Source organism: Pseudomonas sp. LJDD11 (assembly GCF_024584215.1).
Taxonomy (GTDB): domain Bacteria; phylum Pseudomonadota; class Gammaproteobacteria; order Pseudomonadales; family Pseudomonadaceae; genus Aquipseudomonas.
This window is the reverse complement of sequence record NZ_JANJFL010000026.1, coordinates 1-57,671: the sequence shown is the minus strand read 5'-3', so window position 1 is coordinate 57,671 and position 57,671 is coordinate 1. Positions and strand designations below refer to the sequence as shown.

The window sequence follows — 57,671 nt, the reverse complement described above, 5'->3', positions numbered from 1 at the left end:
GAGAAAATGGTCGCGGTCAGCAGCACCACCACGACGGTCACGCCCAGGTGATGGACCTGCAGGTCAGTGAAGAACATCGACAGCAGGGTCACGATCAGGCCGACCATCAGACCGCGCAGTACCCCGCCCAGTACGTAGCCAACGAGGATGGTGTGCGGGGAGACCGGCGAGACCATCAGTTCTTCGATCGAGTGCTGGAATTTGGCGCCGAAGAAGCTCGACACCACGTTGCCGTAGGAGTTGGTGATGATCGACATCATGATCAGCCCCGGCACGATGTACTGCATGTAGCTGAAGCCGCCCATGTCGCCGATCTGGCGGCCGATCAGGTTACCGAAGATCACGAAGTACAGAACCATGGTGATCGCTGGCGGCAGCAGGGTCTGCGGCCAGATACGCATGAAGCGCCGCACTTCGCGGTAGACGATGGTGTTCAGGGCAACCAGATTGGGGCGCAATTCGCTGTTCTGGGTACTCATTATTGGGCCACCTTGGCCAGGTTCTTCTCCACCAGGGACACAAATAACTCCTCAAGGCGATTGGCTTTGTTGCGCAGGCTCAGCACTTCAATGCCTTGCAGGGCCAGTTGGCTGAACAGCGCGGTGATGCCGATATTCTTGTCGACCTGCACTTCCAGGGTATGACTGTCGATCAGCTTGCTGGCAAACCCCGGTAGTTGCGGCGCAGCGCTGTACGACTGCTTGAGGTCGAGCACGAAGGTTTCAACGGTCAGGGTGTTGAGCAATTGCTTCATCCCCATGTTCTGCACGATCTCACCGTGGTCGATGATGCCGATGTTGCGGCACAGTTGCTCGGCCTCTTCCAGATAGTGCGTGGTAAGGATGATGGTGATGCCTTTCTGGTTCAATTCGGTCAGAAAGGTCCACATCGAGCGACGCAGCTCGATGTCCACGCCTGCGGTCGGCTCGTCGAGAATCAGCAGGCGCGGCTCGTGGATCAGCGCCCGGGCAATCATCAACCGACGCTTCATACCGCCAGACAACGAGCGCGAAGGCACGTCACGCTTATCCCACAGGCCCAACTGAGTCAGGTACTGCTCGGCGCGTTCCTTGGCGATACGGGCCGGGATGCCGTAGTAACCGGCCTGGGTGACGACGATGTCGAAGGTCTTTTCAAACTGGTTGAAGTTGAATTCCTGCGGCACGACACCAATCGAACGCTTGAGCGCAGCCGGTTCGCGGTCCAGGTCGTGGCCGAAGATATTCACGCTGCCGCTGGTCTTGTTGACCAGGGTCGACAGGATGCCGATGGTGGTGGATTTGCCGGCGCCGTTGGGGCCAAGCAAGGCGAAAAAGTCACCTTCGGCGACGTCCAGATCAATGCCCTTTAGGGCCTGGAAGCCGTTGCCGTAGGTCTTTGTGAGCTGTCGAATGGACAGAGCAGAACTCATGGCGGAAAACGTACCCATCAGGAAGAAAGTTTCTGGTTATGAACGAGCGCACGAGGCGCTCGAATAGATGCTGCAATGGTGCTAGGACAGACCGCTCAAGTACAGACACATTCATTAATAATAAATATCGAGCCGGGACACGATCGTCTGCCGGCAGTTTTAACGCCATTCAGGTCAATGGCGTCATGACCGCCTTGCGATAAGCCGCACGCGTCTTGAGCCGCTCGTACCAGGCCTGCAAATGGGGCAGCTCAGGGCGCTCAATGGGCATCTCGAACCAGCCGTAGGCAAAGCTGCCCAGCGGAATATCGCCCATTCCAAAAGCATCACCGGACAGGTAAGGCTGATCGGCCAGCACGGCATCAGGGATTGCCAGCAGGCCATGCAGCGTCTGGATACTTTGGTTGATGAAGTCCCAATCCTGCTTTTGCGGCGCAGTGCGCACAACGCCCCAAAACACCGGTTTAAAGGCTTCGGCCAGCGTCGAGGTGGTCCAGTCCATCCATTTGTCAGCCTGCGCGCGCACTTGCGGATCAGCCGGATACAGCCCTGACGCTGCGCCGTAACGCGCGGCCAGATAGCGCACGATGGCGTTGGATTCCCAGAGCACGAAGTCGCCGTCTTCAATCATCGGCACCCGGCCGTTGGGGTTCTTTGCCCGGTACTCTGGCTCGTCGACCAGGCCAAAGGCACCGCCAGCGTCCTGGCTCAGGTACGGCACTCCGACTTCTTCTGCAATCCACAGTGCCTTGCGGACGTTGCTGGAATTCTTGCGTCCCCAGATCTTGAGCATTTGCTTACCTCCTGTGATGACCGCCATTCGTCGCTGACCAGTCTACCCTGTAACGGTCGCAACTTACTGGCTCATGCAGGGTCACTAACCATGTTATGAACACGGCCCGACCGTCGCCGTCACGGAGGATTATTTATGCTGTTGTTGTGGATCGCAGGATTGCTGGTAGGCAGCGCCTGGCTGGCGCACCGCCGCGTTACCCCTATCGCAATATTGGGTGTAATCGCCCTTTATCTGCTGGCCATGGGCATCTGGAGCCACGCGCCGGGCTGGTTGCTGGGCATTTTCTGGCTGGCATGGCTGGCCGTGCTGCTGCCATTGGTGCTGCCAGAGCTGCGCCGCAAACACTTCAGTGCGCCGATGTTCAAATGGTTCAAGAAAGTGTTGCCGCCGATGTCCGACACCGAGCGCGATGCCATCGACGCCGGTACTGTGTGGTGGGATGGCGAGCTGTTCAGCGGTCGTCCGGACTGGAACACCCTGCTCGCCTACCCGCCAGCGACCCTGACCGAAGAAGAGCAGGCGTTCATCGATGGCCCGACCGAAGAACTCTGCGCGCTGGTCAGCGACTGGCAGATCGGCCAGGACATGGACTTGCCACCAGAGGCCTGGGCGCACATCAAAGCGCATGGCTTCTTTGCCCTGATCATTCCCAAGCAGTATGGCGGCAAGGGCTTCTCTGCCTACGCGCACTCGCAAGTCGCAATGAAGCTGGCGACCCGCAGTGGCGACCTGGCCTCCACCGTGATGGTGCCCAACTCGCTCGGCCCGGCAGAATTGCTGCTGCATTACGGCACCGAAGAACAGCGTAACCATTACCTGCCCCGCTTGGCCCGTGGCGACGACATTCCCTGCTTTGCCCTCACCGGCCCACTGGCAGGCTCCGACGCCGGGGCAATGCCCGACACCGGGATCATCTGTAAAGGCCAGTGGCAGGGTCAGGAAGTCATCGGCCTGCGCCTGAACTGGGAAAAACGCTACATCACCCTCGGCCCGGTGGCGACCTTGCTGGGCCTGGCGTTCAAAGCCTACGACCCTGATCATCTGCTCGGCGAGCAGACCGAGCTAGGCATCAGCCTGGCGCTGATCCCCACCGATACCCCCGGTGTCGAGATCGGCCGCCGTCACCTGCCGCTGGGCGCCGCCTTCATGAACGGGCCGAACAGCGGCAAGGATGTATTTGTGCCGCTGGATTACCTGATCGGTGGCCAGCAAATGCTTGGCAAGGGCTGGATGATGCTGATGAACTGCCTGTCGGTGGGCCGCTCCATCTCGTTGCCAGCGGTAGGCACCGGCGCGGCCAAGTACACCAGCCTGGTCACTGGCCAGTACGCGCAGGTACGCGAGCAGTTCAACGTTCCACTGTCAGCCTTCGAAGGTATCCAAGAAGCGTTGGCACGGATCGGCGGCAATGCCTGGCTGATGGACAGCGCACGGATCCTGACGGCCAATGCTGTGGATCTGGGCGAAAAACCTTCGGTACTGTCGGCGATCCTCAAATACCACCTGACCGAACGCGGCCGTGAATGCATCAGCCACGCCATGGATGTGCATGGCGGTAAAGGCATCGTCATGGGTCCGAACAACTACCTGGCGCGCAACTGGCAGACCGCACCGATCTTCATCACCGTCGAAGGCGCGAACATTCTCTCGCGCAACCTGATGATCTTCGGTCAGGGAGCGATCCGCTGCCACCCGTTCGTACTCAAGGAAATGGCCCTGGCCAGCCGTGAAGATCATGACCGGGCACTGTACGAGTTCGATGACCTGCTGATGCGCCATATCGGTTTTGCGGTGGGCAACGCCGCCAGCACCCTGATACTCAATCTGGGCTTGGGACGCTTTGACAAACGTCCCGGCGACAGTCTCAGCCAAGGCTATTTCCGCGCGCTGGACCGTCAGGCCGCCGCCTTTGCCCTGCTGGCTGACCTGAGCATGATGCTGCTCGGCGGCGAGCTGAAACGCCGCGAGCGCCTGTCGGCGCGCCTGGGCGATGTGCTCAGCCATCTTTACCTGGGGTCGGCAGCGCTCAAGCGCTACCACGATCTTGACTCGCCTGATTATCTGCGCCCGCTGTTGCAGTGGGCCATGGAAGAAAGCCTCGGCGAGTCCGAGCGGGCGCTCGATCAGTTGCTGCGCAATTTCCCCAACCGCTTGCTGGGCTGTGCGTTGCGGGCGGTGGTATTTCCGTTCGGTCGCCGTCACAAAGGCCCTGACGACGCTCTCGATGCCCGAGTCGCGCAACTGCTGGGCCGCAGCAAAGGTGATCCGGCCCTGGAGCAACTGCTGGCTGGTTGCTACCGCCCGCAAGCGCAGGAGGATGCCGTCGGTGCGCTCAACCATGCTCACCAGCAGGTTCAAGGCAGTCAGGCGATACGTCGCAAACTGCAACTGGCGGTCAAATCGGGGCAGGTCCAGGTGCACGGTGACGAGTCGCTGATTGACGCCGCGGTACGCGCCGCAGTGCTGCAGAGCGCAGAAGCGCACAGCCTGGACCAAGCCGAGCAGGCGCGGCGCAAAGTGATCGACGTCGACGACTTCAGCAAAGAGCAGTTGGCGCCTGCCCCTGACAAGGTCAGATAACCAATCCCACAGCGGGCGCGATGAGGCTTATACTCTCGCGCCTTTTTTACATCCGAGGAATTCATCATGGCCGACGCCATTCTCAACCATCATCTGGCTCTGCTGACCCACCTGCGCAGCATTCTGGTTGCCTTGGGCGAGGCCGAGCAGGTGGAAGAAGCCAACCACGCGCTGTTCATGGAGCGCTTCGACGAGTTGATCGAGCAACTGCCGCAAGACCCGCTGCAAAGCCAGTATCTGGGCCAGGACCTGATGTGCCAGGTGATTCAACGTTACCCGCAGATCGCCCACCTGGTGCCTCGCGACCTGCTGTGGTTCTTCGGCGGCGACTGCCTGCACTTCATGCCAGATGAAGAGATCGACCTCTATCAGGCCCTGGAGGAGCGTCGCTTTGAAGCCGAAGAAAATGACGAACCCTTCGACTGGGCTCAAGAAAAGCAGCTGCTGTCGCTGAACACCCAAGGGCCGTCGCACTGATTGCAGGAGTGGCCGGGCGGTGCTCCGCTTTAGCCGCGCAGGCAGCGCCATGGTTTTTGGGGCAAAGAAAAAGGGGTCGTGATCGACCCCTTTTGTTTGCCTGAAGAATCAGTCCAGGCTCGACAACAAGTCTCTGGCCATCTGCTGATGCGCCTCGTCGCCGTATTCAACCACCTGTTCCAGCAGCCGCCGCGCGCCGTCAACGTCACCTTCATCGATCATCAACTGAGCCTGATTGACTTGAGTCAGCGGCTCTTCGTCCAGTTCCATCAGGTCGAATTCCATGCCGTCGTCGTCGGCAAAGCTGTCGAGAAATGCATCGTCCAGCGCGTCATTGCCGACGGGCTCGACCAGTTCGATGGGTTGGATGTTCTGCTCATCCAGCCCGGAAAACCCCTCCAGCCCGTCCAGCAGATCAAAGCCCGACAGCGACTGATCGACACCGGAGGGCGCGATGATCTCGATAGAATCATCTGCACCATAATCCAGGTCCAGGGAATCACCCGCCTCAAGAGGTTGCGCGGACTCGACAGACGCCCCCCGAAACGGCTCGTCATCGAGTTCGAAAACTTCCGGCAATTCGGTAAGGTTGGATGCAAAGTGCGGATCCAGCGGTGCAGCCTCGGGCACCTCGGCCTTGCCATGGTGCGCTGGTTTGTCAAACGGATCGACCAGATCCCAGTCAGCGTCCATGGACAAATCATCCAGGTTCAGCTGGAACTCATCGTCGTGCTCCGGATTGAGCGCAGCGGCTGCAGTTTCGTCCAGTTGTGCCGGGGCCTCGGGCTTCGGCTGCGCGGGTTCAGCAACTGCCGGTCCGACCATCGCGGTAACCGCAGCAGCCGCCGCTGCGGCGCCCACGGCCACCCCTGTGGCGGCAACGGCGGGTGACGGTTTGAGCTGCGGGTAACGATCACGTATTCCCTGGATCTGTTCACGACTCAGGCCATGTTCCAATGCTGCCTGCTCTTGCTGCTCGAATCCCGCAATGTCGCCCTGCTCGCCAAGCAGCTCAAGAATACGTTCGCGAACATCTGCTCGCTCAGGTTGCTTGCTCAGGGCATCACGCAAGATAGCCAAGGCTTCATTAAAACGTCCGTAAGCGATGTAGATGCTCACACCATCCAATGCATCTGGCGCCGCCCCGGAAAGACGCTGGCTGCTCGTTACCTTGTTCAACGACGCGCCATTACTGGCGCTCTGCACAGGCGCGGCAGCCGGAGGCGCGACGACAGGAACTTCGTAGACGGGCAGCGCCACCGCTTGAGCCGGCTTGATCAGCCGCTCGTCACTGACGGCTGGCTCAACATGCTCAGGCGTCGACACGCTCTGGCGACGTTGGCGCAGCCGCAAACCGAGGATCAACAGCAGCAACGCTGCAACCACACCGAGTAACACCGGCAGGCTGAACAGAGGATTGTCGGTGCTGGCCTGTTCAGCTGCGGGCGCAGCGGCTGGCGCAACCACAGCAGCAGGTGCAGCCGGGTTACCGGCAATCGCTCGTGTGCTCACGTCCGGAGCCTGAGCGGCGTCACGCATTTCGGCCAGCCGGGCCTGCAAGACAGTGACGGCCTTGTCGCGCTCGAACACCTGTTCCTGCAACGCGCGATTGAGGCTCTTCAAGTCTTCGAGCTGTTGGTTTTCAATGGCATCGGCAGCCAGTTGCGCCGCTTTCTGGGCATCCGCCACAGCAGGCACTGCAACGGCGTCAGCGGCTGACGGTTCGACTGCAGGCGGTTTGGGAACTACCGCAGCGTCTGGTAACAGCAGGTTTTGCCCGGCCCGCAGGGCACTGCCCGCGCCAGTTGGAAATGCCTGCGGGTTGAGCGCCTGGATGCCGTCTGCCAGTTGCGCCGCCGAACCGTTGCTGCCGGGGCCCTGCAACCGGCGAGCGATGCTGTTGAGCGTGTCGCCGTCGGTAACGATGTAATGCTTGCCCTGCACCGCCATGGGCGGCGCCTTGGGCATGCGCGAATCCTGCACGCTTGTTTCCTGAAGCGGCTTGCGGTTACGCGTCGCCGCCAGGCCCTCAGGGGTGTTGGCCGGATCGAGCAACAAGGTGTATTCGTGCAGCAGGTCACCGTTGGGTCTGGACAACTGCACGACAAAGCTCAGGTAGGGTTCTACCACAGCCTTGTTCGACGAGACCTGTATATAGCCACTATTGCCGCGGATGACCGGCGTAAAGCGCAGGTCATTGAGGAAGAAGACCCGTTCTATACCCGCTTTGGTGAATGCGTCGGGTGAAGCAAGCTTGACAACGATGTCTTCAGGGTCGAGGCCAGCGGTCTCAATCAACTGAATCTCGGCGTTCAACGGCTGGTTGAGCGCCGAGTGCAAACGGATCTCGCCCATCCCCAATGCTGCGGCCATACCCGACCAGCCAAGCGAGCAAAGCGCTACCCACATCGCCAACCCGTGGCGACGTCCGCCCGCTTTCAGGGCAACTTTTACGCCGCGCTCCACTCTTTTCAGCATGCGACCCCTTATGGAAACCGTTCCTGGTTTCCCGCATTGAATTGTGCCCAAGTATGAGCGAGAACCCGCTGCCACGCTTCAGGTTCTTTCCAGGTTTTCCAGTATGCGCGCATGCACCCGCATGCAAAGTTGCAGTTCTGTTTCATCGACACCGGTGAGCAACTCGGCGCGCAGGGTATTGGCGATGGATTCGATCTGCGCGATCAGCGGCGCGGCGCTGTCGCAGAGCAGGATCTTCTTCGCCCGACGGTCTTCGACAACCGCCTGGCGGCGAACCAGGCCCTGGGTTTCAAGGCTGTCGAGCAGGCGGGCCAGGGTCGGCCCTTCGACGCCGACGCTTTGCGCCAGCTCACGCTGGGTCGGCGCCTCATCATTGAAGCGAGCCAGATGCAGCAGCACCAGCCAGCGGGCCTGGGACAAGCCCAGCCCCGCCAGACGCCGGTCCAGCTCGGCGCGCCAGCCACGGGTCATCTGGGCCAGTTGCATCCCGAAGCGGTGTTCATCAGTCAAAGGCATAACAAACTCATGGTTAATCTAATTATTAGCCAGCTAAGCATGGCCTCTGGCCGCGATCAAGCGCAGCGCCGAGACCTTTCGTCGCAACCTGTTACGCCTCGAACTCCGACTGCAGGGCGGCACGCACGCAATACAACACCCCTTCAGGGACCCGACCGCTGAATTGCGCGGCCACATCGCTGACCGCCGGCAGCTCGCCCTCGCCGTCGAGAAACGCGTCCTGGATTTCTTCTTGCAGTTCGGCTTGCAGATCAAGCGCCTGCTCAAGCGACAGTTGCTGGCCGGCAATGGCTTCAGCCAGCAGGCTGTAGACATTCTTTTCCGAGCATTGCAACTGCCCGGCGATCTGAATCGGGGTCATGCCGGCACGGGCCAGACTGATCAGTTCGTGGCGCAGGTCGGCCACCACCTTGGGCGCCTCGGCCTGACCACTGAGCACTTCAAGGAAGGCTTCGCCGTAACGCTCCAGCTTGCGCGCGCCCACGCCACTGACCCTGGCCATCTCGGCCATGGAGCGTGGCTGACCCCGGAGCATTTCCAGCAGGGTCGAGTCCGGAAAGATAACGTACGGCGGCACCCCATGCTCTTGCGCCAGGCGTCGGCGCAGGGCACGCAGCGCGTCCCACTGTTCGCGCTCTTCACCACGCACCAGTTGGCTGGCCGGGCTACCGCTGCCGCCGCTACTGCGGCTGGTACTGGTCTGGGCCTTGAGATCGCGGCGCAGTTCTAGGCTGACCTCACCGCGCAGCAAGGGCCGGCAACTGTCGGTCAGGCGCAGCCCGCCGTAACCTTCCAGGTCGATATCGGCCAGGCCACGGGCGACCAGTTGCCGGAACAAGGTGCGCCACTCACCTTCCGAGCGGCTTTTGCCAACCCCGAACACCGCCAGATGCTGATGACCGAAGTTCTGCACCTTGTCGGTAGACTTGCCGAGCAAGACGTCCACCAGATGGCCCACCCCGTAGCGCTGGCCGGTCCGGTAGATCGCCGACAGCGCCTGGCGGGCAGGCTCGGTGGCATCCCAGGTCTGCACCCCGTCGACGCAATTGTCACAGTGCCCACAGGGTTGTGGCAGCTCTTCGTCGAAGTAGGCCAGCAGTGCCTGGCGTCGGCAGCGAGTTTCTTCACACAATGCCAGCATGGCATCGAGCTTGTGCTGCTCCAGGCGCTTGTGCCGCTCGTCGCCCTCAGAGTTTTGCAGCATTTGCTTGAGCATCAGCACATCCTGCAGGCCGTAGGCCATCCAGGCGTCAGCGGGCAAACCGTCACGCCCTGCGCGGCCGGTCTCCTGATAATAAGCTTCCAGCGACTTGGGCAGGTCCAGGTGCGCGACAAAGCGCACGTTGGGCTTGTCGATGCCCATGCCAAACGCCACGGTGGCGACCATGATCAGGCCTTCCTCGTTAAGGAAGCGCCGCTGGTTGCTGGCCCGGGTCTCGGCGGGCAGGCCGGCGTGGTAAGGCAGCGCCGGGTAGCCGCTGTTGCTGAGAAACTCGGCCACTTCCTCAACCTTTTTGCGCGACAGGCAATAAACAATACCGGCATCACTGCGCCGCTCGGACAGGAACGCGAGCAACTGCTTGCGCGGCTGCTCTTTGGGCACGATGCGATAAAAGATGTTGGGCCGGTCGAAGCTCGACAAAAAGCGCTCGGCATTTTGCAAATGCAGACGGGTGACGATCTCTTCGCGGGTCCGCTTGTCGGCTGTAGCCGTCAGGGCGATGCGCGGCACATCGGGAAACAGCTCGGCCAGTTGACCCAGTTGCAGGTATTCGGGACGGAAATCATGCCCCCATTGCGATACACAGTGCGCTTCATCAATAGCGAACAGCGCAATATTGAGGTTCTGCAGGAACGACAACATACGCGGCTGAACCAGCCGCTCGGGCGCCAGGTAAAGCATTTTGAGCTGGCCCTGGCGCATGCGCGCGGCCAGTTCACGCTGCTGCTCGGCGCTCAGGGTCGAGTTCAGCGCGGCGGCCGACACCCCCAGTTCATCGAGGGTCGCAACCTGGTCGTCCATCAACGCGATCAGCGGCGACACCACCACGCAAAGGCCGTCGCGCAACAGGCCGGGCACCTGGAAGCACAGCGATTTGCCGCCGCCGGTGGGCATTAACACCAAAGCATCGCCGCCGCTGGCCACGCGCTCGATAATCGCACCCTGGCGCCCCCGGAAGCTGTCGTAGCCGAAGATGTCCTTGAGAATGCGTTGAGCCTGTTCGAGCATAAAAACCCCGGGTTGTGCTGCTACAGCAGGCCGCGTCGGTCGAGCCGCGCGGCTACAAACGCGGCAGTATACCCGAGCGCCCTACTCAGCGGAGGCTCTGTACATCAGCTGTCAATATTGCCCGGCAGTGCTCACGCTGCTGGCGCCCAGGCCGTTGAGAGCCTAGAATTTGGCATCGTTTATTTCCAAGGTAGTCCGTCAATGTCCTTCGCTGAGCAACTTACCCGCCTGCAAGTCTTCCTTGATGCAGATGATCTGCACGATGAAGCACTGGACTACGTGGCCGCCCATGGCTACCTGACCGCCCTGTCAATCTGCTCGGAGCAGGTGCCTGAGCGCGAGTGGATCGAAGCACTGTTCGCTGAGCCACCGCACTACGCCAGCGACGCGCAGCGCGAAGAAATCGAAACCACTCTGGTCTTGTTGCAAGCGCATATTGCCCGCCAATTGGCCTCGGACGAAGAGTTCGAACTGCCTTGCGACCTGGACCTGGGCGACGACCCGGACGACTCGGAACTGCGCGGCTGGTGCATCGGCTTCATGGAAGGCGTGTTCCTGCGCGAGAACGCCTGGTTCGAAAGCGCCGAGGAAGAAGTCAGTGAAATGCTGCTGCCGATCATGGTCGGTTCGGGCCTGTTCGACGAACAACCGGAATTCGCCGACATCGCCCAGGACGCCGGCCTGATGGACGACATGATTGTCCAGATCCCTGAAGCCCTGACAGCCCTGTTCCTGCTGTGCCAGGCACCGGAAGAAAAACCGGCAATCCTCAAGCCTCGCCACCACTGAGTTGGTCACCCCGTCATCGCGCACCCGCTCACACGGGCTGGTGCGCTATGCACTGCTGGCGATCGGCTGGCTGAGTGTCCTGCTCGGAATCATCGGCATCTTCCTGCCGGTGCTGCCCACCACTCCCTTCCTGTTGCTGGCCGCGGCGTGTTTCGCGCGCAGTTCGCCGCGATTTTACCGCTGGCTGGTCGAACACCCGCGCCTGGGCCCGTGGATCCGGGACTATCTGGAAGGTCATGGCATTCCGCTCAAAGCCAAGGTCTACGCCATCGGCGTGATGTGGTTCAGCATCGGGGTGTCGTGCTGGTTCGTGCCGCTGACCTGGGTGCGCGTGCTGTTGCTGCTCTGCGCGGTGCTGGTCAGCCTGTGGATTGCACGGCAAAAGACACTGCCGCCACGGCGCTAGCGCCAGGCTTGATGCTTGCAAAACCGCTATAAGCCTTATGCAAAAAACGTCTGACCTTCGCGCAAAGTTGTTCTTAGCTGTTGTTACGCCGCTGTAACGCCCAAGGCCGTTGCAGCGCGTGGACATCACCATTGATCAAGGACAACCCCATGCGTGACCTCCCTCCCCTGTACAGCGCCATCCTGCGCGCCCTGGCCGAAGCGTTGGCTGCCAACCTGCCGAACCGCAGCCCCGAGCGGCACGATGCTGCGCCAACGCTCAGAGACTGCACCCCCGCGCAGCACGCCAGCGATCAGCGGCCTGCGTAACTATTTTTTCTTGCTGTCGCGGGCAAATGCCGCTTCCAGCGCTTCGTTGAGGGTACGCAGCACCTTGACCCGCGCCCAGCGCTTGTCGTTGGCCTCCACCAACGTCCACGGCGCAATCGAGGTGCTGGTGCGGTCAACCATGTCACCGACTGCGCGGCGATATTGCGGCCATTTTTCGCGGTTGCGCCAATCGTCTTCGGTGATTTTGTGGCGTTTGAACGGGATCTCTTCCCTGGCCTGAAAACGCTCCAGCTGGGTCTGCTCGTCGATCGCCAGCCAGAACTTGACCACCACCACCCCGGCGTCGGTCAACTGCTCTTCGAAGTCGTTGATCTCGCCGTAGGCGCGTAACCAGTCGGTCTCGCTGCAGAAGCCCTCGACTCGCTCGACCAGCACCCGGCCATACCAAGAGCGATCAAACACGGTGAACTTGCCGCGTGCCGGGATCTGCCGCCAGAAACGCCACAAGTACGGCTGGGCGCGTTCGTCTTCGGTCGGCGCGGCAATCGGCACGATGTGGTACTGGCGCGGGTCCAGCGCCGCCGCCACGCGGCGGATCGCGCCGCCCTTGCCGGCCGCATCGTTGCCTTCGAACACGGCCACCAGCGCATGGCGTTTCATGCGTTTGTCACGCATGTTGCGAGACAGACGCGCCTGCTGGGTGATCAACAGATGCTCGTACTCATCCTTGTCCAGTTGCTGGTTCAAATCGAGGCTGTCGAGCAGGGTCAGTTCATCGTCATGGGTGCCGCGCGGTCCGACCGCCAGCGCCTGGGGTTCGACTGGCGGGGTGTTCAGCGCCGCCTGCATGCCTTCGAGCAGTAAACGACCAACGGTCAGGCTGCGATAGTTGGCATCGGCGCCTTCGATCACATGCCAAGGCGCATATTCACGGCTGCTGCGGCGCAGCACCCGCTCGCCGAAGCGCACAAATTTGTCGTAGGTCTTGGACTGCTGCCAGTCCAGCGGGCTGATGCGCCAGCTGTGCAGCGGATCGTCGCGCAGGCTTTTGAGGCGTTGTTTCATCTGTTTACGCGACAGATGGAACCAGAATTTGAAGATGATCGCGCCTTCATCGCTGAGCATCTTTTCCAGCCGCTCAGCGCCGCTGATCGCCTGGTCCAGTTGCGCGTCCTTGAGCAGGCCATGCACCCGGTCCTGAAGCATCTGGCTGTACCAGTTGCCAAAGAAAATGCCCATCCGGCCCTTGGCCGGCAATTGTCGCCAGTAGCGCCAGGCCGGGGGATGATCGAGTTCTTCGTCGGTCTTCTGGTCGAAGGTGCGCACCTCGATGAAGCGTGGGTCCATCCACTCGTTGAGCAATTTAACCGTCTCGCCCTTGCCGGCGCCCTCGATGCCATTGATCAGCACAATGATCTGCCGCCCGGCCTGCTCATGCAACTCGTACTGGGCTTCAAGCAATGCCTCGCGCAACGCGGGCACCTGCTCGTCGTACGCCTGCTTGTCGATGGCATGGCCGATTTCAGCGGATTCGAACATCCTGGAACTCCCTTTACGAATCTTCGTTGATAGCGCTTTGCCCATTAAGACCATCAATTCGCCCGATGGGTCAATCCGTTCAGCCTGCGACCGGGTAAAATGCCGCCTCGTCCACCGCAGAGCCCGCCATGACCGCCCCCTTCCAGAACGCCCAGCTCAGCTGGGACGAAAACGGCAACCCACGCTCCAACGCCTTCGATGACGTGTATTTCGCCACCGATGCGGGCCTGGAAGAGACCCGACATGTGTTTCTGATCCAGAACGACCTGCGCGCCCGCTTTACGGCCTTGCCGGCGGACGGGCGGCTGGTCATCGGCGAAACCGGATTCGGCACCGGGCTGAACTTCTTCTGCGCCTGGCAGTTGTTCAACGAGTGTGCACCGGTCGGCGCACGCCTGCATTTTGTCAGTGTCGAGAAGTACCCCCTCAGCCATGCCGACCTGCAACGCGCCCTGGCGCTGTGGCCGGAACTGGCTGCGCAAGCCGGGCAATTACTGCACCAGTACCGAGCCATTCATCCAGGCTTTCAGCGGCTGCTGTTCGACGACGGGCGTATTACCCTGACCCTGCTGATTGGCGATGCGCAGCAGATGCTGGAACAACTGGACGGGCGCATCGACGCCTGGTTTCTCGATGGTTTTGCCCCGGCTAAAAACCCTCAGATGTGGAACGAGCAGCTGTTTGCGCAACTGGCGCGGCTGTCGGCGCCCGGCACCACGCTGGGCACTTTCACCAGCACCGGCTGGGTACGCCGGGCGTTGGGGGCGGCCGGTTTCAAGATCAAGCGCGTGCCGGGCATCGGCCATAAATGGGAAGTCATTCGCGGCGCCTTTATCGGTTGGCCCGACGAAGCCGAGGCGCCCCCTGCGGTCAAACCCTGGTTCGCCCGCCCACCGCGGCCTGCCGGTGAACGCAAAGCCCTGGTGATCGGCGGCGGCCTGGCCGGTTGCAGCACGGCACGCAGCCTGGCCGTGCGTGGCTGGCAGGTCAGCCTGCTGGAGCGTCATGAACAGTTGGCCAGCGAAGCCTCGGGCAACCCGCAGGGCGTGCTGTACCTGAAGCTTTCAGCCCATGGCACGGCGCTGTCGCAACTGATCCTCAGCGGCTTCGGCCATACCCGGCGCCTGCTGGAGCGTTTGCAGCGTGGCAGCGACTGGGACGACTGCGGTGTGCTGCAACTGGCGTTCGATGACAAAGAGGCGCAGCGCCAGGCAAAACTGGCCGAAGCCTTCCCGGCCAGCCTGTTGCACGTGCTGGACCAGCACGCCGCCGAACAACAGGCCGGGGTGAGCCTGCCCGGCGGCGGGCTGTTCTACCCCGAGGGCGGCTGGGTGCATCCGCCGGCGCTGTGTCAGCAACAGGTCGAACACCCGAATATCACGGTTCTGACCCACCACCAGGCGCTGGATCTGCGCCACGAAGATGGCCTGTGGCAGGCTTGGGCCGATGACCGGTTACTGGCCAGCGCTGCGGTGGTGGTTCTTGCCAATGCCGCCGATGTGCAGCGCTTTAGCCAGAGTGCCGAGCTGCCGCTCAAACGGATTCGCGGGCAGATCACTCGCCTGCCGGCGACCGCCGCCAGCCAGGCGCTCGCGACTGTGGTCTGCGCCGAAGGGTACGTGGCGCCGGCGCGTGGCGGCGAACATACCCTGGGCGCAAGCTTTGACTTTCATAACCAGGACTTGAGCCCGACCCTGGCCGAACATCAGAGCAACCTGCAATTGCTGGAGGACATCTCGCCGGACCTCAGCCAGCGCCTGCATGGCGCCGGTCTGGACGGCGCGCAATTGCAAGGCCGGGCAGCCTTTCGCTGCACCAGCCCCGATTATCTGCCTATCGTCGGCCCGCTGGCTGACGGGCAGGCGTTCGCCCACACTTATGCGGCGCTGAGCAAAGACGCCCGCCAAGTCCCGCCACTGGCCTGTCCATGGCTCGACGGCCTGTACGTCAACAGCGGCCATGGTTCACGAGGGTTGATCACCACACCGTTGAGCGCCGAATTGCTCGCGGCCTGGCTGGAAGACGAACCGTTGCCGCTGCCGCGCAGTGTGGCCGAGGCCTGCCACCCCAATCGCTTCGCGCTGCGCAGCCTGATTCGTGGGGGCAAAAGCTAGATTCGGCGGGTTTTTGTAACAGGCATTTGCACAGGCGGCTTTGACCTGAGCGGCGATAAGCCCTACGGTGGTTACCTGCACACGCTGAAAAACGGAGACTCGCATGCTGTTTCGTCAACTGTTCGACAGCCAGACATCCACTTACAGCTACCTGCTCGCCGATCAGGGTCAGGCGCTGCTGATCGACCCGGTCAAAGAGCATCTGGACGATTACCTGCGGTTGATTTCCGACCTTGATCTGCGCCTGATCATGGCCATCGACACCCACACGCACGCCGACCACATCACCGGCCTGGGTGATCTGCGCGATGCCACCGGCTGCAACACCGGCCTGGGTCAGGAAAGCCACGTGCCTTGCGCCAGCTTCAACTTCCATGACGGCCAGAGCCTGGCCTTTGGCAGTCGCGAATTGAAGGTCTGGCATACGCCGGGGCACACCAGCGATTCGTACTGCTTTCTGCTCGCCGCCCGCGGCCGTCAACCGGCCTGGTTGTTCAGCGGCGACACGTTGTTGATTCGCGGCAGTGGCCGCACCGACTTTCAAAATGGCAGCGCCCGCCAGCAGTGGGCCAGCCTGCAACGCCTGCTGGATCTGGGCGACGACACGCTGGTGTTCCCGGCGCACGACTACAAGGGCTGGACCTGTTCGACCATTGGCGAAGAGCGCCGTCACAATCCGCGCCTGCAAGTGGCCAATGCCGAAGAGTACGCCGCGCTGATGGACGGCCTGCACCTGCCGCCACCCCGCTTGCTGGACGTGGCCCTGGCGGCCAATCGGGCTTGCGGGCAAAACTGACCGCTCATAGAGAACCGCGCCATGCTGCAGGTTGACGACCTCATCAAGCACTACCCCACCGCCCAGGGGCCGCTGCAAGTGCTTGATGGCGTGAGCCTGCAACTGGCGCCTGGCGAAAGCCTGGCGTTGATGGGTGAGTCGGGCAGCGGCAAGAGCACCCTGTTGCACCTGATTGCCGGCCTGGACCGGCCAGACAGCGGTTGTATTGCTGTCAACGGCCAGCGTCTGGACGGCTTGAATGAATCCGCTCTGGCGCGCTGGCGGCGCAGCGGTATCGGCCTGGTGTTCCAGCAGTTCAACCTGATCGGCAGCCTCAAGGTGGCAGACAACCTGGCCTTTCAGGCGCGTCTGGCCGGGCGCCACGACCGCGCCTGGCAAGCGCAACTGGCACAGCGTCTGGGTCTGAATGGCTTGCTGGATCGCTATCCCGAGCAACTGTCTGGCGGCCAGCAACAACGGCTGGCCATCGGTCGCGCACTGGCCGCACGGCCGGCCTTGCTGCTCGCCGACGAGCCGACCGGCAATCTCGACGAAGCCAGCAGTGACGACGTCATGCAACTGCTCATGGAGCTGTTGGCCGACAGCCCCACCAGCCTGCTGATGGTCACCCACAGTCCGCGCATCGCCGCCCGCCTGGCTCGACGGGTGGTATTGCATAAAGGGCGGCTCGACGACGCCGCAGCCCACTGAGATGAGCGCACTCGGCTGGACGCTGTGCGCCCTGCTGAGTCACTGGCGGCGTCATCCGGTGCAGTTGGCCGGCGTGCTGGTCGGCTTGTGGCTGGCAACCGGGTTGCTGACCGGCGTGCAGGCGCTCAACAGCCAGGCTCGCGACAGTTATCAGCGCGCCAGTCAGTTGCTCGGCGGCCAGGCCCAGAGCTGGCTGGTCAGCCCCGACGGTGGGCCATTTTCCGAGCGGTTGTTTGTCGAACTGCGCCGGGCCGGCTGGCCGGTGTCGCCGCAACTGCAAGGCCGGGTCAGCCTCAACGGTGAGCGCCTGCAACTGCTCGGCATCGAACCGTTGACCCTGCCACGCGGCACTGCGTTGGCGGGCCAGACGCTGGGCAACGACCAGTTGCTGAATTTCCTGCGCCCGCCCGGCGTCAGCTGGATCGCCAGCGATACGTTGCGGGCGCTGGGTTTGCAAGAAGGCCAGCAACCAGCACTGGACAACGGCCAGCGCCTGCCGCCATTGCAAAGCGTCGCAACGATGCCACCGATGCTGCTGTTGACCGATATCGGCCAGGCGCAAACCCTGCTGGCAATGCCCGGGCAAGTCAGCCGCCTGCTGCTGGCCAGTGACTTCGCCGCCACCCAGCCAGAACTGCTCCCGCGGTTTGCCGACCGGTTACGCCTGCAGCACGGTGATGCCAATGACGACCTGGCGCGCTTGACCGACAGTTTCCACCTCAATCTCGATGCCTTGGGGGCTTTGGCTTTCGTGGTCGGCCTGTTCATTGTCCATGCGGCTATCGGCCTGGCGCTGGAACAACGTCGCGGCCTGCTGCGCAACCTGCGCGCCAGCGGGGTCAGCGTGCGCATGCTGGTGGCCGCGCTGGCCCTGGAGCTGGTCGGCATGGCTGGGCTGGCCGGCATCGCCGGGGTGTCCAGCGGCTTTGTGCTGGCCAGCCTGTTGCTGCCTGACCTGGCCGCCAGCCTGCGCGGCCTGTATGGCGCACAGGTGGCCGGGCAGCTGAATCTGGGCGCGGGCTGGTGGCTGGGCAGCCTCGGCGTGGCGCTGCTCGGTGCCCTGCTCGCCGGCACCAGCAGCCTGCTACGCGCCGCCCGCCTGCCAGTGCTGGCGCTGGCCCGTGCTCAGGCCTGGCGTGAAGCGCATCAACGCTGGCTGCGCCATCAGCGCCAGATTGCCCTGGCGGGTCTGGCGGTGGCGCTGGGCGCCGGGTTCGGTGACAGCCTGATCAGCGGTTTTGTGCTGGTCTCGGCACTGTTGCTCAGCGCGGCGCTGGGCCTGCCGGTGATTCTCGACGGGTTGCTGGCGGTGGCTCTGCGCCGTAGCCATTCGGTGCTGGGTCAATGGTTCATTGCCGATTGCCGGCAGCAGTTGCCGGCCCTCAGTCTGGCGTTGATGGCGTTGTTACTGGCGATGGCCACAAGCATCGGTGCCGGCGGCATGACCGCAGGCTTTCGCCAGACCTTCAACACCTGGCTGGAGCAGCGCTTGAGCGCCGAGTTGTACGTCACCGTCGCCACCCCGCAACAGGCCCGTACCCTGCCCGACTGGCTGGCGCAACAACCGGGGGTCAGAGCGGTACTGCCGGACTGGCAAGTCAGTGTGCGCCTGCAAGGCTGGCCAGCCGAACTGCATGGGGTGATCGACCATGCGCATTACCGCGAACACTGGCCGCTACTGGCCGGCAGCGCCGAGGATGCCTGGCAGCAACTGGCGCAACAGGACAGCGTGATGCTCAGCGAACAGTTGGCCCGGCGTCTGGGCCTGGACGTTGGTGACACGCTGGAGATCCCGGTACCGCAAGGCCGCTGGCACCCACGCATCATTGGCCTGTATGCCGACTACGGTAATTCACGTGGCCATTTGCTGGTCGATTCGCGGCACCTGTTACAGCACTGGCCCGACCTGCTGCCTGGCCGTTTCAGCCTGCGTACCGAGCCGCAGGCCGCTGGCGTGTTGAGCGCCGCGTTGCAACAACGCTTCGGCCTCGACGATAGCCGGATCGTCGATCAGCAGCAGCTTAAAGACTGGTCCGGCAAAGTCTTCGAACGCACCTTCGCCGCCACTGCGGCGCTCAATAGCCTGATCCTCGGCGTGGCGGGCATTGCGCTGTTCATCAGCCTGCTGACGCAAAGCCAGGATCGTCTCGGGCAACTGGCGCCACTCTGGGCATTAGGGGTCGACCGTCGTCGTCTGGTAGCGCTCAACCTTGCCCAGACCTGGCTGCTGGCCAGCCTGACCTTGCTGGCCGCTGTGCCGCTGGGCGTGCTGCTGAACGGGTGCCTGAACGCGGTGATTCAGGTCCAGGCCTTTGGCTGGCGGCTGCCCACTCAGCTGTTCCCGCTGCAATGGCTGAACCTCACGGCGCTGGCCCTGCTCGCCACCTTGCTGGCCTCGGCCGGGCCGCTCTGGCGGCTGTACCGCAGCCAGCCCACCGACCTGCTCAGGAGCTTTGATCGTGACCAATAGCTGGCGTTTTGGCGTGCTGAGCCTGTTGCTGCTGGCCGGCTGTGACGACAAGCCGCCAGCAGAACAGGGCTTTGCCGGCATGGGTGGGCAGGCTGATGGCTACACTCAGGTCACTGCGGGTCGGCCGTTCAGCTTTCCTGCCGATCACGCCCCGCACCCGGGCTTTCACATTGAATGGTGGTATGTCACGGCCAACCTGCAAGACCCGCAAGGCCGGCCCTTCGGCGTGCAATGGACGCTGTTTCGCAATGCCCTGCAGCCCGGCAGCAGCGGCGCCGGCTGGCAAGACACCACGCTCTGGATGGGGCACGCGGCAGCCACCTCCGCCACCTCGCATCACGCTGCCCAGCGCCTGGGACGCGGCGGTGTCGGTCAGGCCGGCGTCAGCCTGACACCGTTCGCGGCCTGGATTGACGACTGGTCAATGACCAGCAGCGCCAGCGAGCCGATGCGCGACCTGCACCTGCAAGCCAGCGCTGCCGCTTTCAGCTACACGCTGCACCTGACCAGCGAACGCCCCATGGTGCTGCAGGGCGAGCACGGCTACAGCCGTAAGTCTGAGCAAGGACAAGCGTCGTATTACTACAGCCAGCCGTTCTACACGGTTAAGGGTCAATTGCAGATTGACGGTCAGACTCATCAGGTCAGCGGCCAGGCCTGGCTGGACCGGGAATGGAGCAGCCAGCCGCTGACCGCCGAGCAGAACGGCTGGGACTGGTTTTCTCTGCATCTACAAGATGGCACACGGCTGATGCTCTACCGCATCCGTCGCACCACCCGGCCGGCCTACCTGATCGGCAGCTGGATTGCGCCGGATGGCCAGATCCAGCCACTCACTGGCGATGACATTCGTCTTGCGCCGCTGAACGAAACCCGCGTGGCAGGCCGGAGCCTGCCGACCCGCTGGTCGATAGAAATCCCCGGCAAGAACCTGTCGATCATCACCGAGGCCCTCAACGCCAAGGCGTGGATGGACCTGGACGTGCCTTACTGGGAGGGGCCGGTGCGTGCCAGCGGCAGCCAGAGCGGGGTCGGGTATCTGGAAATGACCGGGTATTGAACGGTGGTTTGCGGTCAGGCGCAATATTGTTCAGTTAGGCACCATAGGTCTCGGTGGGAGCGACCTTGGTCTGGGCGGCATCCCGACCAAGACGGCGGCACATTCGCAGCAGTTGCTGTGACTTTACCGGTCTCTTCGTCGGAGTGCCGCCCATACCAAGGTAGCTCCCACAGAGGTATACGGCGCCTAAACGAACAGTATTGAGTCTTCGCTGGGAACACTTTCCAAGGAGCAGCGTGATCAAAAAAGCCAGAAGCCCCCGGCAGTCGACCTGGCTAGCCAGCCTGGCGCAGCCGCCTCAGAACCCGGTCTCGCGCCAGATCACTACCAATACCGAACGCAGGAAGCTTTGCGCCAGCGATTGCCAGTCACCGGCAATCACCACCTTGCCGCGCCAGCTTTGCAGTTGCGCCAGCTCTGGCGGTTGCTCGCTGCTCAGCGTCACCCGGTACACCGCCCGCTCCGGGATCAGTTTGCCGTGTTTGTCGCGGGTCATCACCGAGCCGCCGGCGGCGCTGGACAGCTCACCATTGAGCAATTGCCGGGTGGCATCCTGTTCGATGGCCTCCACCCGCAACGACAGGCTCAGGTCAGCGCGGCCGTCGGCGTAGAAGCGCGCACGGTCGCCGACCTTGATCCGCCTTACATCGTCCTCATCCAGATAAGTTTCCACCCGCCAGATACCGGGCTGCACCAGGGTCGCCAGACGCTCGTGGGCACTGACCCAGACACCGGGCTTCAGGCCCGGTTCGAGGTTGTACAGCACGCCATCGAACGGCGCACGCGGCGCATAGCGCGCCAGTTCGGCCTGAACACTGGCCAGTTCGGCGCGCGCCGTGCTTTCCTGTTGCGCGAGCAATTGCATGTTCTGCCGCAAGGCGGGGTCGATGCCGGTATTGGCCGCCTGCTGGCGGATCGTCTCAAGCTGCGTGCGGGCCAGGCTCCAGCGCCGCTGCAGGTCCGGCGAGGCCAGTTCGAGCATGACCTCACCGGCCCTCACGGGCTCACCGTTGGCCTTGCTCAGGCTGACCAGCTGTGCGCCGGCCGGCGCATGCACCGGAAAACTCTCTGCCGGGCGCAACAGCCCCGAAGACCCGACCCGCGTCGGCAACGGCACCACCAGCAACAGCACCAGCGGCAGCACAATCAATGCCAGCCGCCATAGCCCCCGGCGGCTTCCCTTGAGCGTCAACAACTGCGGCCACAGACGCACTTCCTTGATCAACGGCATCAACACGAACCAGCCTATTTCAACGATGAACAACACAATGCCCACGGCCTTGATGAAGAAGTGGTAAACCAGCACCGCGATACCCAGAAACAGCACCAGCCGGTACAACCACGTGGCGTAGGCGAACAGAATCAGCCCCAGGGTTTTACTCGGAGAAAAATACTCCGGCGGCTCAAGCCCCAGGCCAAACAGCTTTTCGCGCAGGTGCCAGCGCGCCAGGGCAAACGAGCGGCCATGCAGGTTGGGCATGTCCAACCAGTCAGACAACAGGAAGTAACCGTCAAAGCGCATGAACGGGCTGGTATTGATGGCCAGCGTCGCAATCCAGGTGGTGGTCGCCAACATGAACGCGCACGACTTGGGCAGGCCATCGGGCAGCAGCGCCCAGGCCAGGGTCGCCCAGGCCGCAACCACCAGTTCGGTCGCCACCCCCGCCGAAGCCACTGCCAGACGCTGCTTGTGGCGGGCCAGCTTCCACACCTCGTTGGTGTCGGTGTAGGCCATCGGGAACATCACCAGAAACGCCACACCCATCGCCGGGATCCGGCAGCCATAGCGCTTGGCGGTGTAGGCATGCCCCAGCTCGTGAAGGATCTTGATCAGCACGATGGTCACACCGTAACCGGCCAGCCCTTGCCAGGAAAAGGTATCGATCAGGGTGGAGGTGAAGCGGGTCCATTCGCGTTCGACCAGAATCAGCCCCAACACCAGCACCATCAGGGTCAGCCAGGCAAAGCCCTTGCTGAACAATGGCGCCACCCAACCCTGGGTGCGTTGCAACCAGGCATCCGGGCGCACCAGCGGCACCCGGAAGAACAGATAACCGTGCAACAGGTTGTGCCAGAAACCGCCCTTGCGCTGACGCACCTGCGCGGCCATGGCTGTGGCACTGCCGGGCAGGCGCTGCAACAACTGGTTGTCGTGCAGGAAGCGGGTGAACTCCAGCACATCTTCCGCGAGCACCTGCAGCGTGGTCTGGCGCGAGATGTCCGCTGCAATCGCTGCGGCCTCAGCCATCTCCCAACGCGAAATGATTTCGAAGCTCAGCCAGTCGATGCGGAAAAACTGGTTGCGGATCGGGTCGTGCAAGGTCCAGCTCGGTTGCCCGTCGCTCAGGGCGGGACCTGGAAACAACGCCAGTTCCTCGCGCAGCGGCGCCATGACCGGCGGCGCCGCAGGCCCGGCGGCCGCAGCGGCCATGACCGCCACCTCAGACCCCCAGCATCTGGCGCACCGCGGCCAGCGGGCGACGCAACACCCAGTAAGCCAGCGGCACCTGCTCGGCACTCAGCCTGACCGTGCCTTTGAGGCCCACACGCTGATCAGTGGTGGCATCCAGGGTGGCCCGCACCCGATAGGCGTAGCTGCCGTCGGGTTGCTGCTCGGCGTCGTGGGCGATATAGCGCAACCGGGCGGCCACCGGTGTCAGCGGGCTGGCATTGAGGTACAACCTGACCGGTGCTCCGGCCTCCAGCGGGATCGCATCGCCCACCGCCAGCCAGGCCTGGATTTCGACATCCTGCGGCAGTGCGATGCGCATGATCCGCTCACCGGTGGTCACCGGTTTGCCAATCCACTCACTGGGGTCATCGAACAGCGCAATACCGTCCTGTGGCGCCACCACCCGCGAGCGTTGCAACTGACCTTGCAGGTAGTCGGACTCGGCACGGCGCTCTTCGATCTTGCCCGCCAGAATGGCCAGCTGCGACTTGGCCTTGGGGTCGTAGACCGCCATCTGCGCGGTTTGCCGGTACTCGGCCTCGGCGGTGACCAGCGCTTGCCGGGCCACCTCCAAGCGGCTGGTCAGGGCGGCCTCGTCAAAGGTGAACAACGGCTGGTCCTTGACCACCTGCTGATTGGGCTCAACCATAAACGCGCCCAGCACACCATCCATCGGCGCCCGCAAGGTGGCCGGGTTGGCCGGCACCAGTTCGCCCGGCGCCAGTACCGTCAGATGAATCGGCAGGCACCCCAGGGCGATGATCAGGCCAGCCAGCAATGCCAGACGACGCGGGCGCCGCCAGCTACGGCGCAGCCCCGCCAGCCGGCGACGCCATGACGGCGGCTCGCTGCGCAGGCGCGCCTCGAACGCGTGCTGCAACACATCACGCCATTCATCCAGCAACGCCACCTCAATGGGCTGCCAGGGCGTGTCGCGCATCAGCAGCAAGGCCCCAGTGGTGGCCTCCCCCGACATCGGCAGCCACAGCAGGTACACCGGCAGCCAGTCACCCCACTCACGGGCCAGTGCCTCAGGCACATCAACGGAGGTGACCTGGCGAGGCCCCTGCCCTTGTGCATGCAGCGCCCGGCACAGTTGTTCCAGCCACTGCACATAAGGTGCGTTGGCTTCCTTCTGCACCACGCCCGACAGCGCCCTTATCCCTTCTTGCTCGAACCACAGCGCCGCCTGGCGATAGGGCACCAGCGCATGACCTTCGTTGACCGCCAAAAAGTCCAGCTCGACGCTGTCGCTGGCATGCCTGGCCCGACGGGCCAGGCTCAGCAGCAGGTCCAGCGCCGCGGCCGACACGCCTTGCGGTGGCTGCGGCGAAGACAAATCGGTCATGCGCCCGCCGCAGCCAGCGACGGCGCCCGCTTGGCCGCGGCACGCAGTTGCTCAGACAAACCGCTACGCCCGCTTGGCGCTTCGGCACGGCCATTCGCACCCGCACTGCCCTGGCCATTGACCCGGAAGTTAGCTTCCGCAGTGCGACCATTCTGGTCACGGGCCTGGACCTTGATCACCAGTTCGCCATTGAAATTTTCCGGCGGACGGCCTTCGAACTGGCCGCTGGCTGCGTTGAAGCTCAACCAGGCCGGCAGCGGCCGCCCATCGGCCAGGGTGGCACGCAAGGTGATGCCGGGGTTCTGCTCGGTGTGGGCGAAGGCATCGGCCGGTACGGTGAAGTTCCAAGTCTGGCCAGCGCTCAGTTGCTGGTCTGCAACGCCGCTCAGCACGCGCAGGCCTGGCTGCTCAGAGACCAGCGACACCACCTGGAAGCCGCCACGGCCAACATCGGTCAGGCCGCTGCTCAGTGCTGGCGAGCTGATAAAGCTTGAACCCTGGCGCTGAGCACTGTCGTTGAGTGGATTGACGAAAACGCCCAAGGTAGCGCCGGAAACCGGCGACTGGGTGAAGCCGGCTTGAGCGCCAGTAGCGGAACCCGCTGCTTCGACGATACTGCGATTGGCCCCCTCAGGGCGCGAAATCTCTATCGCCGTCATAGTGCTGACACCGCCAAGCTGCTGCTCGGTAATCAACTGGTTGGCATTGACCGTAGCTCCCGTATCCGCCAGTACGCTGCCGGACCCGACGCTCGGCAGAGCAACGTTCGTGGCAGGCGCCAGCACTGGCGGCAACGGGGTCGGTGTGTTCGGCACCTGCGGATCAGCGATCTGCACCGGCGGGGTCACCGGATCAACCGGCGGTGTCACAGGTGGCGTGACCGGCGGCGTCACCGGTTCAGTCGGTGGCGTAACAGGCGGCGTGACGGGTTCGGTCGGTGGTGTCACCGGTGGCGTGACAGGCGGCGTTACCGGCTCGGTTGGCGGGTTGACTGGTGGTGTGACGGGCGGGGTCACCACCGGTACAGCACTGGTACGCACGGTAAAAGTCAGGCTCGCCGAAGCGTTGCTCAGGTCCGTCGCCGTGACGGTCACGCGGATATCACCCACGGTGGTCGGGGTGCCGGTAAAGGTACGGGTGGCGGGGTCAAAGCTCAGCCAGGCCGGCAATGCTCCGCCGCCCATCAGGCTGGCACTCCAGGTCAGCGAATCACCGGCATCGACATCGGTGATCATGCCGTTGGGGAACGTATAGGTCCACGGTGTGCCTTCGGTCACCTCGCGCACGCTGACGATGCCATTGACCTCAGGTGCGTCGTTGGCACCGCGAATGGTAATGGTCAGGGTCGAGGTACTGATGGCCAGGGTATTGTCGGCGATCGTGTATTGGAAGGTGTCGGTCAGGGTGTCAGCCGTGGTGCGCAATGCCTGCACCGCCGCGCTGTTGTTGTTCACCACGTAGCTGTAGCTGCCGTCGCTGTTGAGCGTCAGGGTGCCATAGGTCCCGGTGAGCGGGCTGCCCACGGTGCCCCCTCCCACCGCGGTCACCGTGCGTACATCACTGCCGTCATCGTTGGTAAGCACGTTGCCGGTCGGGTTAACGCCCGGCGTGGCATTGCTCACCCCGCCTGCCTCGGTGGCGAGCGCCGTATCAGGGTTGGCTGCTGGCGGCACATAAGCATTGACCGCAATGCTGTAGCTGCGCTCGAACGAGTTACCGCCGCTATCGGTGCTGCGCACGCGTACCGAATAGATACCGGCGGTGAGCGCCTGACTGCTCACCCGCAGCTCATCACCGACCACCGTGAACCTGGCGTTGTCGGTGGAGCCGGTGCCAGCGACCAGCGTGTAGGTAAAGGAGTCCACCACACTCAGGTCGGTGGTACTCAGTGTCCCGACCACCGCGTTGGCGCTGTTGGCGCTTTGCAGGCTGGTGTTGCTCAGTTGCATGCCGCTCGGCGCATTGGCATTGATTGAGTCATTGGACTGGGTAATGGCCGTGGTCCAGGTGGCGGTATTGCCTGCAGCATCCATCAAACCGACGTTCACCGGCAGGCTGGCAGAGCCGGCGTAATCGGTGCCGCCATCGGTCACCACGTATTGCGCTCTGTAGAGAGTGCTACTCATGGGTGTCAGATTGACCAGCGAATATCCGGCAACAGTACTGCCCGGGGCGAGGGTGTAAGGCACGCCGCCATCGTTGCTCACGGTCAGCGTCACGGTGATGGTGTCACCGACCCGTTGTGGCACGTCGGGCCCCTGCAGATTGCTGATCACCGGCGCTACGCGGTCCACGGTGTAGGTCTGGCCGGTAGTGAAGCCGCCGCCGATAGCGGTATTGCTACCCGACACGATGCCGGTGTTGGAGCCTTTGAGATCAAGGCGCAAGGTACCGTCACCGGCCAGGCTACTGACCGTCACTTGCCGGGTATTGCCTGTCCCGCTCACCGAGTCAATAACGCCAGAGGCGTTACCACTGGTGGTCGTCAGGATGAAATCGCTGGCGTCTACGCCAGTGACCGCCACGTTGAAGGTCACGTTGTAGACGATGCTGGTTGCCGAGGCGAGCACCACCTCGGCCGAAGCACGATCGATCGAGCTGACTGCTGGCACGACCCCGGCAACGGTCGCTGATGGCCCGCTGAACAGGGTTTCCAGGGTGCCACCGTTATCCGTGTAGGTAACCTTGTCGCGCACCGACTTGCCGACCTGATCGCTGCCCAGAACAAAGCTGGCAGCGTTGGCGCCGTTGATGTCTGACCAACTGCCGTTGGCAAACTCCTGCCATTGGTGGTTGAACGTGACGCCTGACAGGCCATCGACATCGACAATGCCCGAAGTGCTGGCCGTCAGGGTCTGGCCCTCCTGAGCGCTGCCAGTGACGGTCGGACTTCCCGAGGGTGCGTCATTGACCGCCGTTACACTGATAGTGAAGGTCTTTTCGACGAAATTCACTCCACCATTGGCGGTGCCACCACTGTCGCTCAGCCGCACGGTAACAGTGGCGACCCCATTGGCGTTGGCCGCCGCAGTGAAGGTCAGGTCACCGGTACTCGGGTTTATCGCTGGCTGGACGCTGAACAGCGCGTTATTGCTATTGGTGGTGATAAACATCAGGGTCTGCCCGGACTCGTTGGCAGGCCCGACCGACAGATTGGTGGCCCAGCCCGCGATGGTCTGCGGCCCGGCGTCCTCCAGGACAGTCACATCGGCCCCCGCGGTGAAGTCCGGCGCATCGTTGACGCTGGTCACGCTGATGCCAATGGTGTTGGTGCTGGCCGCGAACGGCGTCGAGCCACCATTGCCAGACACATCCAGTCGCGAGGCGGTGCTGGTGCTGTAAGCACCAGCGAAGGTGTTGTCTATCGCTCGCACGCTCAACGCAGCCGGACTACCAAAGTAGTTGGCCGCCGGCAGAAAACGCAACTGCGTGCTGGCCGACAGCAGCAGGGCATCGGTATTGCTGACCGTACCGACCGCATACCAGTCGCTGCCATTGACCGAATACTGCCAGAGCCCATCGGTTACGGCATCGGCAGTGTTGGCCACTACAGCGATGCCACTGAGGCTGGAACCGGCATCGACATCAACGAAATTGAAGCCCGGCAGCGCATTGATCGCAGTACCGGCAGGGCTGCTCGCGTCTTCCAGAATCGCCGGCAAGGTCAGATTGCCCAGCCCGGTCGGTGCATCGTTGACCCCGGTGATGGTGATGGTAAAGGTCTGCGCCGCACTGGTGTCGACCCCGCCATTGGCTGTGCCGCCTGAATCTTTCAGGGTCACAGTGACCGTCGCAGTACCACTGGCGTTGGCAGCGGCGGTAAACGTCAGATTGCCATTCGCATCGATGGCGGGCTGAGTACTGAACAGCGCATTGTTATCGTTGCTGACGGTAAAGGTCAGGGTTTGCCCTGACTCGTTGCCCGGCCCGACACTGAGATTACTGGCCCAGCCAGTCACCGTTTGCGCACCGGCGTCCTCCAGCACGGTCACGTTACCGCCCTGGGTGAACGAAGGCGCGTCGTTGACCGCCGTGATGGTGCCGCTGATGGTTCTGGTCGCAGCAGAAATAAACGTGCTGCCACCGTTATTGCTGGTATCCATGGTAACGCGAGTTTGAGAAGCCGCTGCGCTACTGGTAGAACCCGGGAACGTATTGTCCAGCGCACGAACCGTCAAGGCCGGAGTGGTGCCGTTGTAGTCGGCCACCGGCACGAAACGCACCAGCGTCGCAGGCGAAAGTATCAGCCCGGAAGTAACGCTGACCGTACCGATTGCGTACCAATTGGTACCGCCATTGGTGGAGTACTGCCAAAGGCCTTCAGTTGCCAGGTTGGCCGGGTTGCCCACCACGATCAGGGCAGCCAGCGACGCATTGAGATCCGGGTCAGAAAAGGCGGCGCCAACAATGCTGGTGATCGATGTACCGTTGTTGCTGCTGGCATCTTCGAGAACCGTCGGCACCGTCATGTTGCCGGTCAGGGTCGGCGCATCGTTGATCGAGGTGGCGACCACCGTGGTAGTGCTGTTAGTTACCGCCGGGTTGGTGCCGTCGTTGACCGACAACGTGAAGGTAGTGGTCTCGGTACTGCCGACCGCCACATGGTTATTGGCCGGCTGGTAGACCAGGGCGCGCAATGCAGCCTGCACAGAAGCAGCACTGCCAGAGGCGCTGGTATAAGTCAGACCACCATTGCTGCTGGTGAAACCCGCCGCAGAAGTGAAAGCCCCTTTGCTCGCGTTATCCAGAGTGATAGTGACAGTAACGTTGCCGCCGGTGAGGGTGACACCGGAAAACGGCTGCAGCGTGGCATTGTCGTTGACCGGCTGGCTGGCGACGGTGCCGCTGATGGTCGGAGGAAGGGCAGTTGCCGCATCGCTGACAGCGATGCCGTCAGCGGCCTTGCCGCCGGTCCCCTCTGCGCCCTTACCGGCGACTGCAAGGTTATTGGAGACATCACTGCTGGTCACGGTCAACGTTGCACTACCGATACTGCGAATCCCGGCGTAGGCGTCACCGCCTTTACCGCCGATGCCCTGGGCACCATTACCAGCGCTGCCAGCGCCACCGCCACCGCCACCGCCTGCCGCCATGTTCCCGGTGACGGAGCTGCCGGTGATCGTCAGCGTACCGGCATTGTAAATGGCCCCCACCGCCGTTCCACCGTTGCCACCAATGGCACTTTCACCCTGCCCGCCACCGCCGCCACCAATGGTCACGCCGTTGAGGGACACAACGCCGCCGTCACCACCAGTGGCGAAGCCGGCATACACTTGAGCTTTACCACCGGTGACAGAGCCGGCGACCGAAGAACCTCCGTTACCACCGAGCGGACGAGCGTTTGCTGCGTAAGGGTCGCCAGCTCCCGCACCGCCTTCTCCCCCACCACCAGCAGCGCCTTGGGTGGTAACACCGCCTGGATTATAACCAGCAGTTGTGTTGTGGGTGCCGCCGCTGGCACCACCGTGTCCGGCGGCACCACTGCCACCGCCACCAGCGCCACCGGAACTTGAATTGAGATGACCGCCGCCACCGCCGCCGCCTGTGGCCTTGTTGTTGATGATCGAGCTATTGACGATGCTCAATGTGCCCGCATTGTAGATGGCGCCACCCAAAGCGCCCTCAGCCGCATTCGGAGTTGTCGTGGCAGCAGAATTGGTCTCTTCAACACTGTCGCCACCCCGACCACTGGCCATACCATTGGTCAAGGTCACACCTTGCAGCTCAATACTGCCGGAGCCTGCATTGATATGCATGATCTGCGTATAGTTCTGGGCGTCGATCTTGAAACCATTGCCAATGATGGTTGTCTTGAAGCCGTCATTGATCGAGAAGGTCAGGGTGAGATCGCTGCTACTGAAAAGAATATCATTGGCCAACGTGATGGTGTCAGCCTGGTTATTACCACCTGATGTTGTCAGCAAACCCTGCAACTGAGAGACACTCGTGGCACTGAACGAAGCCAGCGTGTAGTCATAGTCGGCCAACCGTGAAGTATTCAGCACCGCGGCACTGGTGAGGCTCCCGGTCGAGATCTCAAGATCCCAGTTGCCGCCACCGGCGAGATTACCCGTATCGTCACTCGAAGCGGCGACAACAGCACCCGTTGCATCTGCAAGGTTATGGATGAAGCTGTCACCCAGACTGCCTGCGCCTACATCGCAACCATACAGAAGAATTTCGCCCCCGGACCGCAATGCAGTACCGATTGTCGTGAGCTCAGCGCGGTAATGCTCCAGGTTGTCGCTGTAGAGCGCGCTGTTGCCCAATAGCAGCAACCCGTCACTGCCATGGGACACAATGCTGATCGAAGTCACATCGCGCATGTCCTTGAGCGCATCGGCGATCTGCACGATGCCGTCGCGCGCAGTATCAAGTACTACGACTTTCACGTCCGGCTGCGCCGCATCGACAATTTTTTGGTAATCACTGACCGCAGCGTCAACGAACAGCACTTTGCTGCCCGAACCATTCTGAGGTTCGCTGACGCCCTCAACTACCAGACGTTCCTCGCCCGCCGCCCTGGCTGTATCCGCATTCCGGCTGCCAGTCTGCGCTGCTGCGGCCTTGGCCAACTCGGCAATGTGCGATGCCGGCGCTTCGCCTGCTACTGCCGGCTTGGCCGCGTCGGCTGCGGTGGCAACGGCAGCACCATCAAACATGATCCTTGCTTCCAGCGCCAACGGCGAAGGCTTGCGACGCTGAAGAGCTCGGGGAGCGTTAGAGAAGGCCTGGGGCGGAGTATGATCTTTGCTCATGGGGCAGTCCTTGCAGTACAAGCGTTGCGAGGCAAACAACGATTCAGGGAATATATCGGTAGCGTCTGGCTTTGCATTAACAGCCAGTCGTCGGTTTAATCGTGATAACGCTGGCGGCACTGCCGTCCTGATTTTGCCAGAACGCAAGTTCGTTGAACTGGGCGAACAGGTCAGGAGGCAAAACGGTACGTCGTTTCTGCAGTTCTACCTTGCTGCGCACGGTGTGCAGACCGTGTACGCCCAGCGCTGCGTCGAACTGTTGCGCCTCATAACTGACAGCCTCGAAATCGTGGTCAAACAACGGTTCATCGATGAATGAATACAGCAGTGGCATGACCTTCTGAGGTGCCTGGGCCAGCAAATCGTAGTCAATGATCAACAGTCGACTGGCGTACTCGCCGTAAAACGCTTCCTTGAGCGCCGTCCACGGGTAGCCGACCAAGCGGTTGCGCTGGCCCAACGTTTCTACCCGGCTGTAAACGGTATTGCGCTCGACACCATCGCCGAACAAACGAGTGATTTCATACGGATTGGCGCGAAAACGACGCTCCAGGCTGTCCATGACCCATGCCACATTGCGCACACAGGCAATCACTTTGGCCTCGGGAAATTGCTCAGCCAGCAAAGGCATGCTGGCGCTCCAACTGCGATTGGTGTCGAAAATCACCTGCTTGTCGGATTTGTCCGCGTAATACGCATCAAAAACACCACGCACGAGTCGTTGCCGCTGAGGCTGGCTAAGCATGCTACCCAGCTCGGTACCTGCGCCAAAATGGGTAATCAGGTTATTGACCAATATGCCGACCGGACTGGTCATGCCTGCATGAAAGCGTGGATTCTGCAGCAATAGCGCAGACAGGAGCGTAGAGCCCGAACGGGGTAACCCGGTAATGAAATGATATTTCTGAGCAACGACGGCCATGGCGATATCCTTGTCGCGTCAGGGGCTGACGGGTGATTTGATCAGCACCGTACCGCTCATGCCTGCAATCAGTTCGGGAAAATGCCCATCAATAGTCGCCACCAGCTTGACAGACTGGCTGACTGGATCGACCCGGGCGCCGATACGGGTAACCTTGGCCGGGTACTGCCTGGCAGTTTCGTCAACGTTCAGCTGCAAAACGGTACCCACCTTGAGCCACGCCAGCCAGCGCGAAGGGGCAAGGAATTCAACCTCCAGCACACTGTCATCGAGAATGTCGAGAATCGCCTGGCCGGGCTGCGCAAATTGCTGCTCGCGCATTTTCTGCTCGACCACACGACCATTGAACGGCGCGGTGATGCTGCACTTGCCGAGCATGGTGCTCATCAGCGACACATCAGCACGGTTCTTCATGACCTCGGCTTCAGAAACCTGCAACTCCACCTTGCCGATGGAGTTCAGTTCATTGAGGCGCTTGTTGGCGCTCCAGGTCTTGTCAGCGGCGCTCAGCCCGGCGCGGGCCTTGTTCAACTGCGCCTGCTGCAACGAACAATCAAAACCGACCAGTGTCTGGCCCTTCTTGAACGCACCGCCTTCGGACACCGGAAGGCTGCTGATCTTGGCGCCGATTTCTGCCGCCAAGGTGGTGAACTGACGCGGCGCCAACTGGGCGCGGATATCTCGCACCTCAGTGCCCGCCGTTGCAAGGGTAGACGGCATGGCGGCAGGATCGGCCGCCAGCGCCACAGGCAAACAGGCCAGTCCAGTGATCAGACCAAGGCCCTGCAACAGATTGCGATGGATCATTTGCCGGCCTCGACGGCTGGCGCCGCCAGTTGCCCCTGGTTCCACTGCGCCAACGAGGCGTGCACTTCTTGCTGCAATTGCGCCAGAGGCACTTCGTTCAGATTACCGATGGCCGGTTCCATGCCCAATGTGGCCTGCAGCTTGCTGGCGGCAGCATTGGCCAATGCCATGGCCTGATAACGGCGTAGCTGGCTGAGAATCGCGGAGGTATTGCTGGCAACCGTATCAAGCGCACCCACCGCCTGGGCTTGAGCACGGTTGGCAGTTTGCTGGTTGAGGCGGTCGTCAACTTGCCAGATAGCGTCGGCACGCTGGAACTGCTGCAGGGCATTGGCATATTGCAGGCGAGCGATATGCACTTGAGCCAGCACGGCCATCTGAGTCGCCACACGACGCTGGTCGGCAACAGCAATGCCGGCCTTGGCCAAACGCATCTGCGCCGGGGCACTGAGAATATTCAACAGGTTGAAGGAAAGCTGGGCCCCCGCCTCGTTCCAGTTGTTATTGATCAGGTACTTGTCCGAATCGTGACGCAAGCTGTAGTTCAGGCTGAGATTGGGAAACAGCCGCAGCAGGGTTTTGCGGGTTTCCTGGCTGGCAATACGCGTGTTGTAGTTCTGCTCGCGCAACAGGGCATTCTGCTCCAGCGCATGGGCTTCAAGCTGCTCAACCGGCAGGTCCAGCACGCGCTTGTTGAAGGTTTCGGCGGGTTCTACCACGGTCAGATTGGCGCCGAGCGGTGCGTTGATCAACGCCGCCAGCTCAACCTTTGCAGTGCCCAGTTCCTGTTCGATGGCTTCCAGCAGGCGCAGGTTTTCCAGCACCTGACGCTGGTAGCGCAGCGACTCGACCGGCGAGCGCAAGCGCTCGGTCTCAGCCTGACGGGCATCAGCCAGTGCCGACTCGGCCAACGCGGTGGACTGCTTGACTGAAGCTTGCAGCTTCTGCGCACTGGCGGCACGCCAGAACGCGCTGCGCACGTCCTGCACCAGCACGTGCATGGCCTGACGGCGACGCTCGGAGGCGATCAGCACGCGGTCTGCGTTCTGCTTGGCTTCGTAGTACGACAAGCCAAAATCCAGCACGCTCCAGGTCAGACCCAGATCGCTGGTGGCATGTTGCTTGTCGCTGGAAATATAGGGGTTGGCCAACGACGGTTCGCCAGTGACCGAATCCACCGCCCGGGTGGTGGCGTACTCACTGCGACGGCTGTAGCCAGCCGCGGCGATCATCTTCGGCAGCATGTCGAAGTTACCGACATCGTACTGGCTCATCGCGAGCGCCTGTTCCATCTCTCGGGAACGGGAGTCGAGGTTGTACTTCAAAGCACGGGCAATGGCTTCGTCGAGTGTCAACGGGCCAGCAATGGCGGGAACGTTCTGCCGGGCAGTGAGCGTGTCCTGATGGACTTGCTCCTGCAGCGCACCGCGCTCCAGCGGTTGTGGATCGAGGCTCATACACCCCGTCAGCAGCAGCACGCCTGACACTGTGCCGGCTTGCAACACAGTGGCGACATGACGGTTGAAAAAGCTGGCGCCGGTGGTGTTGGTCTTGATGTTGCGGACAGACATAGGTGGTCCTACCTTCCCTTATGAATACGTAATACACGCATCGCAGCTGGCAAAATCAGTGGTCATTTGATGGGTTTGACCCATCCGTGCAATATCTTTCCGTCGAGCACATACAGCACCCTGCTAAATGACACTTTGACCAGCAAAGCGGCACAGGTAGAACCTTTCAACAGGCCAGGCAAACCCGACTGCAGAATCTAGCGCCAATGAGACGTGAACGGCATAGCTGACACAATTGCATCGGCCGCGGGAACCTTTTCTTTAGTGAGCTGTATCGCTGTGTATTTATCCACCTCCGACAAGGTGAGTATCAATTAGCCACCCCAAAAAAAGCGGTCCGCCGCCCCCCCTCAATTAAAACGAAATAAAAGCTTGCAAAAACTGTAGCCTTTATGAACTATGTTTCAGCATAAGGAACGGCCACTGGCCATGAAACATCTCTCGTGTTGCTCATCAAGGATTGATTTGATGGTATTTCCAGCACTCCCTCAGCATGCGCTCTTCCTTCACGCTTCGCCTCGCTCGCCACTCTTCTTAATCATCCGATATTGACTCCCGGCAATGCCTGACCTCAGGCCGTCGGCGCACGTTTTGTTGTGCGGTTTCAGATCCACGCCCGCGATTTTCAAACCTCTTGACCATAGAAATCCAACCGATCGGGACTGTTACTGACACCGACGGTCGATTGTGTAACGAGTGAATCAAAAAGGAGATGTTATGGATGTTTTCGTTGGGTCTATTTACATGTGGGCAGGCATTCGCATCCCCACCGGCTGGCATCTTTGCGATGGGACAACACTCAAGATTCAGGACTACCAAATCCTGTATTCTCTGATCGGCACAATCTATGGCGGCGATGGCGTCACGACCTTTGGATTGCCTAATCTGGTCGACCGCTTCCCCGTGGGCTCTGCAACGCCCCCCGATGCTTCGCAGCTGCAAAAAGGGAGCGCAGCACAAGCGACTGTGCTCAAAACCACTGCGGTACTGGCTGCCAATAATCTGCCCGAGCACACCCATCCGGCCACGATGTCGCTGGCCAACCTGTCCGGCAGCACGTCGATAAGCCTGGGCACCGGTACGACCGGCGGCGTGCCTCTGGCCAGCGCCAATGCTGTGCTCACAGGCACCTCAAACAATCCGGGGGCTGCGGCCATCTACCAGGCTGCCCCACCTGCGTCAGGCAGCACTGTCACTCTGGGCGGAGTCAAAACCGAGATATCAGACGTCCCCAAGGTCACCGTGGGTAATAACGTCGGCGGCGCGCCAATTCTGATAGAGAAGCCAGTCAGCAACCGTCCGCCGTCGGTCGCAATCAACTACATCATCTGCCTTGAAGGCCTTTATCCGAGCAGACCCTGAGAGCTTGCTCCAGAAATTACGTAGCCACTGAATTTATCAATTAAAACAAAGGCTAAGTCACTAGCCTTCATGTGAGAACAGATCGATGGATGCTTTTTTCTACGGAACGATCCTTCCATGGCCAGTTGGCTACCCACCCCAGGGCTGGATGTACTGCCGCGGCCAGTCCTTGCAAATCCAGCGATACGCTGCGCTCTACTCATTGATTGGCACCAAATACGGCGGTAACGGGACGACCACGTTCAATCTTCCCAACCTTTCTGGCAATTTTCCGGTCGGCGCCACAACCATTGGCACCGTCGGCGTCGCCAGCGGCGCACCAACCGTCACATCCAATCAGATGGCTGTGCTCACTGCCAACCAGGTACCTCCCCACACCCATACGGCCACAGGGACCGTTACCGGCCTGACCGGCACCACGTCCATCACTGCAAGCACGGCGAATACCGGTGGTGCCATGATCCCAGCCGATCAGTGCTCACTCTGTGGCACCGGCGGCACCGGCTTTACCGGCAACCCCTCGGCAGCCATCTATCTGGATAAGAGTGTCACGCCGACCAAACCGGTGAACCTGGGCGGCGTGCAGTCGCAGATTTCGGGCGGTGAGGTGACATTGCAATTGAACAATACGAATACACCGGCCCCTTTTGGCACACCAGTCACATTACCTTCGGTACCGCCTTACCTGACGTGCGATTTCATCATTTGCGTGGACGACGGCATTTACCCGAATTTCAACTGAAAAACGGGTCAATGACCAGTACAGCACCTCGTACAGAACGAACGTCAAGGCAAGCATTCAACCGGACAACGTCCGAAAGGAAATTCCATGGAAGCATTCATCGGTACCATTCTACCCTGGCCTCTGAACTGGGCTCCAAAAGGCTGGATGTTCTGTGACGGCAGTAGCTTGCCCATCCAGCAAAATGCCGCTCTTTACAGCCTGTTGGGCACTCGGTATGGCGGCGATGGCCAGACCACGTTCAAGTTGCCGGACCTGCGCAAGGCAACGCCAATTGGTGTGAGCGGCACCCCGCTCAACGGGCAGGACATCTCAAAACTTGGCGCCAAGGGCGGTAATCTGTCGTCGTCCACCACAACCACTGCCGTACTTACAGTGGCCCAGTTGCCTGGACATATTCACCCGGCATCGGTCGAGATCAATGCCACGACCACCGTTCAGGTAGGCACTGCACTTACCGGTGGCGCCTTAGTGCCAACCCAGGACGCTGTCCTCACCAGTACGACCGCAGGGCAGACCAACGCCGCCGCAATCTACTTGCCATCGACAGCGACGCCTGTGGCACCAGTAACGCTTGCCGGAGTCAAAACCCAAGTGGTCAATACTGCGACCGGCAAAGTGACGGTCGACAAAAATATCACAACCAATGCCCCTGTAACGCTGACATCAACGGCCGACATGACACCGCCGTACCAGACACTCAACTTCATCATCTGCTTGCTCGGTATCTATCCCCCACGCAACTGAACCTTGCTCACGCCCTCGCTGATCCGGGGGCGTGTATCGCCGGCCCGACATTCTCGACAGAGTCGACAAAATGCCCAACTCCCTTTACGCACCCGGCATGCGAGAAGCCATGGCGGACGATCATGCGTTTCTCAAAGCCCTGTATCGTAGCAGCCGCAGCGATCTCGCCATGCTGGCTGAAAACCCTGTGCTTGAACCGTTACTGGACATGCAACAACGCGTGCAAGAGCAGGGCGTACAGCGTGAATTCCCTGACGCACGTCATTGGCTAATGCTGGACCAGGAGGAACCTGCCGCACGGCTGATCCTCGACACCAATCATCAGCGCCTGCATGTCATCGACATTGCTGTACTGAGCCCCTGGCGTAATAAAGGCCTGGGCACCCGACTATTGCGCTGGGCGCAAAATCAGGCAGCCGAGGCTCATTTGCCGCTGGAACTACGCGTACAACACTCAAACACATCCGCGCTACGCCTTTATAAGCGGCTGGGCTTTCGAGTAGTGGACAGTGATGAGCTATCGCAGCGTATGCGCTGGCTGGCCGACACATGAGCGGTTCTGACTACCCCTGTCGCTACCTGAAGCTGCCGCTGAGCTTCGATACCAGCGAAATGGAGCAGCAAATTCGCGCCCTGCCTCAGTCACGCTGGATCAGCCACATGAACACTGGTACGTACGAAGGAGACTGGCAATGCTTGGCGCTGCGCTCGATCAATGGCGAGGCCGACAACATCATGGCAGTGGATGATGCCAGCTACCAGGATACCGAAGCCCTAGCACAATGCCCCCTCGTGCAGCAGGCTCTGGCTCGTTTTGACTGCGAAAAACTCTCTGTGCGCCTGATGGCTCTGGCACCAGACGCACATATCAAACCCCATCGTGATCGCGGCGGTGCCTTCGAGGACGGCATTGCCCGCTTGCACATTGCATTGCAAACCGGACCGGAAGTGGTGTTTGTCGTTGAAGACGAAAGTGTCCATTTCAGCCGCGGCGACACCTGGTACCTGAACGCAGCCTGCACTCATGCCGTTTACAACCGCAGCCGGCAACCCCGTGTTCACCTGATGCTCGACTGTGTGGTCAATCCCTGGCTGGAGCGCCTGTTCGTTGCCAGCGGATTTGTTGCTCGTGACCCCGGACCTTACGGCGACCCGAGCATCTGCCATGATAATGCCTTGAAGATCATCGCCAACCTGCGGGCACTGCCATCACCCGCAGGCCTGGCGATGGCACAGCGCCTGGAAAAAATCTATCGTGCCCGATAATCACCAGCCCGACCGCCCAATTTTCGCCCCTGCGTACAAGCATTTGCTACGAGCTGTGGAGCAACAGCCTGAGTCGCTGCAAGGCTGGTACCCGATACTCATCAGGACTGCACCGGCTGGGGTATGGTGGCGTCATCTCGGAACGCTGCGCTTTGACGACCCGTTTTTCATTGAAACGCTCAATCGCCAGCCTTTCGATCAACGCCAACGCTGCTTAACTGATTTTTCAGTCCTGGATGAGCTATCTGACGGCATGCCCCTGAGTGCGCTGGTATTTCACGTTTCACGCTGCGGCTCGACCCTGCTCACCCAGATGCTGGCAACCCTGCCGCAATGCGTGGCGCTATCCGAACCGCCAGTGATCGACTCTTTGCTTTATCAATACCAGCAAGGCGCTCTTGAGCGTGAGAGTTGCATTAACCTGCTCCGCGGCGTGGTCCGTGCATTGGGCCAACGCCGCACTACGCAGCAACAGCATCTGGTGATCAAGCTCGACTGCTGGCACCTGCAACACCTGCAAATCCTGCGCGAAGCCTTCCCGGATGTTCCTGCTCTGTTTCTCTACCGTCAGCCGTTGCAGGTCATGGCCTCACATCAGCGCCAGCGCGGCCCGCAGATGCTGCCCGGCATGCTTGACCCTGCATGGGTACAGGCATCGGACGATCTTTTGCCGGGCAATCTGGACATCTACTGCCTGCATGTATTGAACCGCTTCATGCAGACCGCACTGACAGCGGCAGAACAGGGCCAGCTTGTACCGGTGAATTACGCCAGCCTGCCCGACGCCGTACCCGACCGTCTGTTACCGCTGCTGGGTATCACACTGGATACCGACCAGCGGACCAGCATGCTGGAAAGAACCCAGCGGCATGCCAAAGGCAGCGAGCCGTATCGAGGCGATCCGCCCTCTGTCACCTGCTGGGGCGAGGCGCCGGATGCTGATTTACTGCAGCGTGCCCAAGCGCTATACGACGCACTGAACGCCCTAAAAGTGGTGTAGAAGACCAGCAAGCAGCCAGACACTGCCGCCTCCTTATAACCGATTGATCTAAAACTCCCGCTCCTGCTCCGGGTCAGTTTCAGAGTGACCGCCTTCGCGATCACCCTCCCCAACGGAAACCCGGTAAGGACTTATGTGCGGAATTGCAGGCGAACTTCGTTTTAACCATCAACCGGCGGATCTTGCCGCCATTGAACGTATCACCCATCACATGGCACCTCGCGGCCCGGACGCCTGGGGCTTTCATAGCCAGGGGCCGATTGCCCTGGGGCATCGACGGCTGAAGATCATGGACTTGTCGGACGGCTCGGCGCAGCCGATGATCGACAACCATCTGGGCCTGTCGCTGGCCTTCAACGGGGCCATCTATAACTTTCCGGAATTACGCGCCGAGCTTGAAACGCTGGGCTACGCCTTCCATTCCGGCGGCGACACCGAGGTGCTGCTCAAGGGCTATCACGCCTGGGGCAAGGAACTGCTGCCCAAGCTCAACGGCATGTTCGCCTTCGCAATCTGGGAACGTGACGCCAAACGGCTGTTCATTGCCCGCGACCGACTCGGCGTCAAGCCGCTGTACCTGTCGCGCACTGGCGAGCGCCTGCGCTTCGCGTCGAGCCTGCCAGCGTTGCTCAAGGGTGGCGACATCAGCTCGCAGCTCGACCCGGTGGCGGTCAATCACTACCTGAACTTCCACGCGGTGGTGCCGGCACCACGCACACTGTTGGCCGGGGTGGAAAAGCTGCCGCCAGCCAGCTGGATGCTGATCGATGCCCAGGGCAATACCGAGCAGCAAGTCTGGTGGACGCTGCCTTATGGCCCGCATGACGACGAGCGCGATCTGAGCTTTGAAGACTGGCGCGAGCGGGTCCTGGACAGCACCCGTGAAGCGGTGGGCATTCGTCAGCGTGCTGCGGTGGACGTCGGCGTGCTGTTGTCGGGCGGCGTGGACTCCAGCCTGTTGGTTGGCCTGCTGCGTGACGTGGGTGTCGAAGACCTGTCGACCTTTTCAATCGGTTTCGAAGATGCCGGTGGCGAGCGCGGTGACGAGTTCCAGTACTCTGACCTGATCGCCAAACACTACGGCACGCGCCATCATCAGTTGCGCATTCAGGAAAGCGAGATTATCGAACAATTGCCAGCGGCCTTCCGGGCCATGAGCGAGCCGATGGTCAGCCATGACTGCATCGCCTTTTATCTGTTGTCCCGGGAAGTCGCCAAACACTGCAAAGTGGTCCAGAGCGGCCAGGGCGCGGATGAGCTGTTTGCCGGTTACCACTGGTATCCGCAGGTCGATGGTGCAGCCGACCCGGTTGCCGCTTACCGCGCAGCATTCGTCGACCGCAGCTATGAAGAGTACGCCGCCACCGTACAGCCGAAGTGGCTGGTCGATCACGACGCTGCGGGTGAGTTCGTGCGTGACCACTTTGCCCGGCCAGGTGCCGAGGCGGCAGTGGATAAAGCGTTGCGGCTCGACAGCACAGTGATGCTGGTCGATGACCCGGTCAAGCGGGTCGACAACATGACCATGGCTTGGGGTCTGGAAGCCCGTACCCCGTTTCTCGACTATCGCCTGGTCGAACTGTCGGCACGAGTACCGGCGCGCTTCAAGCTGCCCGACGGCGGCAAACATGTCCTCAAGGAAGCGGCCCGCCTGGTGATTCCGGCCGAGGTGATTGACCGCAAGAAGGGTTATTTCCCGGTACCGGGCCTCAAGCACTTGCAGGGTAATACCCTTAACTGGGTGCGCGAGCTGCTGCTCGACCCGAGCCAGGATCGCGGCCTGTTCAACCCGGCAATCATCGACACGTTGCTGACCAACCCCAAGGACCAGCTCACCCCGCTGCGCGGCTCCAAGCTGTGGCAACTGGCAGCCCTGAACCTGTGGCTGAGCGAACAAGGACTCTGATCGATGAAACCCCATGCAACGGCTTACAGCCAGCGACTGTTGCGGCGCCAGTCGCCGTCCTACGAACGCCTGCAGGCGCGCTTGGCCGAAGACGGCGGCCAGCCGGACAGCGAGCCACTGGCCCTGCATTGCGGTTGGGGGCGGCTGCTGATCGGCCACACCTACCCGGAGCCGGCGGCGCTGGCCCAGGAGCTGCTCAACGAAAAATCCGGAGAGCGCGATATCGCGCTGTATGTGGCTGCGCCGCAGCAGGTGCTGGCCCAGGCGCCCCAGCAGTTATTTCTTGATCCGTCCGACACGCTGCGCCTGTGGTTCAGCGACTACCGGCAGGCGCATCGGGTGTTTCGCGGTTTCCGGATTCGTCGGGCCCAGAGCGAGGCCGACTGGCAGGCGATCAACAACCTGTATCTGGCTCGCGGCATGCTGCCGATTGATCCTGAATTGCTGACCCCACGCCATCAAGGCGGCCCGGTGTACTGGCTGGCCGAAGACGAAGGCAGTAATGCGATCATTGGCAGTGTCATGGGGCTTAATCACCTCAAGGCGTTCAACGACCCGGAAAAAGGCAGCAGCCTGTGGTGCCTGGCGGTGGACCCCAACTGCAGCCGTCCGGGTGTCGGCGAAGTGCTGGTGCGCCATCTGATCGAGCACTTCATGAGCCGCGGCCTGAGCTATCTGGACCTGTCGGTATTGCACGACAACCATCAGGCCAAGGCGTTGTACGCCAAGCTGGGCTTTCGCACCCTGCCGACCTTCGCCATCAAGCGCAAGAACGGCATCAATGAAGCGCTGTTTCTCGGTCCTGGTCCGCAAGCAGAGTTCAACCCCTATGCGCGGATCATTGTCGAGGAAGCACATCGGCGGGGTATCGATGTGCAAGTCGATGATGCCGATGCCGGGTTATTCACCCTGAGTTACGGTGGCCGTCGGGTGCGTTGCCGCGAATCGCTCAGCGACCTGACCAGCGCCGTGAGCATGACCTTGTGCCAGGACAAGAGCCTGACCCATCGCGCCTTGAAAGCCGCTGGCTTATGCCTGCCCGCGCAAGTGCGCGCCGGCAGCGCCGACGACAACCTGGCGTTTCTCGAAGAGCATGGCCGGATCGTGGTCAAGCCCCTCGACGGCGAGCAGGGCCAAGGCGTGGCAGTGGACCTGCGCAGCATCGAAGAAGTACAGCAAGCCATCGAGCGTGCCCGGCAGTTCGATACCCGGGTCATTCTGGAAAGCTTCCACGAAGGCCTGGACCTGCGCATTGTGGTGATCGGCTTTGAAGTGGTTGCAGCGGCGATCCGCCGCCCCGCAGAGGTGGTCGGTGACGGCCGCCATACCATCAAGCAGTTGATCGAAGCCCAGAGCCGCCGCCGCGCGGCGGCAACCGGTGGAGAAAGCCGGATCCCCATGGACGAGGAAACCGAACGCACGGTGCGCGATGCCGGTTTCGCTTACGACGATATCCTGCCCATGGACCAGCGTCTGGCCGTGCGCCGCACCGCCAACCTGCACACCGGCGGCTGCCTGGAAGATGTCACAGCGATCCTTGACCCGGTGCTCAGCGACGCCGCCGTGCGCGCGGCACGGGCACTGGATATTCCGGTGGTCGGCCTGGACCTGATGGTGCCGGCCGCCGACCAGCCCGAGTACGTGTTCATCGAGGCCAATGAACGGGTCGGGCTGGCCAATCATGAACCACAACCCACCGCAGAACGCTTTGTCGATCTACTCTTTCCCCATAGCCTTCCCGCTCATAGTTGAAACACAGCTACAAGCATCAGGTTGCAAGCTGCAAGCCATATCCACTCCGGCTTGCAGCGTGTAGCGTGTAAGCAGTAGCTGCTCCAGAGGAGCCCTCCATCATGTCTAATGCAACCATCCCTGATCCGGATCTGAATTACCTGCAGAAAGTCCTGCTGGAAATGCTCGCGATTCCCAGCCCCACCGGCTTTACCGACACCATCGTGCGCTATGTCGCCGAGCGCCTTGAAGAACTGGATATTCCTTTCGAGTTGACCCGGCGTGGCACCATTCGCGCCACCCTCAAGGGCCGCAAGAGCAGCCCGGACCGCGCGGTGTCGGCCCACGTCGACACCATCGGCGCCTGTGTCCGCGAGGTCAAAGACAACGGCCGTTTGAGCCTGGCGCCGGTGGGCTGCTGGTCGAGCCGCTTTGCCGAGGGCAGCCGGGTCAGTGTGTTCACCGACACCGGCGTGATCCGTGGCAGCGTGCTGCCGCTAATGGCCTCCGGGCACGCCTTCAATACCGCCGTGGACCAGATGCCGGTCAGTTGGGATCATATCGAACTGCGCCTGGACGCTTACTGTGCGACCCGCGCCGACTGCGAGTCGTTAGGTGTGGGGATCGGTGACTATGTCGCCTTTGACCCGCTGCCGGAGTTCACTGAAAGCGGCCACATCAGCGCCCGCCACCTGGACGACAAAGCCGGTGTAGCTGCCCTGCTGGCATCGCTCAAAGCGGTGGTCGACAGCGGTCTGGAGCCGGTGATCGACTGTCACCCGCTGTTCACCATCACCGAAGAAACCGGCACCGGTGCGGCCGGGGCACTGCCTTGGGACGTCAGTGAGTTCGTCGGTATCGATATCGCGCCGGTCGCTCCCGGCCAGCACTCCAGCGAACACGCGGTCAGTGTGGCGATGCTCGACTCCGGCGGCCCGTATGACTATCACCTGTCGCGCCACTTGCTACGGCTGGGCGCCGAGCAGGAACTGCCGGTACGCCGCGACGTGTTTCGCTATTACTTCAGCGATGCCCATTCGGCGATTACCGCCGGCAATGACATCCGCACCGCGCTGATCGCGTTCGGTTGCGACGCCACCCACGGCTACGAGCGCACCCACATCGACAGCCTGGCGGCGCTGAGCAAACTGCTGAGCGCCTACATCCTCAGCCCGCCGGTATTCGACAGTGACGCGCAACCGGCCAAGGCCTCGCTGGAAAGCTTCAGCCACCAGCTGGAGCACGACACTCAGATGGAACCGGAAACCCGCGTGCCGCCGGTCGATAGCCTGATCGGCCAGGGTCGCGAAAGCAGCTGAGCCGGTCTGGCTGCCGCAGGGCATGCATCCTGCCGGGTGCATAACCTGCGGCCCTGCACTATCATCCCCGGCCCTGCCGCGAGAGCCATCCATGCTGATTCCCTTTGAGCAACTCGAACCCGACACCCTGACCCGCCTGATCGAAGACTTCGTGACCCGCGACGGCACCGATAACGGCGACGACACGCCGCTGCAGACCCGGGTATTGCGGGTGCGTCACGCCCTCAGCAAAGGCCAGGCCGTGATTTTCTTCGACATCGAGAGCCAGCAGTGCCAGTTGATGGCTCGCCATGAAGTGCCCAAAGAGTTGTTCGACTGAGCAATCCGGATAATCCCTGAGCCGCTCAGGCTGCCGGCGACTGTTGCTGCGGCTGCGGCTGCTCATCAGGTTCGGACAAGGTCTTGATAATGCGCCGGAACACTTCGGCGCGATGGATCTTGACGTGTTTGGGGGCGTCAAAACCGAAGCGCACCTGATTACCACTGACGCCCAGCACTTGCACGGTGATTTCGTCACCGATGGAAAAGGTTTCGCCTACTTCGCGTGTTAATACCAACATGTTTGTGCACTCTTGCAATCCCGTGAATGGGCAGAGTGCCGCGCGCGGCAGAGTGCTTCAATGTGGCGAAGTAAAATCAGCCATGTCCTGCACACTCGCCGGAATTAGCTGAAGGAAATAACCTACATTGCAGACGCAAAAGTCGTAATTACTGCATCGCTCAGCGTCTACGCCAACGTCGCCACACCAGGCTATAAGCCAGGGCGTTGATAACCAGCACCACGCTGCCAAGCCATAACTGGTGCTGCATCGTCAAACCCGCCGGATAGATCAGCGCGATCAAGTAATGCTCGACGAAACCGCCGTCATAACCCTGCTGGCCGGCCAGGCTGCGCAGGTGGTTTTCCAGTGGCGTGAGCGGGCAGTACAGGTGCAGAAACTCCACCGCCGCCCCCCAGGCCACCGCAGGCAGGTGGAGCACCGCCAGCCAGGGCTTGCGCAGCACCAGCAAACCGCCAAACAGCACAAACACGATGAACAGCAGGTGCACGACCAATACCGCATCGGCCGCCAGACGCATCAACATAACCCCTCCTTTTAATCGGCGGCGAATACGTCACCGGCCGCTGTAAGTTCAATCTTTCACTGCCGCGCACTCGCAGACTTTATACCGCCAGGAAAGTTGCAACTTTCAGACTGGGCTACCCGGTATTTTAACGAAGCTAATTTGTAAAAATATATTCAAAGCGCTTAGAACCTTTATTCAACGCCCAGAGTCGGATTATTCAAGAGGCCACGAGACATGACATCAAGGGTGTCATGAATTCCTCCGGCAATCTTGGCTCCCTTATATTGAAAGAAGGAACTCATCATGGGCATCAGTACAATTCTCATCATCATCCTGATCCTGCTACTGATCGGCGGCCTGCCAGTGTTCCCCCACTCGCGTAGCTGGGGTTACGGACCGTCGGGCGTGGTCGGGACCATTCTGGTCATTCTGCTGGTACTGGTGTTGCTGGGCAGGATATGAATGCGCGGCTGGACATCGCGCCGACGGATGTTCAGCCACGCTAAAATCGGCCCCACAAAAAAGCAGCCTGACGGCTGCTTTTTTGTTGTCGCGGTTTAGCTGTCAATCAGTGCGATACCGCACCGCTGGCACCCAGACCGGTTTGCGAACGGACAAACTGTGGCACGAACAGCGCACGCTCATCCTCACCTGCCTTGGACTTGTCGGTGATCGAGAAGAACCAGATGCCCACGAATGCAATGGCAATCGAGAACAGCGCCGGGTACTCGTACGGGAAGATCGCTTTAGGGTTATGCAGAATCTGCACCCAGATGGTCGGGCCGAGAATCATCAGCACCACGGCGCTGATCAAGCCCATCCAGCCGCCAATCATGGCGCCACGGGTGGTCAGGTTCTTCCAGTACATCGAGAGCAGCAGCACCGGGAAGTTGCAGCTTGCAGCGATGGAGAATGCCAGGCCGACCATGAACGCGATGTTCTGGCTCTCGAAGGCGATACCCAGGATGATCGCAACCACAGCCAGCGCGATGGTGGTGATCTTCGACACGCGGATCTCGTCTTTCTCGTTGGCCTTGCCTTTCTTGATCACGCTGGCATACAAGTCATGGGAGACCGCCGAAGCACCTGCCAGGGTCAGACCGGCTACTACAGCCAGAATGGTGGCGAAGGCTACCGCAGAGATAAAGCCCAGGAACAGGCTGCCGCCCACGGCGTTGGACAGATGCACCGCCGCCATGTTGTTACCGCCGATCAACGCGCCAGCCGCGTCCTTGAACACCGGGTTGGTGCTGACCAACAGGATCGCGCCGAAACCGATGATGAAGGTCAGGATGTAGAAGTAGCCAATGAAACCGGTGGCATAGAACACCGACTTGCGGGCTTCCTTGGCGTCGCTGACGGTGAAGAAGCGCATCAGGATGTGTGGCAGGCCAGCCGTACCGAACATCAGCGCCAGGCCCAGCGAGAACGCCGAGATCGGGTCTTTAACCAGGCCGCCCGGGCTCATGATCGCCTCACCTTTAGGGTGCACGGCAACCGCCTGGGAGAACAGTTGGTTGAAGTCGAAGTTAACGTGTTTCATGACCATCAGCGCCATGAACGAAGCACCGGAGAGCAGCATCACCGCCTTGATGATCTGTACCCAGGTGGTCGCCAGCATGCCGCCGAACAGCACGTACAGGCACATCAGGATACCCACCAGGATCACCGCAACGGTGTAGTCCAGGCCGAACAGCAACTGGATCAGCTTGCCGGCACCGACCATCTGCGCGATCAGGTAGAACGCCACCACTACCAGCGAGCCACACGCCGACAGGGTACGGATTTCCATCTGCTTGAGGCGGTAGGACGCCACGTCGGCAAAGGTGTATTTGCCCAGGTTACGCAAGCGCTCGGCAATCAAAAACAGAATGATCGGCCAGCCCACCAAAAAGCCGATCGAGTAGATCAGGCCATCGTAGCCAGAGGTGTAAACCAGTGCGGAAATACCCAGGAATGACGCCGCCGACATGTAGTCACCGGCAATCGCCAGGCCGTTCTGGAAACCGGTGATCTTGCCGCCGGCGGCGTAGTAGTCCGACGCCGAGTTGTTTTTCTTGGAGGCCCAGTAAGTGATGTACAGGGTGAACACCACGAACGCGACGAACATGACGATCGCCGGGACGTTGAGAGCTTGCTTCTGCACTGCGCCGGTGAGGGCGTCAGCCGCCATCAGTGCGGGTGCGAAAGCGGTCAGCGCAAGTGCCGCAGAGAGACGACGGATCATTGCTGAATCTCCTTGAGTACGGCGTTGTTCAGCTCGTCGAATTCACCGTTGGCACGGCGTACGTAGACGCCGGTCAGGATAAACGCGGTGACGATCAGGCCGACCCCGATCGGCATGCCCCAGGTCACCGTGGACGTTGCGCTCAGCTTGGCGCCCAGAATGTGGGGGCCATAAGCGATCAACAGGATAAAGGCGGCGTAGAGGCTGAGCATGATCGCTGAAAGAATCCAGGCGAAACGCTCCCTCTTGGCCACCAGCTCCTTGAACCTGGGGTTGTCTTGTATCTTTTGGTAGATGCTGTCGTTCATTGTTTTTGTCCTCGCAGCATAGGATGAGATGACACTGCTTCACTTTAGTCAGCTCTTGGAACGACTCCAGACGACCTTAGTATTAGAACGATATTAATTTGTGAGTCTGGAGGCAGGCGACCTGCACCGGCCGCTGCGAAGCAGCGTCGGCAAATGTCAGGAAAGAGAGATTAGACAGATACCGGTTGCGCTGAGCACCGGCCGTATAAAACGCAAAACCACCCGACGAAGCGCGCCGGGTGGTTTTCGAAAAGGCGGCCCGCAGGCCGCAAAAGGGGAAGTAGCAGTTACTTGCCGGTCCAGGCCGCGACGCGGGCCGGGTTTTTCTCTACCCAGTCCTTGGCAGCGACTTCAGGCTTGGCGCCTTCCTGGATGGCCAGCATCACCTGACCGATTTCGTCCTTGGACTCCCACTGGAATTTTTTCAGGAACGCGACCACGTCCGGGGCTTTCTTTTCCAGGCTCAGGCTGCCGACGCTGTTGACCGTTTCAGCAGCGCCGTAGACGCCTTTAGGGTCTTCCAGGAAGCGCAGTTTCCACTTGGCGAACATCCAGTGCGGCACCCAGCCGGTAACGGCAATGGATTCATTGCGTTTTACCGCACGGGTCAGCTCGGCGATCATCCCGGCACCGGAACTGGCCTGCAGTTTATAGCCGTCCAGAGCGTAGTCCTTGATGGCCTGGTCGGTCTTGAGCATGACCCCGGCACCGGCATCGATACCGGTAATCTTGTTCTTGAAGGAGTCGTCAGTCTTGAGGTCTGCGATGCTCTGGGCTTTCACGTACTCAGGAACAATCAGACCGATGCGGGCATCCTTGAAGTTCGGACCGTAATCCACCACCTGCCCTTTGTACTTGGCGATGTACTCGCCATGGGTGCCTGGCAACCACGCCGAGAGCATCAGGTCGAGTTTGTCAGTGGCCACCGCCTGCCACATGATCCCGGCCGCGACCGACTGCAGTTTGACGTCATAACCGAGCTTCTGCTTGAGCACCTCGGCGGCCACGAAGGTGGTGGCGACACTGTCAGACCAGCCTTCAACGTAGCCAATACTCACTGTCTTGGTTTCAGCAATGGCCAGCGTGGAGCTGGCGGCCAGTACCAGAGCGGCACCCGCCCCCAGAATTTTGCGCATATTCATCATTACTTCCCCGGTAGAGTCCTTGCACCGACCAGCGTCGGGCATTTTTGACGTTGTTTTTCTCAGGACTGCCCACCACGCCCGAATATGGGGCGATGCGCACCCTCCACGTTTCAATAACTCTTGCCGGCAACGGCGCTCACCGCTGCGGCCCATTGATAATCTGCCCCCCCTGCAAAGCGACATGATCTGCCAGCGACCCCTGGCAAGCGGTAAACGACATCACACCGCCATCAACGACATGCACACCAAAATCACGACACCTCGATTGGTTGGCAACTGAAAACCATCCTTAGTGATGCCCCTGCATGGCAGTAGCCGCGCGATTGGCCACTCACCTGAAAATATCGCCAGCGCACCCATTCAGGGCGTCGGTGGAGGGAACACAATGTGTTACCGATACGGGGTCCATGCTGACCCGCAGCGGGTAACACGGGAACACATCGACCCGATGCCGATGCGCAGACTTTCCTGAAAAATCGCAAGCCATTGATTTATAAGGATATTAAAAAGTTGGCATGGGTAGTGCTTTATCTCCTGTACAACAAGAACAAGAAAAACGGCAGCAACCTAATAAAAACAAGACGTACGGATCTGACATAACAAGAACAACACGGGCAGAGACGAAGCCAACAGATTTTTTTGAAGTAGATTCAGCTCCACCGGGTCTTTTGCAAAAGACCACGCAAACAGGCACAGAACAATAAAACTACCTTGAGGTAGCACAGAACTGGTTGGATCGCACTGCTGTGCAGGCAGTCGATTGAAGCGAGTCAGCGCTCAAAAAAATACGTTTGCTCTTGACCTCCATTGAGGTCGCATGAAATGCAGTGAAGGGTGGCCCAACAAAAACAACAACACACCACCCTACAAAAATAAAAAGAGCACGCGACACGACTCAAAAGGGAGCCCATGGCTCCCTTTGTGCTATCTGGCCTTTCACACCTCCCCAACGCGGCAAAGCCGACCTGCATCGCAATTACTACGCTAAAAAGCGCACATTCCTACATGCCTGACTTGACGAAAGGTGTATCGTTTCACCGCCGTTACATGGGCGTTTCAAAAAACGCAGTCAGTTTTTAGAGATGCCCAGAAAGGATCGCGCGCAGGTACGGCACTTTGGCACTATGTCGACGGTCATAGCCTGCGTACCTTTTCTGTACCTCATTCCCAAGGGATTTAGTCATGCTCCGTCTCCTGCGCTTAGCTGCAGTCCTGGGTGGTCTCTGCCTGAGTGCAGCCGCCCTGGCTAAAAACGTCGACCCGGCCACTTATGGCTATCCGCTGACTAACCCATTCGAAGCGACCATCGCCACCACCCCGCCTGATCTGCGTCCGGATCTGCCGTCCGACGACGACATCGATCAGGACGATTTCTATCTCAACCTGCATCCAGAGCGCGAGTTCACCCTGCCTGACAATTTCTGGGCGGTGAAAAAACTGCGTTATCGTCTGGCCCGCCAGGATCATGCGGCGCCGCTGATTTTTCTGATTGCCGGCACGGGCGCGGCGTATAACAGCACCCTCAACGAATACCTCAAGAAGCTGTATTACGGGGCGGGCTACCACGTTGTGCAATTGTCGTCGCCGACCAGCTACGACTTCATGAGCTCGGCTTCGCGTTATGCAACGCCAGGGCTCTCCAAAGAAGACGCTGAAGACCTGTATCGGGTGATGCAAGGCGTTCGTGCCCAGCACGCTGACTTGCCGATTACCGACTTCTACCTGACCGGTTACAGCCTGGGCGCGCTGAATGCTGCGTTCGTCAGCCACCTGGACGAAACCCGGCGCAGCTTCAACTTCAAGAAGGTGCTGCTGCTCAACCCGCCGGTCAACCTCTACACCTCGGTGAGCAACCTCGACAAGCTGGTGCAGACCCAGGTCAAGGGCATCAACAACACCACCACCTTCTATGAACTGGTGCTGGCCAAGCTGACCCGCTACTTCCAGCAAAAAGGCTACATCGACCTCAACGATGCACTGCTTTATGACTTCCAGATGTCCAAGGAACACTTGAGCAACGAACAGATGGCCATGCTGATCGGCACCTCGTTCCGTTTCTCTTCCGCCGACATCGCCTTTACCTCGGACCTGATCAACCGCCGCGGCCTGATCACCCCGCCGAAGTTCCCGATCAGCGAAGGCACCAGCCTGACCCCGTTCCTCAAGCGCGCCATGCAGTGCGACTTCGACTGCTACATGACCGAGCAGTTGATCCCCATGTGGCGTGCCCGCACCGATGGCGGCAGCTTGCTGCAACTGGTCGACCAGGTCAGCCTCTATTCGCTCAAGGACTACCTGCACAACAACAGCAAGATCGCCGTCATGCACAACGCTGACGACGTGATTCTGGGCCCTGGCGACCTGGGCTTCCTGCGCCAGACTTTCGGCGATCGCCTGACCGTTTATCCTTACGGCGGTCATTGCGGCAACCTCAACTACCGCGTCAACAGCGACGCCATGCTGGAGTTCTTCCGTGGCTAAACGTCATTTACTGCTTGCCGCCCTGCTGGCTGCCGGTATGGCCCAAGCGGCCGACCAGACTGAAATATCCCACGCCACCAAGGACCAGGCCACGGTGGTGCGCAACTACGACGAAGACGGCTTCACCCAGCCGCTCAAGTCGCTGAAGTTCAACCCCGGCCTGGACCAGCGAGAGTTCGAGCGTGCCTCGACCAACGCCCTGGAAGTCTATGACCCGCTGGAGTCGTGGAACCGCCGAGTCTGGCATTTCAACTATCGCTTCGACGAGTGGGTATTCCTGCCGGTGGTCGACGGTTACCGCTACATCACTCCAGGTTTTGTGCGCAGTGGCGTAAGCAACTTCTTCAGCAACCTGGGCGACGTGCCCAATCTGCTCAACAGCATGCTGCAGTTCAAGGGCCAGCGCTCACTGCAAACCACCGGGCGCCTGCTGCTCAACACCACCATCGGTGTGGCCGGCCTGTGGGACCCGGCGACCATGATGGGCCTGCCCAAACAGAGCGAGGACTTCGGTCAGACCCTGGGCTTCTATGGCGTGCCGGCCGGCCCGTACATCGTCCTGCCGCTGTTCGGCCCATCCAACCTGCGTGACACCGGCGGCCTGATCTTCGACGTGGCGGCTGAGTCGCAGATCAACTTCCTCAACGTCGCCCAGGTCAGCAGCGACCACCCGGAAATCGTGATTCTGCGCGGCATCGACAAACGCTACGTAACCAGCTTCCGCTACGGCCAGATGAACTCGCCGTTCGAGTACGAGAAAGTGCGTTATGTGTACAGCGAATCACGCAAGTTGATGATTGCCGAGTAAGGCGCGCAGTAACGACAAAGGCCAATCCGGGTGACCGGGTTGGCCTTTTTACTGCGTCGTTCATCCGTGTCGACTGCCTTCAGGAGTCATTGGCTTTGTGCAACCTCGAAGGGGCAGCACCATGGCGATTAGCGCCTTGCGAACCTGGAAAAAATATCATAAGCCAAAGAGTCAATGGCCCAGCCACAGGAACCAGACTGATCAATATCCACCACCCGCTTTTATCCAGGTCATGTAAACGCCGCACAGTCAAAGCAAGATTGGGCAAAACGTTGAGTAGAATGAAAAGTTCTACCACCTGCTCAGGGAGCTGGGTGGCGCTATCAAACACCAGATAAACCAGCCCACCCAAAATCGTCAACAGGAAAACCGAGTAATAAACAAACTCTCTGACACTCGAACGCCCGTCAAAGTCAAAGGCCTTTGTATAGACCTGAATAACTTCTTTCATCGTGCACCTTTACTATCTGGACAGATTAATCAACTGGAGAGCTGCCAGACTCAGCGGCGCAGTCTGTACAGAAGCTTGCAACTCAACTTTCACGGACAAATACATGACATCCCACAACGTCATGCCGATCCGTCAAGGCGAGTTACGCACGTTTCCTGACCGCTCTGCACTTTGCTCTCGGCAGCCTTAGACCTGCGTGGGCAAGGCCCATAGCTGTTCACGCCTACCGACCCGGATGACAGACACAGCATCAACAGAAACAAAGGCCCATAAAGCGGAATGAAGGTGACCAAAAACCACAGCCCGTTGAAATCGGCATCGTGAAGTCGCCGATACGTGATGGCCAGACCGGGTACTAAATTGAGGGCGATGAATCCAGCCGTCACTCCCCCCAGTTGAACACTGCCCCTCACGATCCTCGAATCACTCTCAAACATAAAAAGAGCGATCACCCCTGCCGTATAAAAGAGCTGGTAATACAAAAAATTCCGTCGCCGGGTACGTCCTCTGAACTGCAACATATCGCGACAGGCGATGAGCATCATTTTCACGGGTTGAGTTCCCTGCCGGGCCAAATTCTGCCGACGCACTCATCACAAATGAAAGTCAGGCGCCCCTGACACGCCAGATATTTCAAGCGGGTGGCAATCCGTAATAGTTCTCCCCCGGTTCTCCTTTTTCGAGAAGCATCCATGCACAGAGAACAAGACCTGCGAACGGCAGCAACCAAGCCAGGCTGACCCAGGCACTACAGCCAATGTCATGAATACGACGTGCAAGCAAGGCGGGTAAAGGCGCCAGGATATAGATCATCAGCAACTCGACCTGCCATACTAGGTCAGACCCTGGCGCCAACAATCTGATCTGCAGATACAGGTAGAAAATAACGCTAAACGATATCAAGAAAGAGAAAAGCTCTTTGCGATTCGAACGCCCCTTAAAATCCGGCCGTCTAAAAAAATAAGATACGTGCCCCATTAACATTGCATTGCCCCTAAGCAGTCTTCGACGCAAATTTATCGTCAAGCCCAAGCCACGGATGCAAGACAGTACTTCCTATAACGTAGGAAACGTCTGAGCTGATGCCCGCTGAAAAACGTAGCGTAGAGCTATGCCAGCAGACTCATCAAACATACTGATAATTTATAAAGAAATTTTGAGCCTTTCAATCGATCAATACGATATACAATTTAGCCAAGTTCATTTGCACCACACGGAGCGCCACTCATGACCACATTTCGCAAAGTCCTGTCGATCCACACTGGCCAGCCCGCTTCCGACGGTGCCGGGGTCAAGCTGACTCGCGTGTTTGGCGGCCCTGGGGTGGAGCAGTTCGACCCGTTCCTGATGCTCGACGAGTTCGGCTCCGACCAGCCCGACGACTATATCGCCGGCTTTCCGCCGCACCCGCACCGTGGTTTCGAGACCGTTACCTACATGCTTGAAGGGCGGATGCGCCACGAAGACCACATGGGCAACGTCGGCCTGTTGCAAGGCGGCGGCGTGCAGTGGATGACCGCAGCCCGCGGCATCATCCACAGCGAGATGCCGGAGCAGGAGCAAGGCGTGATGCGCGGTTTCCAGCTGTGGCTGAATCTGCCGGGCAAAAACAAGTTGATGGATGCCAGTTATCAGGACATTCAGCCAGAACATATTCCACGCCTGACCACCGCCAATGGCATTGAGGTGGTGGTGATCGCCGGGCAGTTTGACGACGGTCAGGTGCAACAGGCCGGCGCCGTACAGCGCCCGGACACCGAGCCGCAGTATTTCGACCTGCACCTGCCGGCCGGCGCCAGCATCAGCCCGCGGTTGCCGGACGGGCATCGGGCGTTGCTGTACGTGTATGAAGGCGAAATCGAGGTAGGCGGTTACCCGCAGGCAGTGGCCGCCAGCCGCCTGGTGCGTCTGGGAGAAGACGGCGAACTGCGTATTCAAAGCGCTGCCGGAGCCAGGGTGTTGCTGATTGCCGGTAAACCCTTGCATGAGCCAATCGTGCAGTACGGGCCGTTCGTGATGAACAGCCGCGAAGAGATCGAACAGGCACTGCGCGATTTCCGGGATGATCGGCTGACGGCTTGAACAAGACGGCTAGGCAGCGCGCCGCCATGAATCTTTTCACTGGAACCGGGCTTTTCAGCAAATGCTGAAACAGCTCACTCCAGTGAAAATCTCACATGACCCGCTCGAACAGGTTAGCCCCCGGTGTCGCCTCACGCGGGCCGATATCACGCCAGCCATTGCGCTGGTAAAAACGCAGCGCCGGAAGGTTGTCCGGGCTCGCCGACAACTGCAGGGTCGTGCACTGCCGCTGGCGAAAGAACGCGATCGCCCGATCATGCAACTGCTGGCCCAGGCCCAGATGACGGTAAGGCTCAGTGAGATAGAACAGATGCACATAGCCCAGCGCCGGCTGCGGCTGGTTCAACTCCAGTTGCCCGACGATCTCGTCGCCCTGCCAGACATGCATCATGCTGCCCGGCAGCGCCTGCGAGCGCTGCGCCAGCCAGTCCAGATAACGCCCCGCCCCCTGCCCGTCTTCGCCATGCAGCGGCAGCGTCGTGCCCAGCGCCAACTGGAACACGTCCTCACGAAAGCGCACGCACAGGTCGGCGTGACGGTCGAGGTCGATGGGGTTGAATTGGAGAGGTATGGCAGCGTCCATGGCAGTTCCTTGTATTCAATTCAGGGTCAGTTCGGTGTAAGGGCTTTCAGGCGAACAAGCCTGTCATGACGGTACAGGCATTTGAAGAACGCCTGATCTATAAAGTGCCAAACAGCCTGTAGTCCATTTCTGAATTTTTCCGGATCACCGGACACCCTCTATTCACACGCTGGACGTCTGACTACCCTGCCCGACACTCGCTGCAAATTCAGCGAGCCGGGTTTGGCGACCCGATTGTCAGCAGCTACGCAGCGCCAGACGTTGTGTGTATCCTCACGCACGTCGCTTTATGGCGGCTGTGCGTCGGAGACCTTTAGGTCTGCCGGTCGTGGCTCCTGACCCGGTTCGCCAACCCTCGCACAGCTGCCACCTTCTCGTTTGGCGACGGCCAGGGGCAGCTCCTTGATAATCTGGAGCCTTCGAAAATGCATTTACTAACCACCTGTCCACCCTGCCCCGAACACTTCGACGCAGAGCCCTTTTTCCGCCATCACCGCCGTCTGCGCACCATCCGCCATGACAGCCAGGCGTGGTTCTGCCTGGCAGACCTGGCCCGCCTGATGGGCAAGCGGCTCGACGAACGCAATACTCTCAAACTCGACCACGACCAGCGCCGCATGGTCTGGCTCAACTCCCACGGACTTTACGAACGCTGCCTGATGATCAGCGAGTCCGGCGTCTTCGCCCTGTTGATCCACCACTACGTCCCGGAGAACCGCAGCCTGCGTCAGTGGTTGACCCACGAAGTCCTGCCCGAACTGCACCGGCGTGCCGAACGCATGCTTGAAGAACCGAGCATCAATCGCCTGGAATGGCTGGGCCATACCTTGAGTTGCTGCAATGGCGCAACGATTCATGGGTGCGCTGGCAGGACATGCCGCACTTGCTGGCCGAGGTGCCGAAGCCGATGGGGTTGTGGCAGAGGTTGATGGTGAAGTTTGGTTTCAAAGACGAATCCATGAAGTTCTGAGGGCTTGACCGACCCTGATCCCGGCGTTGTTCTGTAGGCCGATTCTGATTTTCTGGAATCGGCCTGTGTCGGCCTGTGTGGCAGGTGTCAGTGAGGTTAAAACGATGACTACTATTTTCCGGCGACCTCCATAACAGCGGGCTTAGCATGGACTCGTTTCAGAAAGACTCATCCTATCTGTCCAACAAATGAAGTCAGGCAGAGCAGCGCGCATGACCATAATCCATTCATCGGACACGAACAAAGACATTACCAAGCTGGCGCGAAAAGCCCCTTCCTTCAGGTGGGGGATGAAAGCGCCACCGCGAAGCGATCATAGGGGTTAAAACCCCAAAAACCGCCCCTATTCTGTGTTTCATGACTGAAATGAAAGCGACCAAAACCCTCAAGATTCGAGTGCGAGACAAGCACGCAGCGCAGCTGCGTGAAGCGTCTCGCGCTGTGAATTTTGTGTGGAACTACGTAAACGAGTTGAGCAGTCGCACGATTCGTGAGCGTGGTCGTTTTCTGTCGGCGTTCGACATTCACAAGTACACCAACGGGGCCGGCAAAGACCTGGGACTGCACAGCCAATCGGTGCAGGCTGTTGCCGACGAATATGTCACACGGCGCAAGCAGTTCAAAAAGCGCCAGCTCCGCTGGCGCTGCTCGGGCGGCGCTCGGCGCAGCCTGGGCTGGGTGCCCCTCAAGGCCGGCGCTGCTGTCTGGAAAAACGGCCAGGTCGTCTTCAACAAACAGCACTTCAAGGTCTGGGACAGCTACGGCCTGGCGGGCTTTAAATTCAGATCCGGCAGCTTCAACGAGGACAGCCGTGGACGCTGGTATTTCAACGTCGTGGTCGAGGTCGACCGCCAGTTATCGCCAGGCCAGGATGCAGTGGGGATCGACCTCGGACTGAAAACCACGGCCACCTGCAGCGACGGTGATCGCCTTGAAAGCGGCAGGTTCTACCGGGATCTGGAGAGCGCCCTGGGCACGGCCCAGCGCGCCGGCAAG

The 57,671-nt window shown here is 60.6% G+C and carries 46 protein-coding genes and 2 pseudogenes (1 of these 48 running past the window's edge); 26 read left to right on the top strand and 22 right to left on the bottom strand.

Annotated elements, in window-relative coordinates; translation table 11 throughout:
- From NRB16_RS23665 to NRB16_RS23655, 3 genes are all read right to left on the bottom strand, one after another.
- A protein-coding gene (locus NRB16_RS23665; protein WP_045481157.1) for an ABC transporter permease crosses the window boundary here: on the bottom strand, positions 1-479 show its 5' portion. 310 nt of this gene lie to the left of the window's left edge; only the first 479 of its 789 coding nucleotides appear in the window; its start codon is at positions 477-479; its stop codon lies off the left edge, out of view.
- Positions 479-1,411 (bottom strand): ABC transporter ATP-binding protein, encoded by a 933-nt coding sequence (locus tag NRB16_RS23660; protein ID WP_045481161.1) that lies wholly within the window; start codon positions 1,409-1,411, stop codon positions 479-481. Before NRB16_RS23660 ends, NRB16_RS23665 begins: the two co-directional genes overlap by 1 nt.
- A 169-nt stretch (positions 1,412-1,580) precedes the next feature.
- Positions 1,581-2,204, bottom strand: a complete 624-nt coding sequence (locus NRB16_RS23655; RefSeq protein ID WP_045481164.1) for a glutathione S-transferase — start codon at positions 2,202-2,204, stop codon at positions 1,581-1,583.
- Positions 2,205-2,339: 135 nt separating this feature from the next.
- Here NRB16_RS23655 and NRB16_RS23650 point away from each other — a divergent pair, with 135 nt between their 5' ends.
- Positions 2,340-4,787 carry an acyl-CoA dehydrogenase gene (locus NRB16_RS23650; protein ID WP_257107063.1) on the top strand — a complete coding sequence of 816 codons (2,448 nt, stop codon included), beginning with the start codon at positions 2,340-2,342 and terminating at the stop codon, positions 4,785-4,787.
- A gap of 66 nt (positions 4,788-4,853) precedes the next feature.
- Complete coding sequence (locus tag NRB16_RS23645; protein ID WP_045481171.1) at positions 4,854-5,264, top strand: PA2817 family protein; 411 nt, start codon at positions 4,854-4,856, stop codon at positions 5,262-5,264.
- Positions 5,265-5,372: 108 nt separating this feature from the next.
- Here the strand turns inward: NRB16_RS23645 and NRB16_RS23640 are convergent, their stop codons facing one another.
- The 3 genes from NRB16_RS23640 to recQ form a co-directional block, all read right to left on the bottom strand.
- Positions 5,373-7,673 (bottom strand): FimV/HubP family polar landmark protein, encoded by a 2,301-nt coding sequence (locus NRB16_RS23640; protein WP_257107076.1) that lies wholly within the window; start codon positions 7,671-7,673, stop codon positions 5,373-5,375.
- 147 nt (positions 7,674-7,820) lie between these two features.
- Positions 7,821-8,258: a MarR family transcriptional regulator gene (locus tag NRB16_RS23635; protein ID WP_045481173.1), complete on the bottom strand. Its 438-nt coding sequence runs from the start codon at positions 8,256-8,258 to the stop codon at positions 7,821-7,823.
- Between the two features lie 91 nt (positions 8,259-8,349).
- On the bottom strand, positions 8,350-10,488 hold the full coding sequence (gene recQ, locus NRB16_RS23630) for a DNA helicase RecQ (protein ID WP_045481175.1): 2,139 nt from the start codon (positions 10,486-10,488) through the stop codon (positions 8,350-8,352).
- A gap of 201 nt (positions 10,489-10,689) precedes the next feature.
- Here recQ and NRB16_RS23625 point away from each other — a divergent pair, with 201 nt between their 5' ends.
- From NRB16_RS23625 to NRB16_RS23615, 3 genes are all read left to right on the top strand, one after another.
- Positions 10,690-11,277, top strand: a complete 588-nt coding sequence (locus tag NRB16_RS23625; protein ID WP_045481178.1) for a YecA family protein — start codon at positions 10,690-10,692, stop codon at positions 11,275-11,277.
- A gap of 1 nt (position 11,278) precedes the next feature.
- The gene (locus tag NRB16_RS23620; protein ID WP_257107062.1) at positions 11,279-11,683 is read left to right on the top strand and encodes a YbaN family protein; all 405 of its coding nucleotides are present in this window, start codon (positions 11,279-11,281) and stop codon (positions 11,681-11,683) included.
- Positions 11,684-11,832: 149 nt separating this feature from the next.
- Positions 11,833-11,991, top strand: a complete 159-nt coding sequence (locus tag NRB16_RS23615; RefSeq protein WP_158497577.1) for a hypothetical protein — start codon at positions 11,833-11,835, stop codon at positions 11,989-11,991.
- Here NRB16_RS23615 and pap read toward each other — a convergent pair whose 3' ends face one another.
- Positions 11,992-13,491, bottom strand: a complete 1,500-nt coding sequence (gene pap / locus NRB16_RS23610; RefSeq protein ID WP_045481184.1) for a polyphosphate:AMP phosphotransferase — start codon at positions 13,489-13,491, stop codon at positions 11,992-11,994. It abuts the gene before it with no gap.
- 128 nt (positions 13,492-13,619) lie between these two features.
- Between pap and mnmC the strand changes: the two genes are divergently transcribed.
- From mnmC to NRB16_RS23585, 5 genes are all read left to right on the top strand, one after another.
- Positions 13,620-15,605 carry a bifunctional tRNA (5-methylaminomethyl-2-thiouridine)(34)-methyltransferase MnmD/FAD-dependent 5-carboxymethylaminomethyl-2-thiouridine(34) oxidoreductase MnmC gene (gene mnmC, locus NRB16_RS23605; RefSeq protein ID WP_257107061.1) on the top strand — a complete coding sequence of 662 codons (1,986 nt, stop codon included), beginning with the start codon at positions 13,620-13,622 and terminating at the stop codon, positions 15,603-15,605.
- A 103-nt stretch (positions 15,606-15,708) separates the two neighbouring features.
- On the top strand, positions 15,709-16,401 hold the full coding sequence (locus tag NRB16_RS23600) for an MBL fold metallo-hydrolase (RefSeq protein ID WP_045481191.1): 693 nt from the start codon (positions 15,709-15,711) through the stop codon (positions 16,399-16,401).
- 21 nt (positions 16,402-16,422) lie between these two features.
- A complete protein-coding gene (locus NRB16_RS23595; protein ID WP_257107060.1) occupies positions 16,423-17,091 on the top strand; it encodes an ABC transporter ATP-binding protein in 669 nt (222 codons plus the stop codon).
- Between the two features lies 1 nt (position 17,092).
- Entirely contained in the window at positions 17,093-19,561 is a 2,469-nt protein-coding gene (locus NRB16_RS23590; RefSeq protein WP_257107059.1) for an ABC transporter permease, read from the top strand.
- On the top strand, positions 19,551-20,621 hold the full coding sequence (locus NRB16_RS23585) for a lipocalin-like domain-containing protein (protein ID WP_257107058.1): 1,071 nt from the start codon (positions 19,551-19,553) through the stop codon (positions 20,619-20,621). The genes NRB16_RS23590 and NRB16_RS23585 overlap by 11 nt, the downstream gene beginning before the upstream one ends.
- Before the next feature lie 298 nt (positions 20,622-20,919).
- Here NRB16_RS23585 and NRB16_RS23580 read toward each other — a convergent pair whose 3' ends face one another.
- The 6 genes from NRB16_RS23580 to NRB16_RS23555 form a co-directional block, all read right to left on the bottom strand.
- The gene (locus tag NRB16_RS23580; protein WP_257107057.1) at positions 20,920-23,052 is read right to left on the bottom strand and encodes an HlyD family efflux transporter periplasmic adaptor subunit; all 2,133 of its coding nucleotides are present in this window, start codon (positions 23,050-23,052) and stop codon (positions 20,920-20,922) included.
- Between the two features lie 10 nt (positions 23,053-23,062).
- The gene (locus tag NRB16_RS23575) at positions 23,063-24,421 is read right to left on the bottom strand and encodes an efflux RND transporter periplasmic adaptor subunit (protein WP_045481203.1); all 1,359 of its coding nucleotides are present in this window, start codon (positions 24,419-24,421) and stop codon (positions 23,063-23,065) included.
- Complete coding sequence (locus tag NRB16_RS23570; protein ID WP_257107056.1) at positions 24,418-31,083, bottom strand: DUF4347 domain-containing protein; 6,666 nt, start codon at positions 31,081-31,083, stop codon at positions 24,418-24,420. The genes NRB16_RS23575 and NRB16_RS23570 overlap by 4 nt, the downstream gene beginning before the upstream one ends.
- A 172-nt stretch (positions 31,084-31,255) precedes the next feature.
- Positions 31,256-32,101, bottom strand: a complete 846-nt coding sequence (locus NRB16_RS23565; RefSeq protein ID WP_253115559.1) for a sulfotransferase — start codon at positions 32,099-32,101, stop codon at positions 31,256-31,258.
- A gap of 18 nt (positions 32,102-32,119) precedes the next feature.
- Complete coding sequence (locus NRB16_RS23560; RefSeq protein ID WP_257107055.1) at positions 32,120-32,908, bottom strand: efflux RND transporter periplasmic adaptor subunit; 789 nt, start codon at positions 32,906-32,908, stop codon at positions 32,120-32,122.
- Positions 32,905-34,479, bottom strand: coding sequence for a TolC family protein (locus tag NRB16_RS23555; protein ID WP_257107054.1), 1,575 nt, complete (start codon positions 34,477-34,479; stop codon positions 32,905-32,907). The genes NRB16_RS23560 and NRB16_RS23555 overlap by 4 nt, the downstream gene beginning before the upstream one ends.
- A 717-nt stretch (positions 34,480-35,196) precedes the next feature.
- On the opposite strand from NRB16_RS23555, the gene NRB16_RS23550 reads away from it, so the two are divergent.
- From NRB16_RS23550 to NRB16_RS23505, 10 genes are all read left to right on the top strand, one after another.
- Positions 35,197-35,841 (top strand): phage tail protein, encoded by a 645-nt coding sequence (locus NRB16_RS23550; RefSeq protein ID WP_253115553.1) that lies wholly within the window; start codon positions 35,197-35,199, stop codon positions 35,839-35,841.
- Between the two features lie 85 nt (positions 35,842-35,926).
- Positions 35,927-36,583: a phage tail protein gene (locus tag NRB16_RS23545; RefSeq protein ID WP_257107053.1), complete on the top strand. Its 657-nt coding sequence runs from the start codon at positions 35,927-35,929 to the stop codon at positions 36,581-36,583.
- Positions 36,584-36,670: 87 nt separating this feature from the next.
- A complete protein-coding gene (locus NRB16_RS23540; RefSeq protein WP_253115549.1) occupies positions 36,671-37,330 on the top strand; it encodes a phage tail protein in 660 nt (219 codons plus the stop codon).
- Between the two features lie 70 nt (positions 37,331-37,400).
- Entirely contained in the window at positions 37,401-37,883 is a 483-nt protein-coding gene (locus tag NRB16_RS23535; protein WP_253141901.1) for an N-acetyltransferase, read from the top strand.
- The gene (locus tag NRB16_RS23530; protein WP_253141898.1) at positions 37,880-38,596 is read left to right on the top strand and encodes an aspartyl/asparaginyl beta-hydroxylase domain-containing protein; all 717 of its coding nucleotides are present in this window, start codon (positions 37,880-37,882) and stop codon (positions 38,594-38,596) included. The genes NRB16_RS23535 and NRB16_RS23530 overlap by 4 nt, the downstream gene beginning before the upstream one ends.
- 253 nt (positions 38,597-38,849) lie before the next feature.
- Positions 38,850-39,596 (top strand): sulfotransferase, encoded by a 747-nt coding sequence (locus NRB16_RS23525; protein WP_257107052.1) that lies wholly within the window; start codon positions 38,850-38,852, stop codon positions 39,594-39,596.
- Positions 39,597-39,729: 133 nt separating this feature from the next.
- Positions 39,730-41,502 (top strand): N-acetylglutaminylglutamine amidotransferase, encoded by a 1,773-nt coding sequence (locus NRB16_RS23520; protein ID WP_257107051.1) that lies wholly within the window; start codon positions 39,730-39,732, stop codon positions 41,500-41,502.
- A gap of 3 nt (positions 41,503-41,505) precedes the next feature.
- A complete protein-coding gene (ngg, locus tag NRB16_RS23515; RefSeq protein ID WP_045481219.1) occupies positions 41,506-43,254 on the top strand; it encodes an N-acetylglutaminylglutamine synthetase in 1,749 nt (582 codons plus the stop codon).
- A gap of 101 nt (positions 43,255-43,355) precedes the next feature.
- Positions 43,356-44,552, top strand: a complete 1,197-nt coding sequence (locus tag NRB16_RS23510; protein ID WP_045481221.1) for an osmoprotectant NAGGN system M42 family peptidase — start codon at positions 43,356-43,358, stop codon at positions 44,550-44,552.
- Positions 44,553-44,643: 91 nt separating this feature from the next.
- Positions 44,644-44,871 (top strand): YheU family protein, encoded by a 228-nt coding sequence (locus tag NRB16_RS23505; protein ID WP_045481224.1) that lies wholly within the window; start codon positions 44,644-44,646, stop codon positions 44,869-44,871.
- Positions 44,872-44,896: 25 nt separating this feature from the next.
- On the opposite strand, the gene csrA is transcribed toward NRB16_RS23505, so the two are convergent.
- Together csrA and NRB16_RS23495 are read right to left on the bottom strand one after the other, a co-directional pair.
- Entirely contained in the window at positions 44,897-45,112 is a 216-nt protein-coding gene (gene csrA, locus NRB16_RS23500; RefSeq protein WP_253115538.1) for a carbon storage regulator CsrA, read from the bottom strand.
- Between the two features lie 160 nt (positions 45,113-45,272).
- Entirely contained in the window at positions 45,273-45,638 is a 366-nt protein-coding gene (locus tag NRB16_RS23495; protein WP_045481230.1) for a DUF2784 domain-containing protein, read from the bottom strand.
- 285 nt (positions 45,639-45,923) lie between these two features.
- On the opposite strand from NRB16_RS23495, the gene NRB16_RS23490 reads away from it, so the two are divergent.
- Positions 45,924-46,082, top strand: coding sequence for a DUF3309 family protein (locus NRB16_RS23490; RefSeq protein WP_084709796.1), 159 nt, complete (start codon positions 45,924-45,926; stop codon positions 46,080-46,082).
- Positions 46,083-46,188: 106 nt separating this feature from the next.
- Here NRB16_RS23490 and NRB16_RS23485 read toward each other — a convergent pair whose 3' ends face one another.
- From NRB16_RS23485 to NRB16_RS23475, 3 genes are all read right to left on the bottom strand, one after another.
- Positions 46,189-47,847, bottom strand: a complete 1,659-nt coding sequence (locus NRB16_RS23485; protein ID WP_257107050.1) for a cation acetate symporter — start codon at positions 47,845-47,847, stop codon at positions 46,189-46,191.
- Complete coding sequence (locus tag NRB16_RS23480) at positions 47,844-48,155, bottom strand: DUF485 domain-containing protein (RefSeq protein WP_045481235.1); 312 nt, start codon at positions 48,153-48,155, stop codon at positions 47,844-47,846. Before NRB16_RS23480 ends, NRB16_RS23485 begins: the two co-directional genes overlap by 4 nt.
- A gap of 287 nt (positions 48,156-48,442) precedes the next feature.
- Positions 48,443-49,297 (bottom strand): glycine betaine ABC transporter substrate-binding protein, encoded by an 855-nt coding sequence (locus tag NRB16_RS23475; protein WP_257107049.1) that lies wholly within the window; start codon positions 49,295-49,297, stop codon positions 48,443-48,445.
- Between the two features lie 1,185 nt (positions 49,298-50,482).
- Here NRB16_RS23475 and NRB16_RS23470 point away from each other — a divergent pair.
- Positions 50,483-51,781: a serine/threonine protein kinase gene (locus NRB16_RS23470; protein ID WP_045481239.1), complete on the top strand. Its 1,299-nt coding sequence runs from the start codon at positions 50,483-50,485 to the stop codon at positions 51,779-51,781.
- Positions 51,774-52,589 carry a VacJ family lipoprotein gene (locus tag NRB16_RS23465; protein WP_045481240.1) on the top strand — a complete coding sequence of 272 codons (816 nt, stop codon included), beginning with the start codon at positions 51,774-51,776 and terminating at the stop codon, positions 52,587-52,589. The genes NRB16_RS23470 and NRB16_RS23465 overlap by 8 nt, the downstream gene beginning before the upstream one ends.
- Before the next feature lie 79 nt (positions 52,590-52,668).
- Here the strand turns inward: NRB16_RS23465 and NRB16_RS23460 are convergent, their stop codons facing one another.
- The 3 genes from NRB16_RS23460 to NRB16_RS23450 all read right to left on the bottom strand — a co-directional run bounded on the left by NRB16_RS23460 (position 52,669) and on the right by NRB16_RS23450 (position 54,018).
- Complete coding sequence (locus tag NRB16_RS23460; RefSeq protein WP_257107048.1) at positions 52,669-53,040, bottom strand: DUF805 domain-containing protein; 372 nt, start codon at positions 53,038-53,040, stop codon at positions 52,669-52,671.
- Positions 53,041-53,159: 119 nt separating this feature from the next.
- Entirely contained in the window at positions 53,160-53,585 is a 426-nt protein-coding gene (locus NRB16_RS23455; protein ID WP_231906541.1) for a DUF805 domain-containing protein, read from the bottom strand.
- An 88-nt stretch (positions 53,586-53,673) separates the two neighbouring features.
- Positions 53,674-54,018 carry a DUF805 domain-containing protein gene (locus NRB16_RS23450; protein WP_253115644.1) on the bottom strand — a complete coding sequence of 115 codons (345 nt, stop codon included), beginning with the start codon at positions 54,016-54,018 and terminating at the stop codon, positions 53,674-53,676.
- Positions 54,019-54,267: 249 nt separating this feature from the next.
- Here NRB16_RS23450 and NRB16_RS23445 point away from each other — a divergent pair, with 249 nt between their 5' ends.
- The gene (locus tag NRB16_RS23445; RefSeq protein ID WP_257107047.1) at positions 54,268-55,122 is read left to right on the top strand and encodes a pirin family protein; all 855 of its coding nucleotides are present in this window, start codon (positions 54,268-54,270) and stop codon (positions 55,120-55,122) included.
- A gap of 91 nt (positions 55,123-55,213) precedes the next feature.
- Here the strand turns inward: NRB16_RS23445 and NRB16_RS23440 are convergent, their stop codons facing one another.
- The gene (locus tag NRB16_RS23440; RefSeq protein WP_257107046.1) at positions 55,214-55,705 is read right to left on the bottom strand and encodes a GNAT family N-acetyltransferase; all 492 of its coding nucleotides are present in this window, start codon (positions 55,703-55,705) and stop codon (positions 55,214-55,216) included.
- A 425-nt stretch (positions 55,706-56,130) separates the two neighbouring features.
- Between NRB16_RS23440 and NRB16_RS23435 the strand changes: the two are divergent.
- Positions 56,131-56,675 (top strand): annotated as a pseudogene (locus NRB16_RS23435) (Bro-N domain-containing protein).
- A gap of 366 nt (positions 56,676-57,041) precedes the next feature.
- Positions 57,042-57,671 (top strand): annotated as a pseudogene (locus tag NRB16_RS23430) (RNA-guided endonuclease TnpB family protein); the annotation flags it as partial.

What these genes read in the sequence shown, in the direction of transcription:
- NRB16_RS23440 (WP_257107046.1), bottom strand. Translation starts at nt 55,705, where the DNA reads ATGGACGCTGCCATACCTCTCCAATTCAACCCCATCGACCTCGACCGT.
- NRB16_RS23540 (WP_253115549.1), top strand. Translation starts at nt 36,671, where the DNA reads ATGGAAGCATTCATCGGTACCATTCTACCCTGGCCTCTGAACTGGGCT.
- NRB16_RS23495 (WP_045481230.1), bottom strand. Translation starts at nt 45,638, where the DNA reads ATGTTGATGCGTCTGGCGGCCGATGCGGTATTGGTCGTGCACCTGCTG.
- NRB16_RS23525 (WP_257107052.1), top strand. Translation starts at nt 38,850, where the DNA reads ATGCCCCTGAGTGCGCTGGTATTTCACGTTTCACGCTGCGGCTCGACC.
- NRB16_RS23470 (WP_045481239.1), top strand. Translation starts at nt 50,483, where the DNA reads ATGCTCCGTCTCCTGCGCTTAGCTGCAGTCCTGGGTGGTCTCTGCCTG.
- NRB16_RS23510 (WP_045481221.1), top strand. Translation starts at nt 43,356, where the DNA reads ATGTCTAATGCAACCATCCCTGATCCGGATCTGAATTACCTGCAGAAA.
- NRB16_RS23650 (WP_257107063.1), top strand. Translation starts at nt 2,340, where the DNA reads ATGCTGTTGTTGTGGATCGCAGGATTGCTGGTAGGCAGCGCCTGGCTG.
- NRB16_RS23480 (WP_045481235.1), bottom strand. Translation starts at nt 48,155, where the DNA reads ATGAACGACAGCATCTACCAAAAGATACAAGACAACCCCAGGTTCAAG.
- NRB16_RS23640 (WP_257107076.1), bottom strand. Translation starts at nt 7,673, where the DNA reads ATGTGGGTAGCGCTTTGCTCGCTTGGCTGGTCGGGTATGGCCGCAGCA.
- NRB16_RS23575 (WP_045481203.1), bottom strand. Translation starts at nt 24,421, where the DNA reads ATGACCGATTTGTCTTCGCCGCAGCCACCGCAAGGCGTGTCGGCCGCG.
- NRB16_RS23635 (WP_045481173.1), bottom strand. Translation starts at nt 8,258, where the DNA reads ATGCCTTTGACTGATGAACACCGCTTCGGGATGCAACTGGCCCAGATG.
- NRB16_RS23645 (WP_045481171.1), top strand. Translation starts at nt 4,854, where the DNA reads ATGGCCGACGCCATTCTCAACCATCATCTGGCTCTGCTGACCCACCTG.
- NRB16_RS23475 (WP_257107049.1), bottom strand. Translation starts at nt 49,297, where the DNA reads ATGAATATGCGCAAAATTCTGGGGGCGGGTGCCGCTCTGGTACTGGCC.
- pap (WP_045481184.1), bottom strand. Translation starts at nt 13,491, where the DNA reads ATGTTCGAATCCGCTGAAATCGGCCATGCCATCGACAAGCAGGCGTAC.
- NRB16_RS23625 (WP_045481178.1), top strand. Translation starts at nt 10,690, where the DNA reads ATGTCCTTCGCTGAGCAACTTACCCGCCTGCAAGTCTTCCTTGATGCA.
- NRB16_RS23615 (WP_158497577.1), top strand. Translation starts at nt 11,833, where the DNA reads ATGCGTGACCTCCCTCCCCTGTACAGCGCCATCCTGCGCGCCCTGGCC.
- NRB16_RS23445 (WP_257107047.1), top strand. Translation starts at nt 54,268, where the DNA reads ATGACCACATTTCGCAAAGTCCTGTCGATCCACACTGGCCAGCCCGCT.
- NRB16_RS23595 (WP_257107060.1), top strand. Translation starts at nt 16,423, where the DNA reads ATGCTGCAGGTTGACGACCTCATCAAGCACTACCCCACCGCCCAGGGG.
- NRB16_RS23490 (WP_084709796.1), top strand. Translation starts at nt 45,924, where the DNA reads ATGGGCATCAGTACAATTCTCATCATCATCCTGATCCTGCTACTGATC.
- NRB16_RS23580 (WP_257107057.1), bottom strand. Translation starts at nt 23,052, where the DNA reads ATGGCCGCTGCGGCCGCCGGGCCTGCGGCGCCGCCGGTCATGGCGCCG.
- NRB16_RS23505 (WP_045481224.1), top strand. Translation starts at nt 44,644, where the DNA reads ATGCTGATTCCCTTTGAGCAACTCGAACCCGACACCCTGACCCGCCTG.
- NRB16_RS23600 (WP_045481191.1), top strand. Translation starts at nt 15,709, where the DNA reads ATGCTGTTTCGTCAACTGTTCGACAGCCAGACATCCACTTACAGCTAC.
- NRB16_RS23460 (WP_257107048.1), bottom strand. Translation starts at nt 53,040, where the DNA reads ATGAAAGAAGTTATTCAGGTCTATACAAAGGCCTTTGACTTTGACGGG.
- NRB16_RS23555 (WP_257107054.1), bottom strand. Translation starts at nt 34,479, where the DNA reads ATGTCTGTCCGCAACATCAAGACCAACACCACCGGCGCCAGCTTTTTC.
- NRB16_RS23660 (WP_045481161.1), bottom strand. Translation starts at nt 1,411, where the DNA reads ATGAGTTCTGCTCTGTCCATTCGACAGCTCACAAAGACCTACGGCAAC.
- NRB16_RS23450 (WP_253115644.1), bottom strand. Translation starts at nt 54,018, where the DNA reads ATGGGGCACGTATCTTATTTTTTTAGACGGCCGGATTTTAAGGGGCGT.
- NRB16_RS23590 (WP_257107059.1), top strand. Translation starts at nt 17,093, where the DNA reads ATGAGCGCACTCGGCTGGACGCTGTGCGCCCTGCTGAGTCACTGGCGG.
- NRB16_RS23550 (WP_253115553.1), top strand. Translation starts at nt 35,197, where the DNA reads ATGGATGTTTTCGTTGGGTCTATTTACATGTGGGCAGGCATTCGCATC.
- NRB16_RS23560 (WP_257107055.1), bottom strand. Translation starts at nt 32,908, where the DNA reads ATGATCCATCGCAATCTGTTGCAGGGCCTTGGTCTGATCACTGGACTG.
- NRB16_RS23565 (WP_253115559.1), bottom strand. Translation starts at nt 32,101, where the DNA reads ATGGCCGTCGTTGCTCAGAAATATCATTTCATTACCGGGTTACCCCGT.
- csrA (WP_253115538.1), bottom strand. Translation starts at nt 45,112, where the DNA reads ATGTTGGTATTAACACGCGAAGTAGGCGAAACCTTTTCCATCGGTGAC.
- NRB16_RS23455 (WP_231906541.1), bottom strand. Translation starts at nt 53,585, where the DNA reads ATGATGCTCATCGCCTGTCGCGATATGTTGCAGTTCAGAGGACGTACC.
- NRB16_RS23520 (WP_257107051.1), top strand. Translation starts at nt 39,730, where the DNA reads ATGTGCGGAATTGCAGGCGAACTTCGTTTTAACCATCAACCGGCGGAT.
- NRB16_RS23545 (WP_257107053.1), top strand. Translation starts at nt 35,927, where the DNA reads ATGGATGCTTTTTTCTACGGAACGATCCTTCCATGGCCAGTTGGCTAC.
- NRB16_RS23535 (WP_253141901.1), top strand. Translation starts at nt 37,401, where the DNA reads ATGCCCAACTCCCTTTACGCACCCGGCATGCGAGAAGCCATGGCGGAC.
- recQ (WP_045481175.1), bottom strand. Translation starts at nt 10,488, where the DNA reads ATGCTCGAACAGGCTCAACGCATTCTCAAGGACATCTTCGGCTACGAC.
- NRB16_RS23570 (WP_257107056.1), bottom strand. Translation starts at nt 31,083, where the DNA reads ATGTTTGATGGTGCTGCCGTTGCCACCGCAGCCGACGCGGCCAAGCCG.
- NRB16_RS23485 (WP_257107050.1), bottom strand. Translation starts at nt 47,847, where the DNA reads ATGATCCGTCGTCTCTCTGCGGCACTTGCGCTGACCGCTTTCGCACCC.
- NRB16_RS23655 (WP_045481164.1), bottom strand. Translation starts at nt 2,204, where the DNA reads ATGCTCAAGATCTGGGGACGCAAGAATTCCAGCAACGTCCGCAAGGCA.
- mnmC (WP_257107061.1), top strand. Translation starts at nt 13,620, where the DNA reads ATGACCGCCCCCTTCCAGAACGCCCAGCTCAGCTGGGACGAAAACGGC.
- ngg (WP_045481219.1), top strand. Translation starts at nt 41,506, where the DNA reads ATGAAACCCCATGCAACGGCTTACAGCCAGCGACTGTTGCGGCGCCAG.
- NRB16_RS23530 (WP_253141898.1), top strand. Translation starts at nt 37,880, where the DNA reads ATGAGCGGTTCTGACTACCCCTGTCGCTACCTGAAGCTGCCGCTGAGC.